This window comes from Pseudomonas sp. MF6751 (genome assembly GCF_016613265.1).
In the GTDB taxonomy this organism is placed as follows: domain Bacteria; phylum Pseudomonadota; class Gammaproteobacteria; order Pseudomonadales; family Pseudomonadaceae; genus Aquipseudomonas; species Aquipseudomonas fluorescens_BV.
In genome coordinates this window covers 1-55,979 of record NZ_JAENSV010000003.1, presented here as the reverse complement: position 1 = coordinate 55,979, position 55,979 = coordinate 1, and the positions used below count along the sequence as shown (strand labels likewise).

The following is a 55,979-nucleotide window of genomic DNA, read 5'->3' as shown; positions in this document are numbered from 1 at the left end:
TGACCGCATCGAGACCGGTACCTACCTGGTTGCCGCTGCCGTGACCGGTGGCCGTGTGAAGGTCAAGGACACCGATCCGACCATCCTGGAAGCCGTCCTGGAAAAACTCAAGGAAGCCGGCGCAGAGATCACCACCGGCGAAGACTGGATCGAGCTGAACATGCACGGCAAGCGGCCAAAAGCCGTCAACGTGCGTACCGCTCCGTACCCGGCGTTCCCGACCGACATGCAAGCGCAGTTCATCTCCTTGAACGCGATTGCCGAAGGCACCGGTGCCGTGATCGAGACCATCTTCGAAAACCGCTTCATGCACGTGTATGAACTGCACCGCATGGGCGCCAAGATCCAGGTCGAAGGCAACACCGCCATCGTCACCGGCATCGACAAGCTCAAGGGCGCGCCAGTAATGGCAACCGACCTGCGTGCCTCGGCCAGCCTGGTAATCTCGGCACTGTGCGCCGAAGGTGACACCCTGATCGACCGCATCTACCACATAGACCGTGGTTACGAGTGCATCGAAGAGAAACTGCAGATGCTCGGCGCGAAGATTCGCCGCGTACCGGGCTAGTCCCTGTTTGTGGCGAGGGAGCTTGCTCCCGCTGGACTGCGTAGCAGTCCCGCTCTTCGAGGGCCGCTTTGCGTCCCAGCGGGAGCAAGCTCCCTCGCCACAGTTTGTTGTTGACTGGTTTGTTTCAAATCGAGGCTGTCATGGCCTCGATCTGTGTCTGGCGCCGTTTGCGACCGGACAGCAATAGCCTGATGAAGGACTGACATTTCCCATGTTGACCATCGCACTGTCCAAGGGCCGCATCCTTGACGACACGTTGCCGCTTCTGGCTGAAGCGGGCATCGTGCCGACCGAGAATCCGGACAAGAGCCGCAAGCTGATCATCCCCACGACCCAGGACGACGTACGCCTGCTGATCGTGCGGGCTACCGACGTGCCGACCTACGTTGAACATGGCGCCGCCGACCTGGGTGTTGCCGGCAAGGACGTGCTGATGGAATACGGCGGCCAGGGCCTGTACGAGCCCCTGGACCTGCGCATCGCCCTGTGCAAACTGATGACCGCCGGCCGCGTCGGTGATGTCGAACCCAAGGGCCGCCTGCGGGTCGCCACCAAGTTCGTCAACGTTGCCAAGCGCTATTACGCCGAACAAGGCCGCCAGGTCGATATCATCAAGCTCTACGGCTCCATGGAGCTGGCACCGCTGATCGGCCTGGCCGACAAGATCATCGACGTGGTCGACACCGGCAACACCCTGCGCGCCAACGGTTTGGAGCCCCAGGATTTTATCGCTGACATCAGCTCCCGCCTGATCGTCAACAAAGCATCGATGAAGATGCAGCACGCCCGTATCCAGGCGTTGATCGACACCCTGCGCAAGGCAGTGGAGTCTCGACACCGCGGTTGACTCACCCGCGTAGCTGAAGAGCTACGCCCGTCTATCCGCCTCATAGCCAGAATTCTCAGGTGCCCAAGCGGAAACGACTGCTAGTTTAGGGCGCCTGAGTTTTTGCCAATTCTATTGAGGCCCTCGCTATGACCACGTCCACTGCAATTGCCCGACTCAACGCTGCCGACCCGGATTTCGCCCATCATCTGGATCATCTGCTGAGCTGGGAAAGCGTGTCTGACGACTCGGTCAACCAGCGGGTGCTCGACATCATCAAGGCCGTGCGTGAGCGCGGTGATGCAGCGCTGGTGGACTTCACCCGCCAGTTCGACGGCCTGGACGTGCAGTCCATGGCTGACCTGATCCTGCCGCGTGAACGCCTGGAGCTGGCGCTGACGCGCATCACCGCACCGCAGCGCGAAGCCCTCGAAGTCGCTGCGGCGCGGGTACGCAGCTATCACGAAAAGCAGAAGCAGGACTCCTGGAGCTACACCGAGGCCGACGGCACTGTGCTGGGCCAGAAGGTCACGCCACTGGACCGCGCCGGTCTGTACGTGCCGGGCGGTAAGGCGTCGTATCCATCGTCGGTGTTGATGAATGCGATCCCGGCCAAAGTCGCAGGTGTGACCGAAGTGGTCATGGTGGTGCCGACCCCGCGTGGCGAAATCAACGAGCTGGTGCTGGCTGCCGCCTGCATCGCCGGTGTGGACCGTGTGTTCACCATCGGTGGCGCCCAGGCCGTCGCAGCGCTGGCTTATGGCACCGAAAGCGTGCCGAAGGTCGACAAAGTGGTCGGCCCCGGCAATATCTACGTCGCGACTGCCAAGCGCCATGTGTTTGGCCAGGTCGGTATCGACATGATCGCCGGTCCTTCCGAAATCCTCGTGGTGTGTGACGGCCAGACCGACCCGGACTGGATCGCCATGGACCTGTTCTCCCAGGCGGAGCACGATGAAGACGCCCAGGCGATCCTGGTCAGCCCCGATGCCGAGTTCCTCGACAAGGTCGCCGCCAGCATCAATAAGCTGCTGCCGACCATGGAGCGTGCCGAGATTATCGAGAAGTCGATCAACGGCCGTGGTGCGCTGATTCTGGTGCGTGACATGGAGCAGGCCATTGAAGTGGCCAATCGCATCGCACCGGAGCACCTTGAGCTGTCCGTAGCGGACCCACAGGCCTGGTTGCCATCGATCCGTCACGCTGGGGCGATCTTCATGGGCCGTCACACCAGCGAAGCCCTGGGCGACTATTGCGCCGGCCCCAATCACGTGTTGCCAACCTCTGGTACTGCGCGTTTCTCGTCGCCGCTGGGGGTGTACGACTTCCAGAAGCGCTCGTCGATTATCTTCTGCTCGCCACAAGGCGCTTCCGAACTGGGCAAGACCGCCTCGGTGCTGGCCCGTGGTGAATCCCTCAGCGCGCACGCACGCAGCGCTGAATACCGCATCGTCAAGGGAGAGTAAGGCATGAGCAAATTCTGGAGCCCTTTCGTCAAGGACCTGGTGCCTTACGTACCCGGTGAGCAACCGAAGCTGACCAAGCTGGTCAAGCTCAACACCAACGAAAACCCCTACGGCCCATCGCCCAAGGCGCTGGCGGCAATGCAGGCCGAGTTGAATGACAACTTGCGCCTGTACCCGGACCCCAACAGCGACCTGCTCAAGCAGGCCGTGGCTAGGTATTACGGGATCGATGCCGGCAAGGTGTTCCTCGGCAACGGTTCCGACGAAGTCTTGGCGCACATCTTCCATGGTCTGTTCCAGCACGATCTGCCGCTGCTGTTCCCGGATATCAGCTACAGCTTCTACCCGGTGTACTGCGGCCTGTACGGCATCACGTTCGACGCGGTGCCACTGGACGAACAGTTCCAGATTCGGGCCGCTGACTATGCCAGGCCCAACGGCGGGATCATCTTCCCCAACCCTAACGCGCCCACCGGGTGCGTACTGGCGCTGGACGCGGTGGAGCAGATCCTCAAGGCCAGCCCGGATTCGGTGGTGGTGGTCGATGAAGCCTATATCGACTTCGGTGGCGAAACTGCCATCAGCCTGGTCGACCGTTACCCAAACCTGCTGGTGACACAGACTCTCTCCAAATCGCGCTCACTGGCCGGTTTGCGTGTGGGCCTGGCCGTGGGCCACCCAGACCTGATCGAAGCGCTGGAGCGGGTCAAGAATAGCTTCAACTCCTACCCGTTGGATCGGTTGGCGATTGTTGGCGCGGCGGCCGCGTTTGACGACCGTGAATATTTCGAGAAAACCTGCCAGTGGGTGATCGACAGCCGCAACCAGGTCGTCGCGCAATTGCAGGGCAAGGGGTTTGAGGTATTGCCGTCGGCGGCGAATTTCATCTTTGCGCGTCACCCGCAGCATGACGCTGCAGGGCTGGCCGCCAAGTTGCGTGAGCAAGGGGTGATCGTGCGGCACTTCAAGCAGGAGCGGATTGCTCAGTACCTGCGCATCAGCATCGGGACGCCGGAGCAGAACCAGGCGCTGATCGACGGGCTCGGCGAGCTCTAATTCTTTACAGGCTGTAAGGGCCTCATCGCGGGCAAGCCCGGCTCCCACAGGAAACTGCATTGCCCTGTGGGAGCCGGGCTTGCCCGCGATGAGGCCATCAGCTACACCAGAAAACTGGAAGGCTTAGATCAACGGCTCATCCGGCTTCTTGTTCTTCCAGCCATCATTGCCCGGCAGCAGCAAATTCAAACCAATCGCCACCACCGCACACAGGGCGATGCCCTTGAGGCCGAAATCATCCGGGCCGGTGCCGGTACCGACCAGCACACCGCCAATCCCGAACACCAGCGTTACCGACACAATCACCAGGTTGCGCGCCTCGCCCAGGTCGATCTTGTGGCGAATCAGCGTGTTCATCCCCACCGCGGCAATCGAGCCGAACAGCAGGCACAGAATCCCGCCCATCACCGGCACCGGGATGCTCTGCAGCAGCGCGCCAAACTTGCCGATGAATGCCAGGCTGATGGCAAACACTGCCGCCCAGGTCATGATTTTCGGGTTGTAGTTCTTGGTCAACATCACGGCGCCGGTCACTTCGGCGTAGGTGGTGTTTGGCGGGCCGCCAAACATGCCGGCAGCCGTGGTGGCGATACCGTCACCCAGCAGCGTGCGATGCAGGCCAGGCTTTTTCAGGTAATCGCGGCCGGTCACGCTGCCTACCGCAATCACACCACCGATGTGCTCGATCGCCGGGGCCAGTGCTACCGGGACGATAAACAGGATGGCCTGCCAGTTGAACTCCGGCGCGGTGAAGTGGGGCAGGGCGAACCACGGCGCAGCGGCGATTTTCGCCGTGTCGACCACGCCAAAATAGAACGACATGGCAAAACCCACCAGCACCCCGGAAATGATCGGCACCAGGCGGAAAATGCCCTTGCCGAACACCGCCACGATTAAGGTGGTGAGCAGCGCTGGCATCGAAATCAGCATCGCCGTCTGGTAGTGGATCAGCTCTGCACCGTCGCCGGACTTGCCCATGGCCATGTTGGCGGCAATCGGCGCCATGGCCAGGCCGATCGAGATAATCACCGGGCCGATCACCACGGGCGGCAGCAGCCGGTCGATAAAACCGGTGCCCTTGACCTTCACGGCCAGGCCCAGGAACGTATAGACGAAACCTGCTGCCATCACCCCGCCCATGGTCGCTGCGAGGCCGAACTGGCCCTTGGCGAGAATGATCGGGGTGATGAACGCGAAGCTCGATGCCAAAAATACCGGCACCTGCCGCCCTGTCACCACCTGGAATAGCAACGTGCCAAGGCCTGCGGTAAACAGCGCGACGTTTGGATCAAGACCTGTGATCAGCGGCATCAACACCAACGCGCCAAATGCTACGAAGAGCATTTGTGCGCCAGACAGGATCTGGCGCCAAAGCGGGTCGTTGAATTCATCCTGCATGTTCACGCGTCCTTCTGCTTGGTGCCGAAGATCTTGTCACCGGCATCGCCCAGGCCCGGGATGATGTAGCCGTGTTCATTCAGGCGCTCATCGATGGATGCGGTGTAGATCTGTACATCCGGATGGGCCTTCTCGACGGCGGCGATGCCTTCGGGCGCGGCCACCAGCACCATGGCGCGGATGTCCCGGCAACCGGCTTTTTTCAGCAGGTCGATGGTGGCGACCATGGAACTGCCTGTGGCGAGCATCGGGTCGATGATCATGGCCAGGCGCTCGTTGATTTCCGGGACGAGTTTTTCCAGGTAGGTGTGGGCCTGCAGCGTTTCTTCATTGCGGGCCACGCCCACGGCGCTGACCTTGGCGCCCGGAATCAGGCTGAGCACACCTTCAAGCATGCCGATACCGGCGCGCAGGATCGGTACCACGGTAATTTTCTTACCGGCGATTTTCTCCACTTGTACGGGACCGGCCCAACCGGGGATCTCGTAGGTTTCCAGGGGCAAATCCTTGGTGGCTTCGTAAGTGAGCAGCGCTCCGACTTCCTGAGCAAGCTCACGGAAGTTCTTCGTGCTAATGTCGGCACGGCGCATAAGGCCGAGTTTGTGTCGGATCAGCGGGTGGCGGATCTCGCGAGTGGGCATAGGAAAGGCTCCGGCGGCGGGCAAAAAAACCGGCCTAGATTAATCTATCCGAGGGTGTTGTCCTATAGACATCAAGTACGTTAGTCCATAAAGGCTTGATTGGAGCGCACGAGAAGCGTACCTTCGCCCGCTTTTCTTGCCACAGCACCCCCTTGGAGAGCGCCATGTCTGCTGATCTCGAGCATATCCGTCAAATCATGCACGAGGCTGACTGCCTGTACACCGAAGCGCAGGTCGAAGCAGCAATCGCCAAGGTCGGCGAGCACATCACTCGCGAAATGGCCGACACCAACCCGGTGGTCTTCTGCGTGATGAACGGTGGTCTGATCTTCGCCGGTAAATTGCTTACCCACCTGCAATTCCCGCTGGAAGCCTCATACCTGCACGCCACCCGTTATCGCAACGAAACCAGCGGCGGCGACTTGTTCTGGAAGGCCAAGCCGGAAGTGTCGTTCATTGACCGCGATGTGCTGATCATCGATGACATTCTCGATGAGGGTCACACTTTGGGTGCGATCATCGACTTCTGCAAACATGCCGGTGCGCGCAAAGTGCACACCGCTGTACTGATCGATAAAGACCACGATCGCAAAGCCCGTCCTGAACTGAAAGCCGATTTTGTGGGGCTGCCGTGCGTCGACCGCTATATTTTTGGTTATGGCATGGACTACAAAGGCTACTGGCGTAACGCCAATGGCATCTTTGCCGTTAAAGGAATGTGATTGATGGCCCGCTTTCTTGATCAGACTCTGTTTGCCGAATTGGCCGAGAAAGCGGCCGCCAACCCCCGTGGGCGTCAGAACGTCAACTTCCATGAGATGCAAGAGCCATGTCATCGCATGGCGGTCGGCTTGCAGCCCAGCACCTATGTGCAGCCTCATCGTCATATGAGCGCCGATAAGGCTGAGACCTTGCTGGTGCTCAAGGGGCGCCTGGGAATCCTGATTTTCAGCGAGACCGGCGAACTGCTCAGCAAGCGTGTGTTGCAAGCCGGCGGAGAGTGCCAGGGCGTAGACCTTTCGCCGGGCGTTTTTCATGGCCTGGTGGTGCTGGAGCCAGACAGCATCATGTTTGAATGCAAAGCAGGCCCTTACCGTCCTGTCGGCGATGGCGAACTGGCAAGCTGGGCGCCTCGTGAAGGCGAGGTGGGGATGGCGGAGTATCACCGCTGGATGCTTGCTCAGTTCGATTGAACACTGAAATCCAAATGTGGCAGGTGGCGTCTGTTTGTAATTGGATGGACTCGCCCAAGCCGTGGCGCATAGACGCCTCGGCTTGGGCGAGTCCATCCAATTACAGGTATTAGGGCAAGCCCCTCCCACATACTGCGTCGCGCAGGTAGACTTCAAACCCCGTGTAAATGTCTGCAGGCTGGAGTCGGTAATGCGTAAAGATAAGAAACAGGTGATTGGCGACGAAATCGGTGACGACCAGATCAAGTTGTTCCTGGACTTCGAGCCGGTTGATGCAACTTCGCCGTCTCTGCACAAACTGATCAAGGCTTACCGTGGTCTGCGTATCGACGACTTCGAGCGTTTCCTGGGCTTTTTCAAAGAAGCAGGCCTGGACCTGGACGGCAAGGACGAGCATGGGCAGACCTTTGTCGACCTGATCAAGGACCAGCGCAACGCCGCCGAGTACATCGAACTGATCGACAACGCCCGCGGCTGATTATCCGAGCCAAAAAAAACGCCCCGGCTTCAGAGTCCGGGGCGTTTTGCTTTTAACGGTAGGAGCGAGCTTGCTCGCGAAGAACCTGAGAGCGGCGCGTTAATCCACTTGCGCCGCGTTATCGTTGACGTTTTTCGCGAGCGAGCTCGCTCCTACAGGTTCCACCAGCTCCAGGCTGATGTTGTTCTGTGTGTTGATCTTGCGATACAGCTCGGCGTCCGTCTCCAGCACTTTCTCGCGCGCCGGGAAGATCTCGTGCAGCTTGGTGGCCCATTCACCGGCGGCTTTCTGCGGGAAGCAGCGCTCGATCAGCTCCAGCATGATCGAGACGGTGACCGAAGCACCAGGAGACGCGCCCAGCAGCGCTGCAAGCGAACCATCCTTGGCAGCAACCAGTTCGGTGCCGAACTGCAGCACGCCGCCTTTCTTCGGATCTTTCTTGATGATTTGCACGCGCTGGCCGGCCACTTCCAGGCGCCAGTCTTCGGCTTTCGCCTCGGGGTAGAAGCGACGCAGGGATTCCAGGCGCTGTTCCATGGACTGGCGCACTTCGCTGACCAGGTACTTGGTCAGGTCCATGTTGTCGCGGGCCACGGCCAGCATCGGGCCGATGTTGCCGGCGCGAATCGACATCGGCAGGTCAAGGAACGAGCCGTGTTTGAGGAACTTGGTGGTGAAACCGGCGTATGGCCCGAACAGCAGGGATTTCTTGCCATCCACTACGCGGGTGTCCAGGTGCGGCACGGACATCGGCGGCGAGCCCACGGCAGCCTGGCTGTAGACCTTGGCCTGGTGCTGCTTGACCACTTCCGGGTTGTCGCAACGCAGCCACTGGCCGCTCACCGGGAAGCCGCCGAAGCCTTTGCTCTCTTCGATGCCCGAGGCCTGCAGCAATGGCAGCGCCGCACCGCCAGCGCCGAGGAATACGAACTTGGCATCGACGTCGCGGCTGTTACCGCTGTTCACGTCCTTGATGCTCACGGTCCAGCCCGCGCCGTTGCGCTTGAGGCCGGTCACGCGTTTGCAGTACTTGACCTGGGCGTCCGGCGAGCTGGTCAGGTGGCTGAGCAACTGATTGGTCAGGGCGCCAAAGTTGACGTCTGTGCCGTTCATCACACGGGTGGCGGCGATTTTTTCATCGAGCGGGCGGCCCGGCATCATCAGCGGCATCCACTCGGCCATTTCGCTGCGGTCTTCGGTGTAGTGCATGTCCGAAAACGCGTGGTGCTGGCTGAGGGTCTCAAAGCGCTTCTTGAGGAAGGACACGCCTTTGTCGCCCTGCACGAAGCTCAGGTGCGGCACCGGGCTGATGAACGACCTGGACGAGCCAAAGGTGCCCTTTTTGGTCAGATAGGCCCAGAACTGCTTCGACACCTCGAACTGGGTGTTGATGTGCACGGCTTTCTTGATGTCGATGGAGCCATCGGCGGCCTGCGGCGTGTAGTTCAGCTCACACAGCCCGGCGTGGCCGGTACCGGCGTTGTTCCACGGGTTGGAACTCTCCGCGGCACCCGAATCCATCAGCTCAACGACTTCCAGCGTGAGGCCGGGGTCGAGCTCTTTGAGCAGTACGGCCAGGGTGGCACTCATGATGCCGGCCCCTACCAGTACTACGTCGACTGCTTCGTTATGCGCCATTTAACGCGTCTCCAAAATCTGCAGCACCAAATTGACGGCATGACTGCCAGGAGTGACGGGGCGGTTCACGTGTTGCCCCAGGTTACCCATGGCCAGGATCGCCATGTCCGATTCGCAATTCTTTGCAACTTCAGCACACGCTTCCTGCCGGGCTAATCTGCCTATGAACGCATTCATGGGCGCCTGTGGCAATTCGACTTATGGTCAAAGCGTGCGATTCGTGCAACCAATCCGTAGCGGACAGGCTCAAGCTCCGGTTTTTGAGGAAGGCTCGATCCTGTGTAATTGGGCTGACCCAGACGCTGATGGTGCTTGTACAAACGCCAAACTATTCATTTGCTCGCCACACTCTTGTGAAGTTGTGAAAACCCGTTTTTTCACGCTCTTTTGAAGACGTGAACCTCAAAAAAGGGCTGCCCCAGCCTGGCACCTGGCCCGTAAACCTCTGCCGACACGCGGCAAAACGGGCAAACAACTCAAGTGGCCGAGCGCAATGGCAGCTCTGGCAGATTCGATAAAAGACGGGGTGGTTTGCAAAGGAAACAGCAAGCACGCCAGCTTCACTCGATCTGTGTGGGCGGCTCTCTGTGGGCGATTTTGGGGCTAATGCCTGGGCATTAACGATGCTGCGAGGCCCGATCAGGAGACGTCCTTATAATCGGGGGGAGATTGTAGCGAAGAACGTCAGCGAAATGGGCGTGTTTTATGACTTTTATTAGGGGCCTGGTCAGGAGGCCAACGCTTGCCGGTGTCGTGGGCGAAAAACCTTTGGGCTGACCCGGGCGCTGGCCGGCAGTGGGCGGTGCATCCAGCCCAGGTGAGTCTCGGTCACTTCCACCCAGCCTTCACCGACGGGCGGCAGGCTGCACTGCTTGAAGGCCAGGCAATGTCCGTGGGCATCAAGCAAGGCAAAGTGACGATGGCGGGTGTGTGACATGAACAGGGTCTTGAGAAGGCGCATGGCTGTGTACCTAGTGTGTTACATGCTTGAAGGTTGCCAGTGTGGCATGACACTGGGGTGACGAATTTATGCGAATTTGTAATTTGCGCAGGGGCTTCAGCCGCCGTTCAGGATCGCTGGTGAGTGGTGCGCGTGCACCGTTATACTGGCGTCCTGTCTGCACCTAGTCCTGGAGAAATGCGTATGTTGCAACGCCTGTTGTTCGGTTTGATCACTGTGACCAGTTTGACCCTTGTCGGCTGCGCCAACAGCCCGCAACAACTCAGCCCGCAACCTAAAGTCACCGCGCAGTTGGCGGCGGTAGGCCATGGCCAGCCGGTGTCGGTACGCGTGGTTGACGGTCGTCCGTCGCCAACCCTGGGTTCGCGTGGCGGCCTGTATCCTGAGACCGCTCTGATTTCGGTGAACGGCCAGGATGTGCTGCCCAAGTTGCAGGCCCAGGCTGAAGCCGCTGTGCGTTTGCTGGGCTTTACGCCGACCAACTCGCCAGGCGTGCCGCAACTGACCGTGACCCTGGCCGAGCTGAAATACCAGTCGCCCAAAGACGGCCTGTATGTGACCGAGGCTTCCATCGGCGCTACCTTCAAGTCTGACGTCAGTGCCGGTACCCGCCGCTACAGTGGCCGCTACGCTGCCTCGCTCAACCAGCGGTTCGGCATGTCGCCCAACCAGGAAACCAACACCAAGCTGGTCAGCGACGTGCTCAGCGATGCCCTGACCCGCCTGTTCAAGGACCCAAGCATCGGTCAACTGCTCAGCGCGCAATAAGCCGCTCACAAAAAACCGGGCTCATCGCTGAGCCCGGTTTTTTTGTGCCTGTGGTTTTTGTCATGCGGCTGTATCGACATAAAAGTCCAACATGCTCACACCGGTAAGCAGATCCAGCTCCGGCAGATCGGCATGCTGGTGCCCGCCGAGGGCGCAATACACCAGCCAATGGCGGTCCTGGACGTTGAACGCGAGGCTGCCGATCAGCGCCTCCTGTTCATCACTCTGGGCGATCAGATACAGCCGATCCTGGTTTTGCGCATGCAACATGACAAGCTCCTCAAGCGTCGAAGGGCAACAGAGTGGCTTGTTAAGGTGACGTTCAGGTGACGGCGTAAATTACTGGATACATTAGCCGTCAATGGGGAAGGAGCATTAAAGGCGCAGGAGGCGACTGTCGTTCAGGTGTGTATCTGGACTGATACCCGAAGACTGATTTACCGAGGTTTGCGATGGCGCTGCCCGCACTGCTCATCAATATTGTTGCCCTGTTGGTTGCCTGCTCGGGCGCCTGGGTGTTGTTCATCACCCGTCTGCATGCACAGCGTGCGATAGCCGACCTGGCCCTGCGCAGCGAAGAGCGCGCTATCGACCAACCGATGCTGTTTCTGGATACACGCACCGAACGGGCGCATCGTCTGGCGTACCGCGTCGGGTTCGCCTGCCTTGGCCTGGCCCTGGCCATCTCCTGGCTCAGCACCCGCTTATAATTCCACTGCCAAACCAAATGTGGGAGCGGGCTTGCCCGCTCCCACACAAGCCTGCTCACATATTTTGGATGGATGCTTACAGAGGGATCCCAGCCTTGACTCGGTATTGGTTGCGTACCGGCGTCGCATACTGCACCACCAGATAAGGCCGATGCTCCGCCGGGCACTCGTTCAAGCGCCGCTCCCATTCCGCCTTGGCCTTGGCCAGCTCATCGGCCGGGAACACGTCCGCCGCCTTGGGCACCTGCAATTGCGGGTCGGCATCACTCCACTGCGCGTAGGCCAGGTAGTGCACCGGAAACAAGCGATAGCCGCCCAGTATCTGCCGGTCCATTTCTGCCGCCAGCAGCTTGGTGTCTTCGAAACGCTCGGTGATCGGCGGCGCAAAGTTCACGTGCACCCGGCCTTTATAGCCGGTAATGCCCAGGGCGATGCTCACATCATCCTCGCCCGGTGCCTTGGTGTAGGTGCCGGTGGTGGCGCGGATATACAGCTCGCGGGCCTTGGCGGCATCGCAGGGGTCGTACTCGTAGCTGATGGACACCGGCGTCAGGTTCAACGACTGGATGACCTCGGCAAATGGCTCGTCCTTGCGGCTGACGTGGAACATCTTGAGGATCGCCGATTCGGTACGGTCATCGCCATCCTTGGCCCGGCCTTCAGCCTGGGCAATCCAGATCGACTGGCAGTCGTTGCGTATCGAATGGTTGATGTAGGCCGACAGCAGGTTGTAGGCCGCCATCTTCTCCTTTCGCCCGGTAATCGAACGGTGCACGATGAAGCTCTTGTTCAGGCGCATCAGGTCGCTGACAAACGGCTTTTGCAGCAGGTTGTCGCCGATGGCGATGCGCGGCGTCGGCAGGCCGGCGTGGTACACGGCGTAGTTGACGAAGGCCGGGTCCATCACGATGTCGCGGTGGTTGGCCAGAAACAGATAGGCGGTGCCGGATTTCAGTTGCTCGACGCCGGTATAGGTCACGCCGTCGGTCGCCCGGTCAATGGTGTGGTCAACGTAGTACTCAACTTTGTCTTGCAGCGTGGCCACGGTGGTGACGCCAGCGAACTCGCGGCGCAGTTTGCGCGCAATCATTGGCTTGAGCAGCCAGCCCAGGGCGCCGGCAAAGCGCGGGAAGCGGAAGTGGGTCAGGATGTCCAGAAAGGCCTTGTCACTGAACAGGCGCGCCAGCACTGCCGGGACTTCGCTGTCGTTGTAAGGTCGGATGGTATCGAATTCGCCCATCATGCTCTCTTGTTAGAAACGGCTAGGGTAAGTAAAAGGAAATGTCAGGGTGCGGTCCGAATAAGGGGCCGGCCAAGAATAGCCCTGTAAATAGACCGGCGATTATACGCACAAGTCACCTGGGAGACTGCGATGCTCGAAACTGCGCTGTACGATTGTCCTTATTGTGGCGAAGAGGTCGAGACAACGGTGGATTTGTCCGGTGGTGACCAGACCTATACAGAAGACTGCCAAGTGTGTTGCCGGCCGATCAAGTTCGACCTGCAAGTTCATGGTGAAGAGTGGATGCTTGAAACCCGCAGCGAAAATGAATAACAGGTACGCCCATGCAGCGAATCTACGAACCGGAAAACCTGATGGAGGGCGAGTTGCTGCAGCAGATGCTTGCCAGTGAAGGCATCGATGCGCACCTGGTGGGACGCCATTTGCTCGGCGGCACGGGCGAATTGCCGATATTCGGCTTACTGGGGCTGGAGGTCGACAACGACCAGGCCGCCTGCGCCCGTGAGCTGATCACCGCCTATATCGGCGCCCAACCCTTGCCCGGCGACGAACCCGACAGCTTCCCCGACGTATTGGTCTGTTAGGCTGTCGGTCGGTTTACCCCAAGAGTCGTGTTGCCCCATGTGTGGACGTTATGCCCTGTTTCGCTGGAACCCTGCCTTTGCTGCCTTGCCCGGCTTCCCCGCCGACCAGCAGGCCCAGTGGAACATCTCCCCGAATGATTCGGTGCTGATCCAGCGCCTGAGCGAGGGCCAACTCACCCTGGCGCGTGCCCGTTGGGGCCTCACACCGCCCTGGCTGACAGACCTGTCGCGCACCCCGGCCCACGCCCGCGCAGAAACCCTGGCCGAACAACCGATGTTTCGTGAAGCCTTCCGCTTGCGCCGTTGCCTGCTGCCCGCCAATGGCTTTTATGAGTGGCGCGGCACCCAGCGCAAGCGCCCGTACTGGCTTACGCCGGGGGAGGGCTCCACGTTGTTCTTTGCCGCAGTGTGGGAAGCGTATCCGGTGCAGGAGCAAGTGTGGCTGAGCACGGCGGTGGTTACCCAGGCGGCGCAAAGTCAGCGACGGCCATTGATCCTGGACGCGGCAGGGCAGGCCGCCTGGCTCGACCCCGAGACACCGCTGCATGTGCTGCAGGGCCTGCTGGCGGCTGAGCCTGCCGTGCTGCGCGAGCGGGTGCTGGCCAATATGGTCAACGATCCGAAGCTCAATGGGCCGGAGTGCCTGACCCCGGCATGAGCTTTGCCCGTCGGGCCGCGTTCGGATGTATCTTAAATTCAGCGGTTAAACGTCCAGGGTATCTGGCGCAGATACAAATGACCGCCTACGATACGCGCCATGTTTTCAGGGAGCGTGTTCATGAAGAAGTCATTGGTGGTAAGTGGTTTGGTTGCAGCAATGCTGCTGGCGGGTTGCCAGTCGGTCAATACCACCAGCGGCGGCGCCGTTGGGGTAGAGCGCAAGCAGTACATGTTCAGCATGCTGTCGAGTCAGGAAGTCGACCAGATGTATGCCCAGTCTTATCAGCAGACCCTGGGTGAAGCCAGCAGCAAAGGGGTGCTGGACAAGACCAGCGCCAACGCCAAGCGCGTGCAGGCCATTGCCAAGCGCCTGATCGCCCAGGCTCCGACTTTCCGCGCGGATGCGGCCCAGTGGAACTGGGACGTGAACCTGATCAAAAGCGATGAGATGAACGCCAACTGCGGGCCTGGCGGCAAGATCCTGGTGTACAGCGGCTTGATCGACAACCTCAAGCTCACCGATGACGAGCTGGCTGCCGTGATGGGTCATGAAATCGCCCACGCCCTGCGTGAACACGGCCGCGAAGCCATGTCCAAGGCCTACGGTATCCAGATGGCCAAGCAGGGCGCCGGGGCAATATTCGGTCTCGGCCAGGACAGCCTGGCACTGGCCGATACCGTCGCCAACTACGGCATGACCTTGCCCAACAGCCGCAGCAACGAAAACGAAGCCGACCTGATCGGCCTGGAGCTGGCCGCCCGCGCTGGCTACAACCCGAACGCGGCCATCACGTTGTGGAACAAGATGGCCAAGGCTTCGGAAGGCGCACCGCCGGAATTCATGAGCACGCACCCGGCTTCGGACAGCCGCATCGCGTCCTTGCAGGCGGCGATTCCGAAGGTGATGCCGCTCTACCAGCAGGCCAAGAAGTCCTGATCACTGCGTGTAGGAGCGAGCAAGCTCGCTCCTACACGCAGTGATCGGTTTACAGCCAGCCGCTGCTCTGCATGGCCTTGTACACCGCAATAATCGCCAGCACGAAGAACGCCGTAGCCGCCAAGCGACGAATCAAGGTCAGCGGCAGTTTCTCCGCGGCAAAATTCCCCGCCAGCACCACCGGCACGTTGGCAATCAACATGCCCAGGGTGGTACCGATAATCACCAGCCACAGTTCCGGGTATTGCGCCGCCAGCATCACCGTGGCGATCTGGGTCTTGTCACCGATTTCGGCGAGGAAGAACGCAATCAAGGTGGTCAGGAAGGGCCCGAACTTACGGGTGGTACTGGCTTCGTCATCATCGAGTTTGTCTGGCACCAGGGTCCACAGCGCCGTGGCGCAGAAGCTCGCGGCGAGGATCCAGTGCAGCACCGCATCCGAGAAGAAACTCCCGAACCAGGCGCCCACGGCACCAGCCGCCGCATGGTTGGCCAGGGTCGCGGCGACGATGCCGGCGATGATCGGCCAGGGCTTGCGAAAGCGAGCAGCAAGGATGAGTGCGAGCAGTTGCGTCTTGTCGCCGATTTCGGCCAAGGCAACGATTGCGGTAGGAACGAGTAGTGAATCCAGCATCAGGTAGTTTCCAGGGGCGGGTCGACACGGCTATGACACGTACAGCCTTCCCGCCCCGGGTAAGGTGTGCGTGTCATAGGTCTTGTCAAACCCCGGTCCGTCTGTGCGGACTCCTGGGTCGCATACGCCATGGTCTGCTGACCAAGTATGTTGACGTATGCCGGACGAGCATGGGCTCGTGGGAGACTACTCCCCTAGGACGCTGCGGATTCTGCCTAGGCAAAATCCATTCGGCAAGCGTTCTTTTTCAAACGTCCGTCAGGGGCGCTTGGCGCGGTAAATGCGAAAACCATTGCCTTCGGCCTTGATTGCGCAGATGCCCAAATGCTCTTCGATCAGTGGCTGGTACTTCAGAAAGCTATTGGCAACCAAGCGAAGTTCGCCACCTTTTGCCAGGTGTTTCGCTGCTTTTCGCAGCAGGTTCTCCGTGGCGAAATAATCGGTATGCACGCCGACATGGAACGGCGGGTTGCTCAAAATCGCGTTCAAACCCATGGGCGCCGCGTCGATTCCGTCGCCGGTCAACACGTCCGCTTTCAGACCGTTCGCCGCCAGCGTCAGTCGGCTGCTGGCGGCGGCGAAGGCATCCACATCCAGCATCGTCACGGTGTTATGCGGGTAGCGGCGTTTGACCGCAGCCCCCAGTACGCCAGCGCCGCAACCGAAATCGAGTAGGTTGCCGCTGGGCAGCTTGTCCAAGTGCTCCAGCAACAACTCGGTGCCGCGGTCCAGGCGACCATGGCTGAACACACCTGGCAAGCTCACTACCTTCAGCGGGCCTTCTGCCAGGGGTACGTCGAAGACCTGCGCCAGGCTCTCAAGCTCCACGGCTTGCGGCGCGTTGGCGACAGTGACCTGCCATAGTTGGCAATGCCGTGCGCTATCGAGCTTGCGCGGTTTGCCGAACGGAACCATCTGCTTGGCGGCGCTTTCGATACCCCCCTTTTTCTCGCCGACCAGGAACAGCTCGGCGCCAGGCAGGCGCGCGGCCACGGCGTTGAGCAGGTAGTCGGTGAGGTCTTTGGACTTGGGCAGGAAAATCACCGCCGCATCAAAGGCGCGCTCGGGCACTGTCACGCCAAACTGGCTGCGTTCGGCGAAGCGCGCATCGAGCGCCGCCTGGTCACCGGCATGCCAGCACCAGCCGTGGGCATTGGGCAGGCGCCCAAGCAAATCGTCGGCAGGCAAACCTACCAGCAGCAGGTTGCCTTGAAAAAGTTCGGCCTGGCGAAGCAGTACTTCACTGCGCGGATCCATAGTCTGCTCCTTGAAAAGGGGCGCAGTTTATCAACTGACGACGCGCAGCGGGGCGCCGTTGAAAAAGCCCTGGGCGTTTTCCGTAAGCTGGCCGACGATACGCTGCCGTGCTTCGCGACTGCCCCAGGCGTTGTGGGGCGTGACGATCAAGCGTGGAATGTCTCCAGCCAGCAGCGGGTTGCCATTGACTGGCGGCTCGACACTCAGCACGTCAGTCGCTGCGCCGCCAAGGTGACCACTGCGCAGCGCGTCGGCCAGGGCCTGTTCATTGATCAAACCACCGCGCGCAGTATTGACCACAAATGCGCCGGGCTTGAGCAAGGCCAGTTCACGGGCGCCGATAAAGTCGCGGGTGTGTTCATTGAGTGGGCAATGCAGGGTCAGCGCATCGACCTGGGTCAGCAGTTCGTCCAGCGGCACACGGTCGGCGCGGGCAGGGCGCCCAGGTATCGCGCCGAGCATCACGCGCATGCCGAACGCTTCGGCCAGGCGTGCCACGGCACTGCCCAATTCACCATGGCCGAGCAGGCCGAGGGTTTTGCCTTCCAGTTCGACGATCGGATGGTCCAGCAGGCAAAACTGTTTGGCATGCTGCCATTTGCCAGCGGCCACATCCTGTTGGTAATCCTTCAAGCGCGTGGCGAGGTTGAGCAACAGCATGATCGTATGTTGCGCCACCGATGGCGTGCCGTAACCCTGGCAGTTGCTCACGGTAATCCCCTGGGCGCGGGCCGCTTCAAGGTCGATATTGTTGGTGCCGGTGGCCGACACTAGGATCAGCTTGAGCTCGGGGCAGGCCGCCAGGGTTTGTGCGGTGAGCGGGATTTTGTTGCTGATGGCGACTTGGGCGCCCTGCAAGCGCTCCCGCACATTTTCTGGCGTGGTCTGTTCAAACAACTGCAACTGGCTGAAGCAGTCATGCAAACCGCTGAGGTCGAGGTCGCCCAAGTCCAGCGAAGGGTGGTCGAGGAAGACGGCGCGGCGATTGTTCATGATCAACTGTACCTTTTGCGACGAGGTTCGAAGGCGTAATCTGCCGAGCCTATCAGATGAAATAATCAGTTACTTAATGGAGTGAGCATGTACGTCGCCGAGTTTTTGACCGTAGCCTTGATTCACTTGTTGGCAGTGGCCAGCCCCGGCCCGGATTTCGCCGTTGTGGTGCGTGAAAGCGTGACCCACGGCCGCCGCGCCGGCACATGGACGGCACTGGGCGTCGGTTCGGCGATTTTCCTGCATGTGGGTTACTCGTTGCTGGGTATCGGCTTGATCGTGTCCCAGTCCATTGTGCTGTTCAATGCGTTGAAGTGGGCCGCTGCCGCGTACCTGCTTTACATTGGCTTCAAGGCCCTGCGCGCCCAGCCGGCCAAGCCTGCGGCCGAGGGCGAGTTGCACCGTGAAGCGGGCGAGCGCACCCCACGCGGCGCGTTTACCGCAGGTTTTGTGACCAATGGCTTGAACCCCAAGGCCACGCTGTTCTTTCTGTCGCTGTTCACCGTAGTGATCAACCCGCATACGCCGCTGGCAGTGCAGGCCGGTTATGGGGTGTACCTGGCGGTGGCGACTGCGTTGTGGTTTTGCCTGGTGGCCATGTTGTTCAGCCAGCAGCGCGTGCGCGCCGGGTTTGCAAAGATGGGTCATTGGTTTGATCGGACCATGGGCGCGGTGTTGATTGCCATCGGGGTGAAGCTGGCCTTTACCGGCATGAAATAATCATTTTTCTCAAGTGAGCACAATCCAGATGTGGGAGCGGGCTTGCTCGCGAATGCGGTGCTTCAGTCAAAGATATACCGGCTGACACTCCGCATTCGCGAGCAAGCCCGCTCCCACATTGGGTTTCATTAGGTCCTCGGTAATGGCGTAACGCTAGCATTTGCTGGCCCCTGCAAATCATTCCTTTGGCTGATTTGGCTGAAACATAAGCGCTCTACAGTGCAGGTCTTCAAGCCAAGACTGTGCAGTCATTAAAGGGATTCTTATGTTGCAGACCCGTGTTATCCCGCCCGCCGAAGGTGCGTACCAATACCCGCTGTTGATCAAGCGCCTGTTGATGTCCGGGACTCGCTACGAGAAAACCCGGGAAATTATCTATCGCGACAAGCTGCGCTACAGCTACCCGACGCTGATCGAGCGCGTCGCTCGCCTGGCCAATGTGCTGACCGAAGCCGGGGTCAAGGCCGGTGACACGGTGGCGGTGATGGACTGGGACAGCCACCGTTACCTGGAGTGTATGTTCGCCATCCCGATGATCGGCGCGGTGATTCACACCATCAACGTGCGCCTGTCGCCAGAACAGATTCTGTACACCATGAACCACGCCGAAGACCGCTTTGTGCTGGTCAACAGTGAGTTCGTGGGGCTCTACCAGGCGATTGCCGGGCAGCTCACCACCGTCGACAAGACCTTGTTGATTACCGATGGTGACACCCACACCGCCGAGCTACCCAACCTGGTGGGTGAGTATGAAACCCTGCTGGCCGCCGCCAGCCCCACCTATGACTTCGAGGACTTCGACGAAAACTCGGTCGCCACCACCTTCTACACCACCGGCACCACCGGCAACCCCAAGGGTGTGTATTTCACCCATCGGCAACTGGTGCTGCACACCATCGGCGTGGCGACCATCATGGGCAGCGTCGACAGCGTGCGGCTGCTGGGCACCAACGATGTATACATGCCGATCACCCCGATGTTCCACGTACACGCCTGGGGCTTGCCGTATGTGGCGACCATGCTCGGGCTCAAACAGGTGTACCCCGGCCGCTACGAGCCGGAATACCTGGTGGAACTGTGGCGCAAGGAGAAAGTAACGTTCTCCCACTGTGTGCCAACCATCCTGCAAATGGTGCTCAACGCCAAGGCTGCGCAGAACGTGGATTTCGGCGGTTGGAAAATCGTCATCGGCGGCAGCGCCCTGAACCGTTCGCTGTATGAGGCTGCCAAGGCTCGTGGCATTCAACTGACCGCCGCGTACGGCATGTCCGAGACCGGGCCGCTGGTATCCTGCGCTCACCTCAATGATGAGTTGATGGCTGGCAGCGAAGATGAGCGCACCACCTACCGCATCAAGGCCGGTGTGCCGGGCCCGTTGGTCGAGGCGGCAATCATGGACACCGACGGTCGTTTCCTGCCCGCCGATGGCGAAACCCAGGGCGAACTGGTGCTGCGCGCGCCGTGGCTGACCGAGGGTTACTACAACGAGCCGCACAAGGGCGCCGAGCTATGGTCCGGTGGCTGGTTGCACACCGGTGATGTGGCTACGCTGGATGCCTTCGGCGTGATTGATATCCGTGACCGCATCAAGGATGTGATCAAGACCGGCGGCGAATGGATCTCCTCCCTGGCCCTCGAAGACCTGGTCAGCCGTCACCCCGCCGTGCGGGAAGTGGCGGTGGTAGGCATTGCCGATCCGCAGTGGGGCGAGCGCCCCTTCGCCTTGTTGGTGGTGCGTGAAGGGCATGTGATCGATGCGCGAGAGCTCAAGGAACACCTCAAGCCTTTTGTCGAGCTGGGCCATCTGAGCAAGTGGGCGATTCCGAGCCAGATCGCCGTTGTTACTGAAATTCCCAAGACCAGTGTCGGCAAGCTCGACAAGAAACGTATCCGTGTCGACATCATCGAATGGCAGGCCAACAACAGCACGTTCCTGTCCACGCTTTAAACCCTCTCTCCGCGCCCGTTCGGGCGCGGTAATGCTCTATATCAAGCCTTTACTTGTGATTTGCCGAATTTCAGCCATCCTTCCCGCGTCGACCTTCGTCGGCGTGGCGAAAGGGTTGTGGCAGACAGGTTGGTGATGCAAATCACACTTTAGAGGGATCAAGCACTACCCCCCCTCTGGCTATAGTCCCTTTCAGAGTTTTTCGCGGATGTTGCGCTTCGAGCCATGGAGGCTCGGTGGCGATGCGGCATTGGAATCGTTGTATCCCGGCCGTTACATCTGAAGAAAGGGCTCACTGCCATAACAATAAAATATGCACATGGAGTAGCGTCGATGACCTCAGTAAACCAGTTCTGGCGCCGGGCAAGACTGCCCCTGGCCGTCAGCCTCGCTTCTACGCTCGCCGGGCCGGCATTCGGCGTCAGTTTCAACATTGGTGAAATCGAAGGGAGCTTTGACTCGTCGCTTTCCGTGGGGGCGAGCTGGTCCACGGCCAAGCCCAATCGTGACCTGATCGGTGCCAACAACGGCGGCAAGGGCCTGTCTCAGACCTCCGATGACGGCCACCTGAACTTCAAGCGCGGCGAAACGTTCTCGAAGATCTTCAAGGGCATCCACGACCTGGAACTGAAGTACGGCGACACCGGTGTGTTTGTGCGGGGCAAGTACTGGTACGACTTCGAACTCAAGGACGAAAGCCGTCCGTTCAAGGACATCAGCGACAACAACCGCAAGGAAGGCGCCAAGTCTTCGGGCGGGCAGATTCTCGATGCATTCGTCTACCACAACTACTCGATTGCCGATGCGCCGGGTTCCGTGCGTTTTGGTAAGCAGGTTGTGAGCTGGGGCGAAAGTACCTTCATCGGCGGCGGCATCAACTCCATCAACCCGATCGACGTGTCGGCGTTTCGTCGTCCGGGGGCCGAGATCAAGGAAGGCTTGATCCCGGTGAACATGTTCTACGTGTCCCAGTCGCTCACCGACAACCTGTCGGCCGAGGCGTTTTACCAACTGGAGTGGGACCAGACCGTGACCGATAACTGCGGCACGTTCTTCTCGCAGCCGGACGTGATCTCCGATGGTTGCAGCAACAACCTGCGGGTACTGAACAAGCGTTCCACCATTCCTGCTGCCGCCCTGCCGACTCTGGGTGCCTTGGGTGTGGACGTGAACAGCGAAGGGGTACTGGTGCGCCGTGGGCCGGACCGTGATGCACGCGACAGCGGCCAGTTCGGCGTGGCTATGCGCTACAACTTCGAACCGCTGGATACCGAATTCGGCGCCTACTTCATGAACTACCACAGCCGCGCGCCGATCTTCAGTGCGCAGGGCGCGCCATCGGCGGCCTACACGCGTCCGCTGGGGCCACTGGGGGCCTTGCGGCCGTTGATCGTGGCGGGTAGCTCGAACTACTTCGTCGAGTACCCGGAAGATATTCGCCTCTATGGCCTGAGCTTCTCCACCACCTTGCCTACCGGCACCGCCTGGAGCGGTGAGTTGAGCTACCGTCCGAATGCGCCGGTGCAGTTGAGCACCACTGACATTCTGTTCGCGGGCGTCACGCCGATCCCCGGCTTTGGCAATGCGTCCGTGCTCAAGGGCACGCCGGGCCAGGACCTGCACGGCTACAACCGCAAGGAAGTCACCCAGTTCCAGACCACTTTCACGCACTTCTTCGACCAGGTCATGGGCGCCAGCCGCCTCACCACCGTCGGTGAAATCGGCGTGACCCACGTGGGAGGCCTGGAAAGCAAATCCCAGGCTCGTTACGGCCGCGACCCGGTATTCGGCCCAGGCACGCTGCCAGGTGGGTTCTGCAACGCCCTCAACAACTCCACCGCCAACGGCGCCGGCTTGCCCAACGCTGCTGGCCTGAACACCAATTGCAATAACGATGGCTACACCACCGCAACGTCATGGGGCTACCGCGCCCGTGCCATCTGGGAATACCCGGACGTGTTCGCAGGCGTGAACCTCAAGCCCAACGTGGCCTGGTCCCATGACGTCAAGGGTTACTCGCCAGGCCCTGGCGGCAACTTTGAAGAAGGTCGCAAGGCGGTCAGCCTGGGCCTGGATGCCGAATACCAGAACACCTACACCGCGAGCCTGGCGTACACCAACTTCTTTGGTGGCAAGTTCAGCACCGTGGATGACCGCGACTTTGTCGCCTTGAGCTTCGGCGCCAACTTCTAAGCACACTCTTTTCAAGTGGCATGTATTCAGGAAGACCAGAGCATGAAAATAACAAAAAGTCTGTTGCACGTGGGTGTGCTTGGGCTGTCGATCCTGGCGAGTAACGTCATGGCGGCAGTCTCGGCAGATGAAGCCGCCAAGCTCGGCACGACCCTGACCCCGATGGGCGCCGAGATGGCCGGTAACGCGGCCGGCACCATTCCGAAATGGTCGCCATTGCCGACCAATGCCGGCGCGGTGGACGCCCGTGGTTTCCTCGCCAACCCGTATGCCAGCGAGCAACCGCAGTTCACCATCACCGCGCAGAACGTCGAGCAGTACAAAGACAAGCTGGCCCCCGGGCAATACGCGATGTTCAAGCGTTACCCGGACAGCTTCAAGATGCCGGTGTACCCGACCCATCGCGGCGCCACCGTGCCGCCCGAGGTGTTTGCCTCGATCAAGAAAAACGCCACCACCACCAACCTGGTGTCCGGCGGCAACGGCCTGGAAAACTTCGAAACCGCGATTCCGTTCCCGATTCCCAAGAGCGGCGTCGAGGTTATCTGGAACCACATCACCCGTTATCGCGGCGGCAGCGTGACCCGCCTGGTCACCCAGGCCACCCCGCAAACCAACGGTTCCTACAGCCTGGTGTACTTCCGCGACCAGTTCGTGTTCCGCGACAAGATGAAGGACTTCGATCCGAAAAACCCAGGCAACGTGCTGTTCTACTTCAAGCAGCAAGTGACTGCGCCAGCGCGCCTGGCCGGTGGTGTACTGCTGGTGCACGAAACCCTCGACCAGGTCAAAGAGCCGCGTTCGGCCTGGGTCTACAATGCCGGGCAGCGCCGTGTGCGTCGCGCGCCGCAAGTGTCCTACGACGGGCCGGGTACTGCCGCCGATGGCCTGCGCACCTCCGACAACCTCGACATGTACAACGGTGCGCCGGACCGCTACGACTGGAAGCTGGAAGGCAAGAAAGAGATGTACATCGCCTCCAACAGCTACAAGGTCGACGATCCCAAGCTCAAGTACGCCGACATCATCAAGGCTGGCCACATCAACCAGGACCTGGCTCGCTACGAGCTGCGCCGGGTCTGGCACGTGGTTGCCACCTTGAAGGAAGGCCAGCGCCACATCTACGCCAAGCGTGACTTCTACATCGACGAAGACACCTGGCAAGCAGCGGTGATCGACCACTACGACGGTCGCGGCCAACTGTGGCGTGTTGCCGAAGCCCATGCCGAGAACTACTACGACAAGCAAGTGCCGTGGTACGCCCTGGAAACCCTCTATGACCTGCAGTCCGGCCGCTACCTGGCCCTGGGCATGAAGAACGAAGAGAAGCAGGCCTATGACTTCGGCTTCACCGCCAGCACCAGCGACTTCACCCCAGCGGCCCTGCGTCAGGACGGTGTTCGCTAACCTCTGCTGATGCACCCCGTGGGAGGGGGCTTGCTCCCGATAGCGGCGCGACAGTCGATAAATGCATGACTGACCCGCCGCTATCGGGAGCAAGCCCCCTCCCACTTTTGTTTGTAAGGTCCGCAGGGATATTTCTTGTCGCAGTTCTTTTTCAGCCATTTGTTGCAAAGATCTACAATCCCGCCGCTTTTACCGCTAGTCTGCGGACATCTGCAATGCCGACAACAGCCTTCTACAAGAGCCCGGCGATGACTGATCTGTCCCGAACCCATGGGCCTGCCAGTGTGGTGATGCCGACCCTGGAAGGCCGCTTCTACCGGCCCCCGCTGCCTGACGGCTACGTGCTGCGCCCGCGCCTGTGCGAACGGCTGAATGCGGGCCTTGATGGGCGACTGTTGCTGGTCAGCGCGCCCGCGGGGTTTGGCAAGAGTTCGTTGGCGGTGGAGTTCTGCCAGGGCTTGCCTGCCCAGTGGCAAAGCCTGTGGTTGGGCCTGAGCCCTCGGGACAGCGACCCCGGCCGTTTCCTGGAACGGCTGCTCGACGGCTTGCAACAGTATTTCCCGCAACTCGGCGCCCAATCCCTGGGGTTGCTGAAAATGCGCCAGCGTCACCAACCCTTTGCCTTCGAAGAATGGCTCGATGGTCTGCTCGACGAGCTGGCAGTGCACCTGTCTGCACGCTCGCCGTTATTGCTGGTGCTGGATGACTATCACCTGGCCCAGGGTCCGGTGCTGGATCGCTGCCTGCAGTTTTTTCTCAATCATTTGCCTGATGGCCTGGTGGTGCTGGTTACCAGCCGGCAGCGTCCGGACTGGCACCTGGCACGCCTGCGCCTGTCGCGGCACCTGTTGGAACTGCATGAGCAAGACCTGCGCCTGACCCATGACGAGTCCCTGGCGGTGCTGGATGGACACGGCAATGCATTGCGCGGCGAGGCGTTGGAAAACCTGATCCGCCGTAGCGAGGGCTGGGTCGCCGGCCTGCGTTTCTGGCTGTTGGCGGCCTCCGAAGCCGGCAGTGAGAGCGCCTTGCCGCAAAGCCTGCACGGTGGCGAGGGGCTGATTCGCGATTACCTGCTCGAAGAGGTCATCGACTGCCTTCCCGCAGAAGTGCAAGCGTTCCTGTACGACACCGCACCTCAGGAGCGCTTTTGCAGCGAACTATGCGACGCCGTCCGCGAGGCCCATGACAGCGCAGAAATCCTGCGTTATCTGCAGGCTCATCAAGTGTTCCTGGTGCCTTTGGATGAGCAAGGCCATTGGTACCGCTACCACCACTTGTTCTCCGACCTGCTGCGCACCCGCCGCGAGAAAAGCGCCACCTTGCCGCCGGCCAGTTTGCACTTGCGCGCCTGTCGCTGGTTTAACGCCCAGGGCTTGATCGACGAGGCGGTGGAGCAGGCGCTGCGGGCCGGGCATCTGGATGTGGCGGCGAACCTGGTGCAGAACCTGTCCGAAGAGCAACTGCTGGCAGAGCAGAATGTGGGCATGCTATTGCGTTGGAAGATGGATTTGCCCGACAGCCTGCTGATCAGCACGCCGCGTTTGATCGTGCTGTACAGCTGGGCGCTGGGGCTCGCATGCCAATTGGATGCAGCGCAGGAGCTGTCCAGCTACCTCAGCCGTTTCCTGCCGGCGCCATCGGCCACCGCGCAAAAATCCATGCTGGCTCAGTGGTTGGCGTTGAGCGGGATCATCGCCCGTGGGCGCGGGGACCGTGAGCTGACCCAGCGCTATTGCAACGAAGCGTTGGAAAGCCTGCCGCAAAAGCGTTACGGCCAGCGCCTGATGTGCCTCTCGACCCTGTCCAACCTGGCTATCGTCGATGCCGACCTGTGGCGCGCCCGAGGCCTGAACCGCGAATCGTTGGAACTGGCGCAGCGCGTCGGTAACCCTTTGTTTGAGGCCTTGGCCCATTACGACCGGGCGCGGGTGCTGCAGGCGCGGGGGGAGATCCTGCGTTCCCTGGATGAAGTCCGCCAGGGCCTTGAGCGCCTGCATGGGCTGGCGCCCCAGCGCCTGTATGCCGTGCGCGCACGGCTGTCGCTGTACGAAGGTTACCTGCTGCTGGTGCGTTACCAGCCCGAGGCCGGCCTGGCGCGTTTGCGCGCCGGCCTGGCCGAGGCCCGTGCCTGCCGCGATATCAGCGTGCTGATCGGGCACTGCGTCATCGCCAGCTTCGAAGGGCGGCGTGGGGAGTTTGCCCATGCTTTTGCCGAGCTGGCGGAGGCCGAGCGCTTGATGCACATCTGGGATGTGCCGCCGATCTATTACCTGGCGATGATCACCCTGATCAAATGCGAGTTGTGGCTGGCCCAGGGGCGCACTGACCTGGCCGACGCCTGGCTGGCCCGCCTGGGGCAGACCTACAACGGCGAACACGCCGCGGCCGCCCCCGAGTTTCATCCGCACCTGCCGCAACATATCGAGCTGCAACAAGCCGCACTCGATGCCACCCGCCATCAGCCCGACAGCGCGCTGCAACGCCTGGAAGCGTTGGCCCAACAGGCCCATGACAGTGGGCGCCAGATGATTGCCCTGATGGCGCTGGTCCAGCAGGTGCAGTTACTTCTGGACAATGGCCAGGAAGCCAAGGCCCGGCCGGTATTCGCCCGTGCCCTGGAAGCCGGTTCGGGTGGTGCGTTGCAGCCGTTTCAACGGTTGTTGGAGGGTTACCCGCAGTGGATACGCGATCAGTTGGGCAAGGACTCCCCTGGGCTGCTCAACCAGAGCTTGCTGGCGTTGCTGCCCCAAGCCAGCGCAGTTGAAGCCACACCTCAACAGGAAACCCTCAGCACCCGAGAGCTGGCGGTGCTGCAACTGATTGCCCAAGGCTGTTCAAACCAGGAAATCAGCAACCAGCTGTTCATCTCCCTGCACACGGTGAAGACCCACGCCAGCCATATCAACAGCAAGCTCGGCGTGGAGCGTCGTACCCAGGCGGTGGCGCGGGCCAAGGCTATGGGCTTGCTGGCCTGAGCCCTGGGTTTATGGCGTGGCCGGGCAGCCTTTGAGTGAGGTGTCGACGGTCTGATTGATCAGCGCGGCGAAACGCTTGAGGTTGTTCTGATGCGCCACCACCAACTCGTCGATGCTCGGCCCGGCAGGTGATTGCAAGGTGGTGCGGCAGGTCAAGGCCGGGCGATCGCCATTGACTTGCCTCAGGCGCCAGCGCACATCGAGCAATGCGTACTGCCCCGGTACCGAGTCAAACCGCTGCACGTCTACGCGTAAAGCTACGGCTTGCCGGGCATTGCTGTTGGCCAATTGATCCACCAAGGCGCTCCTCAGTTCATCGGCGAGGGTGGCGGCCCACCATTGGGTTTCAAGAATCGCCAGGCCGCTGTCGCCCTGGCGAATCACGATCTGCGCACGGTCGACCTGAGGCGGCACGCTGATGCTCTCAATGCGTACACCGCCGGCCTCTGCACGCGTACTCGGGCTCAAGTGCGCCGGGGTCAGGGTATGAAAAGCGATGGGTTCACTGCGGCAGGCACCGAGCAGCAGCAGGGCGCTCAGTAACGTGATCTTCAACGGCAATGTCATGGCGGCTCCAATGGTCATTTGCGGGGTGGCCCTTGCAGGTCCGTCGGTGCGGCGTTATCGGGGCGGCCGCGAATCAGCGACTCCGGATGCCGGCCCAGGTAATCCGAAAGCTCGCGCAGGGAGCGCGACATGCGTCCCAACTCGTCGAGGGTCTGGGTCAGTTGTTCACGCTGCGGCGAGTCTTCTGCCAGGGTTGAACTGGCCGATTGCAGGGTCTTGCTCACGTCGGCCAAGGTCGTCTGCACACCCGGCAGCGTCTTGGCGTTGAATTGCGCCAGGCCTTTGCGCAGTTCGACCAGGCTGGCGTCGAGGTTGCCGGCAATACGCTCGACAGGCAGTTGGCTGATCTTGTTGACGATGCCTTCGAACTTCTCTTGCAGCTGTTCCAGGTTGCCCGGGATGGTGGGGATGCCCACCGGACGCTGGTTCGGGTCGAACGCGACTTTCTCGGCCTTGGGGTAGAAGTCCAGGGCGATGTAGAGCTGGCCGGTCAGCAAGTTACCGCTGCGAGCCTGGGCGCGCAGGCCGTTTTCGATGAAGGTGCCGATCAGGCGCACGCCGGCTGCCTCATCGTCAGGGTTGTTGTTCATGGCCTTGAGCAACTTGGTGTGGGCCTCGCCGAGCAGTTGCGGGTAGATCACGATGCCGACATTGACCGGAAAGGTGCGCTTTTTCGCATCGAAATCCAGGTTGATCGACACAACCCTGCCGAACTCGACGCCGAGAAACTCCACCGGTGCGTCGACTTTCAGCCCGCGCAGGGCCTGATCGAAGCGCAGGACCATGTATTGCCCCCTGCCGTTGGGCGGGGCGAGGGCGCTTTGCTGGTCTTCGAACAATTCAAAGCTGCGACTTTCTTCGGCCGGTTTGTCATTGGGGTTGTAGGGCGGCGCCTGGAAGGCGATCCCGCCCATCAGCATGGAGGACAAGGATTCGGTTTTCAGCGCGAAGCCATTGGCACCGACGCTCAAGTCGACGCCGCTGGCATTCCAGAAACGCGTGTTCTCAGTGATGTACACATCATTGGGCGCGTGCACGAAGATTTCGACATTCACGCCCTTGCCCTCGTTGTCCAGCTCATAGGCCACTACCTGGCCCACCGGAATCTTGCGGTAATAGACGGGGGAGCCGATGTCCAGCGAGCCCAGGGCCTGGGTGTGCAGCGTGAAGCGCTTGCCCGGTTCGCCGTAAGTGATGGGCGGCGGGTTTTCCAAGCCGGTGAAGTGTTTGGCGCGAGTCTCGGACTGGCCGATGTCTGCGCCGATGTAGTCGCCGGACAACAACGTATCGATGCCCGACACACCGCCTGCGCCGATGCGCGGGCGCACCACCCAGAATTTTGAATCTTCGCGGGTGAAACTTTCGGCCTGTTTGACCAGCTCGACGGTGGCATTGACGCTTTTCTGGTCATCGCTCAGGGCCACGGCGGTTACCTGGCCGATCACCACGTTGCGGTATTTGACCTCGGTTTTGTTGGCAACCAGCCCGCTGCCGGTCTTGAAGTTGAGGACGATGGTCGGCCCTTGTTGCATGACGCTGTGAATCACCAGCGAGATCCCCACCAGCACAGCGACAATCGGCACGATCCAGACCAGCGAAACGCTGAAACGACGCGTCTTGATCACGGGTTGCCCCGCAGGGGTGTCAGCCTTGGATGAGCTCATCCGAGGTCTCCTCGTTATGTGGATTTTCCCAGATTAGCCGGGGATCAAAACTCATGGCCGCCAGCATCGTAAACACGACCACCAGGCCAAAAAACAGAATGCCCAGGCGCGGTTCGATCGTGCCCAGGGCTTGAAACTTCACCAGCGCGGCCACCAGGGCGACCACGATGACGTCAAGCATCGACCAGTAGCCGATCAGTTCGATAAACCGAAACAGCTTTGAACGCTCCTTGCGCGCCCACTGGCTATTGCGCTGCACGGTGACCAGCAGCAGCCCCAGCGACAGGAACTTGATGCCCGGCACGGCAATGCTGGCGATGAAAATGATCAGCGCAATGTCCCAGGCGCCATGCTGCCAGAACTCCAGCACGCCGCTCATGATGGTGCTGTCTGCGCCCGAGCCGAGCATGGTGGTGTTCATCACCGGCAGTAAGTTGGCCGGGACATAAAAGGCGAGGGCGGTGAGCATGTAGGCCCAGGTACGGGTCAGGGACTGCACCTTGCGCCGATGCAGCGCGGCGCCACAGCGATCGCACTCGGTGGGCTCAAGGCGCATGTCGCAGGGCTGGCCGCAGGTGTGGCACAGGCACAGGTTCAGCTCGCGGGCGGTGGGCGTTGAATTCATAGGGTGTCCCACAGGTCGCGTACATCGCGCCCGGCAATGCGGATCAGCAACAGGCTCAGGGCGGCCAAGGCAAACAGGCCGGTGCCTGGGATCACGTCCAGCATGCCGGCCAGCTTGAACACCGCGACCATCGCGCCCAGCAGGCACACCTCCAGCATGCTCCAGGGCCGGAGTGCTTCGAGCCAGCGCATGCACAGCTTGAACGCCGGCGAGCGCCTGCCGGCCAAGGCGAAACTCAGCACCCAGATCAGCAATAGCAGTTGAAATACCGGCGCGATAATGATGGAAATTGCCGCGACCAATGCAATGAATGTGATCGGCCCCAGGCTCAGCGCAACCACCGAATCCCAAAGGGTCGCGCTGTTTTTCAAGCCTTGCAGGCTGATGCTCATCACCGGGTAAAAGTTGGCAAAGGTCCACAGCACTGCGGCAGTCACCGTCAGGGCCAGACGTTGCTGCACCGACAGGCCGTTGTAGCGCTGCAGCACGCCCGAGCAACGTACGCACAGGGCTTTTTGATGTTTGGCGAGCGTGACTTTCTCGTACACGCAGTCGCAGTGTTCGCAGATGATCTGTTGATTCGCCATGGGTGTTGCTCCAAATGCGACTGACTGCAGCAGGGGATTTCAATGGCGCTTGCGTAGCTTAGCAGCGGATGGGTCGCGTAATCGACTCCTTCCAGAGCAGGGCCAAGCTACACCATACTGCACTTGGAACGCGCCAGAGAGCTTGCAGGACACCCATGACTATTGAAAAACAACTGTTGATTCGCGAAACCTTTCCCGTCGGCCCGTTGCAGTGCAACTGCACCATCATTGGCGACCCGATCACTAAAAAAGCCATCGTAGTCGACCCCGGTGGCAATCACGAGTTGATCCTGGCGCGCCTTGATGCGCTGGGCCTGAAGGTGGTGAGCATTATCCACACCCATGCTCACCTCGATCATTTCCTCGCCTCCGGCCAATTGAAAGAAAAGACCGGCGCCACGCTGCATCTGCACAAAGATGATCAATTTTTATGGGACAACCTGGAAATGCAATGCCAGATGTTTCGCGTGCCCTACGTCCCGGTGCCGTCGCCGGATCGCTGGCTGGAGCATGACGAAGAACTGGCCTGCGGCTGTGGCGTAGCCTTGCACACCCCAGGGCATACGCCGGGCTCGATGAGTTTCTGGTTCGCCGACGCCAAGCTGTTGATCGCCGGCGATACCTTGTTTCGTCGCGGCGTAGGGCGCACGGACTTATGGGGCGGCGACCAGGCGACGATCGTGCGGTCGATCAAGCAGCGCTTGTATACGCTGGACGAGGGCGCGACGGTGGTCACTGGGCATGGGCCGGATACGTTGCTGGGCGATGAGATGCGGGAGAATCCTTTCGTGCGTGCGTGATGGGTTGTCGGCTCTGATACAAAGCGGTACAGACACACAGACACAGGCCCGAGCCAAACACAGCTATGCTTTACGCACCCTCCACGGAATTTTTGCCGTTTGTCGCGTTCCAAACTCGGCACAGGTCCATTGCCAATGTCCTCTGCATCACAGAATGCAAAAGTAGGAGCTTCCTTCATGTTCACTCCGCGTCGTCTGCTTGTTGTCGCTACCGCCGTAGCCCTGTTGTCTGGCTGCGCTTCACCTAACCCTTATGACGGCAGCCAGGGACAGGCCAGCAATGGTTCCGAAAGCGGCATGAGCAAAACCGCCAAGTACGGCGGCCTCGGTGCACTGGCTGGTGCATTGGCCGGTGCGGCCATCGACCATAACAACCGTGGCAAGGGCGCGCTGATTGGCGCAGTCGTTGCGGGTGCCGGTGCGGCGGGCTATGGCTACTACGCCGACCAGCAAGAGAAAAAACTGCGTGAAAGCATGGCGAACACCGGGGTTGAGGTGCAGCGCCAGGGTGACCAGATCAAGCTGATCATGCCGGGCAACATTACCTTCGCCACCAACTCGGACGCGATCTCCAGCAGCTTCTACCAGCCGCTGAACAACCTGGCCAACTCCCTCAAGCAGTTCAACCAGAACACCATCCAGATCGTTGGCTACACCGACAGCACCGGTAGCCGCCAACTGAATATGGACCTGTCCCAGCGCCGTGCGCAGAGCGTGGCCAACTACCTGACCTCCCAAGGCGTCAATGGTGCCAACCTGAGCGCACGCGGTGCCGGTCCGGATAACCCGATTGCCAGCAACGCCGACGTGAATGGCCGTGCGCAGAACCGTCGCGTCGAAGTCAACCTCGGCCCGATCCCTGGCCAGCAATACGGCCAGCCTGGCCAGCAGCAGGCGCCACAGCAGAACAACCAGTTCCAGGGCAATCCGTACCAGCAATACCAGTAAACCCTGGGCACTAAAAAGGGCGCCGTGCAGTCAATGCACGGCGCCCTTTTTTGTGGCCGATCGATCTACATCAGTCGATGTATTCGAATACCTTGACGATCTTCTGTACGCCCGACACGCCTTGCACCAGGTTGGCGGCGCGGGTGGCTTCTGCCTGGGTCAGCAGGCCCATCATGTAGACGATGCCGTTATCGGTGACGATCTTGATTCGCGAGCCTGGCACTGCACTGTCGGTCAGCATCTGGGCCTTGATCTTGGTGGTCAGCAAGGCATCGTTGCTGATGGCCAGCAGAGTGATCGGGTCCATGACTTGTAGTTCGTTGTGGACCTTCTTGACGCGTTGCACGCCGGCAGCGGCTTGCTTGGCCTGGGCCTTGAGATCGGCGCGGGGTGTTTGGCCTGCCAGCAGGACCACGCCGTTGAAGCTGGTCACCACGATGCGCGAGGCACCGTTGCCCAGGTCGGTAGCAGCCTTCGCGACGTTGACCTTGACCTTGGTTTCGATCAGCGAATCATCAATGGTGCTGCCGAAGGTGCGTGTGCCCCGGTCGTCCTGAATAGGGGTGTCCCGTGTAGCGGTGATAGCCGAGCTGCAGCCGCTGATGGCGACGCACAGCGTAATGGCCAAAAGACTGAGGCGATTAACGGTCATTCTTCACTCCCGAACAGTTGGCTGTCGATCAGATCGCACAGGCAGTGGATCGCCAGCAGATGAACTTCTTGGATACGTGCAGTGACATTGGCCGGGACGCGAATCTCCACGTCCTCTGGCAGCAGCAGCGAAGCCATGCCGCCGCCGTCGCGACCGGTCAAGGCTACGACAATCATTTCGCGATCATGTGCGGCCTGGATCGCTTGAATAATATTCGCCGAGTTACCGCTGGTGGAAATCGCCAGCAATACATCGCCCGGCTGGCCTAGGGCGCGGATCTGCTTGGAGAAGATTTCGTTGTAGCTGTAGTCGTTGGCGATCGAAGTGATCGTCGACGAGTCGGTGGTCAACGCAATGGCCGGCAGGCTCGGGCGCTCGCGTTCAAAACGGTTGAGCAGCTCGGATGAAAAATGCTGGGCATCGCCGGCCGAACCACCGTTGCCGCACGAAAGCATTTTGCCTTCGTTGAGCAAGGCATTGACCATGACCTGACTGGCTTGCTCGATGTGCGGTGCAAGTACGTCCATCGCCTGTTGCTTGGTGTCGATGCTGGCCTGGAAAAGCTGGCGAATTCGGGATTGCATGTCCATCTGTGTGACCTTAAGTAGCGCGGCTGTTTGGCACAGGTAATGTGCAGCCCGCAATGCAAAGAGCAAAAGTGAGTGGTGAGGGTGCCCGGCGAATCAGCTGTCGAAGGCATTTTTAAGCCAGGTCAGATCAGCTGTGCCTGACGGGGTGCTTTCCATTGCAACCACATCGAAACGGCAGGGGCGGTCAGCCCAGCGATACTCTTTTTGCAGGAAAAACTGCGCAGCGAGTATCAGCTTTTGACGCTTGCGCTCGTCGATACTGGCGAGCGCGCCACCCCATTGTGCGTGTTTTCTGTAGCGGACTTCGACGAATACTACTGTATCGCCGTCAAGCATGACCAGATCAAGCTCGCCGCGTTTACATAACCAGTTCTGCGCCAGAAGGCGCAGACCCTGTTGTTGCAGGTAATCGAGCGCATGCAGTTCGGCATCCTTGCCGCTTTGTGCGCTGGACCGCTGGGGCATCAGCGTGGGGTATCGGGCAGGCGCTGTATTTCGCCGCCGACGAACTTCGCCCAAGGCATCTGGCGGTCCACGCGCTGGTTGGCGCTGATGCCCAGGTTGCCCGAGAGGCCGTCGACACGGGTGTCAGGCAGTGCCTTGAGCTGGCCCAGGCGTGGTGCCAGGCGGTAGGCATCGACGCCCATTGCGTAGAGCCGGCCCAGGCTGCCATTGGCTTGCGGCCATTGCGCCGCAACCTGGTTGCGCAGTGGGTCGGTGGTGTTAAGCAACCAAGGGGTTTCGCAGAACATCACGTTGGTCATGTCCAGGTACTGGTTACGGTCACCGCTGGCACTGAACACGTGGGAGGTTGCGTACACCGGCACATCGCCGGCGTATTGGAAGTTCAGGGTCGGCTTGATCTGCTGGGCCAGTTGTGGCGTGACAGCCAGGAAGATGAACTCGATGTCCTGGCGACGCGAAGGCTGGGCGGCTACGTCGGTGCCTACTGTGCTTTGCAGGCTCTTGGCGCGGCCTTCGCTCTTGCGCAGTTGGAACAGATCGGCGATCTGCTGGGCCAGGGCAACAGGCTGATCGACATATTCAACGCCCATGACAGTGCCGCCATTGGCTTCCCAATCCTGGCGGAACGCTTTGTAGACGCGCTCGCCCCATTCGCCACGGGGCACCATGGCGGCGGCGCGGTGCAGGCCGTCGGCACGTGCACGGCGCGACACTTCGCGGGCTTCGTCTTCAGCGGCCAGGCCGAACTGGAACAACTGCGCCGGGCCTTGATCGGTCTCGCTGTAGTTCAGGGCGAGGGTGGTGATCGGCAGCTGCGGGCGTGCGCTGAGTTGCTTGACCAGCGGTTTTTCCAGCGGGCCGACGACCAGTTGCACGCCGGCGGCCTGGGCCTTGGCGTAGAAGTCGTCGAGGGAGCCCAGGCGCGAGCTGTCATAGAACTCGATGACCGGTGGCTTCTGCCCGGCTTGTTCAGCCTGGTAGTGAGCCGCCATGAAGCCTTCGCGCAGCGCTTTGCCCACAGCCGCCAGCGGGCCTTCCTGCGGTAGCAGCAGGGCGATCTTGTTCAGGGGCTGGCTGGCCAGTTCCTTGAGTTTGGTCAGCGGCGCTGGCAGTTGCACAGCCGCTGGGTGGCCCGGGTTCTGCGCGCGCCAGGTGTCGATGGCGGCTTGTTGTTGCTCCAGCGTACCGGCGCCCTTGACCGCCTGGGCCAGGGTGATCCAACCATCGAGTGTCGGGTTGCCAGTGGCTTGCAGCTGTTCGGCTGGCAACGCGGCAATCAATACCCAGATGGCCTCGTGGTTGCTGTTGGCAGCCTCACCCGTCAGCAGGGGCGCCATGGACACCCGCTCGCGAGCGGCGGCGAGGGTCTGGCCATCGGCTTCATAGGCACGTGCATGTACGGTGCCGGTGCGGATCTGCTGGTCGGTCGGCAACTCCTTCAGGCTTTGCAGGCTGGGGTGGTTCAGCGCTGCCAAGGCCGCCTTGGGCTGGTTGCGCCCCATGGCCAGTTCTGCGGCCAGGGTGCTGGCAAATACCTGCGCGGCTGGCTTCAGGGCGTCCAGGGGCACTTGCGCAAGGATCTGCGAGGAGCGGCCGGGGTTGTTCTGCTGGTAAGCCAGGTCTGCCGCGCTCAGGCGCAGCAACGCGGCTTTTTCTGGCGTCTTGGCGTTCGTCGCCTGTTCGAGCAGTTGCTCGATACTGGCGTCGGGCGTGCGTGGCAGTTCGCCAAGACTGGAGGAGGGCGAACTGGCGCAAGCAGCCAGCAAGGCAGCGAGGCAGAGGGCGGAGAGCAGCCGCAGGCAAGCGATCATGTAAGTGTTCCTGATACCGATCAAATTAGCGTGGAAGTGTACCCAAGCACTGGCCCAGGCGCGATGTTCATGGCGTTAAACCGTGGATTTAGGTCGTGCAAATGTTGTGTTTAGCTAATGGTGGCTGAAACGGCATCGGCCGTGATGGCATATTTTCAAGGCGTCTACGCGCTACAATGTGGCTTTTGCCAACCATCGAGGTGTGCGCTTTGACTGCTCCAGGTCCTTTGAATTCCACTGCTGGCTCGCTTTTTGTGGTGGCGACGCCCATTGGCAACCTGGACGACATCAGTGCCCGGGCGCTGAAAGTGTTGCGCGAGGTGAAATTGATCGCGGCAGAAGACACGCGGCACTCCCAACGGTTGATGCAGCATTTTGGTATCAGAACGCCATTAGCGGCCTGCCACGAACACAACGAACGTGAAGAGGGTAGCCGCTTTATTACACGTCTTTTGGCGGGTGATGACGTCGCGCTGATTTCCGACGCGGGCACGCCCCTGATTTCCGATCCTGGTTACCACTTGGTCCGCCAGGCCCGTGCCGCAGGTATCAATGTAGTGCCTGTTCCGGGAGCCTGCGCGCTGATTGCTGCATTATCGGCCGCCGGGTTGCCCTCGGACCGCTTTATCTTCGAAGGCTTCCTGCCCGCCAAGGCTGTAGGGCGTCGGGCGCGTCTGCAGGCACTTAAAGAAGAACCGCGCACCTTGATCTTCTATGAGGCTCCGCATCGTATCCTTGAATGCCTGCAAGACATGGAGCTGGTGTTCGGCGGTGAGCGCCTGGCCTTGCTGGCCCGAGAGTTGACCAAGACCTTCGAAACCCTCAAGGGGTTGCCGCTGGAGGAGCTGCGAGCGTTTGTCGAGGGCGACAGCAATCAGCAACGTGGCGAATGCGTGGTGCTGGTCGCAGGCTGGACCGCGCCGGAGAATGAAGATGCGGTGGGCAGCGAGGCCATGCGCGTCCTCGATTTGTTGCTCAAGGAAATGCCACTCAAGCGCGCCGCCGCCCTGGCAGCGGAAATTACCGGCGTGCGCAAAAATGTGTTGTATCAGGTCGCACTCGATAAGCAGAAGGTCGAATAGTTCCAGGGGCAAATCTGTATTTCGTCTGAACGTGATGGCAATGCTGCACTTTTAATACTTGTCCTCAAGCCGCCGTGCCGTTAACCTGCGCGGCGGAGAGTCGATTGGACAGTCGCTGCCCTCTATGAAAATTAGGGGGGGGAGGAAAGTCCGGGCTCCATAGGGCGAAGTGCCAGGTAATGCCTGGGAGGCGTGAGCCTACGGAAAGTGCCACAGAAAATAACCGCCTAAGCACTTCGGTGCCGGTAAGGGTGAAAAGGTGCGGTAAGAGCGCACCGCACGACTGGCAACAGTTCGTGGCTAGGTAAACCCCACTTGGAGCAAGACCAAATAGGGTCCCAAGGCGTGGCCCGCGCTGGGACCGGGTAGGTTGCTAAAGATGTCCAGTGATGGCCATCGTAGACGAATGACTGTTCAAGACAGAACCCGGCTTACAGATCGACTCTCCACCTTTTTTCCTTGCGTTCGAATCTCGTGCGCAAACCCGGTAGTAACGCAAGAATCCCTCCCTGCCAAATCATTGGCAGATGCATCTTCGTAATACCAAAAAAATCTTACTCTTAATAAATTACTTTAACTTTAGCCTCTAGCTCTCTGAGCTATTTGCCATTGTTGAGTCAAAAACATCGCCAAACTCTCGTTTCTCCTCCTTTTGCACTCCTAAATCTCCGTTCTGTAAGGCTTTTCCTTGAATACGCGCCTTGACGGTGTGGTGGGCGCATTCCTATAGTGTGCGCAAGTGGCGGAAAGTGGCACAAAGTGGGTTTTTTGAACGTAAAACGCTAAAATTTGGAGAAACGCATCTGTGTTTCGCGGAGCTAACGCTATCAGTCTCGATGCAAAAGGCCGTCTCGCCATGCCGAGCCGGTATCGTGACGAGCTCATTTCGCGAAGTTCAGGGCAGTTAATCATCACGATTGACGCCGTTGACCCCTGTTTATGTGTTTACCCCCTCGACGAGTGGGAGTTGATTGAAACCAAGTTGCGCGCGCTGCCTTCATTGCGTGAAGAAAACCGCCGCCTCCAGCGTTTGCTGATCGGTAATGCCGTCGACCTTGAGCTCGATGGCAGCGGTCGTTTCCTGGTGCCGCCGCGACTGCGCGAGTACGCCAGGCTCGACAAGCGCGCAATGCTGGTAGGCCAACTGAACAAGTTCCAATTGTGGGACGAAGATGCCTGGGATGCTGTGTCTGCAGCGGACCTGGCTGCTATTCAACAACCGGGCGCCATGCCTGATGAACTGCGTGATTTGATCCTGTGACTATTGATAGCGGCTTTAACCACATCACCGTACTGCTTGACGAAGCCGTTGAGGCTCTCGCCGTACGTGCCGATGGCTGCTATGTCGATGGCACATTCGGCAGGGGCGGGCATAGCCGGTTGATACTCAGCCAGCTCGGGTCCGACGGCAAACTCCTCGGGTTCGACAAAGACCCTCAAGCGATTGCCACCGGGCAAGCGCTAGCGGCCGAAGACGGCCGCTTTGTCGTTGTGCAGCGCAGCTTTGCCGAGCTGGGTGCCGAAGTTGCCGAGCGCGGTATGGCGGGCAAGGTGGCCGGGGTTCTGCTCGACCTGGGCGTGTCTTCGCCACAGCTCGACGACCCGGAGCGCGGCTTCAGCTTCATGAACGACGGCCCCCTCGATATGCGTATGGATCCCACTCGTGGGGTCAGTGCCGCACAATTCATCGCCACCGCGCCGGTAGAAGAAATCGCCCGTGTGTTCAAGGAATACGGTGAAGAGCGCTTCGCCGGTCGAATGGCGCGTGCCGTGGTCGAGCGCCGCGAAATCCAGCCGTTTGAACGCACCGCTGACCTGGCCGAAGTGCTGAAGGTCGCCAACCCTGCCTGGGAAAAAGGCAAGAACCCGGCCACCCGCGCATTCCAAGGGTTGCGCATTCACGTTAATAACGAATTGGGCGATCTGGAAGCCGGCCTCGAAGCCGCTCTGGATGCTTTGGAAGTGGGCGGTCGCCTGGTGGTGATCAGCTTCCACTCCCTGGAAGACCGCATCGTCAAACTCTTCATGCGTCGTCTGGTAAAGGGCGAGTCCGATAACCTGCCGCGTAACCTGCCGGTGCGTTTCGAAGCCTTCGTGCCGAAAATCAAAATCCATGGCAAAGCGCAGTTCGCTTCCGAAGCCGAACTCAAGGCCAACCCACGTTCCCGTAGCGCCGTCATGCGTGTTGCGGAGAAATTGCGGTGAGCAAGCTTTTCGCCAAGCCCCTCCCGGGCGGCAGCTTCTTTATGTTGCTGCTGTTTGTCGGCGTGCTGGTGTCCGCGATTGCGGTGTCCTACAGCTCCCACTGGAACCGTCAGTTGCTCAATACCCTTTACGGGGAATTGAGCGTGCGCGACAAAGCCCAGGCAGAATGGGGCCGGTTGATTCTTGAGCAAAGCACCTGGACGGCCCACAGCCGTATCGAAGTGCTGGCTACCGAACAGTTGAAGATGCACATCCCAGGCGCGGCTGAAGTTCGCATGGTGGCGCCATGATGAAACTCGAAGGGGCACTCTACCCATGGCGCTTCCGCCTGATGCTGGGCTTGCTGGCATTGATGGTGGGCGCGATCGTCTGGCGCATCTTCGACCTTCAGGTCGTCGACCGCGACTTCCTGATCGGCCAGGGTGATGCCCGCAGCCTGCGGCACATCCCGATTCCTGCGCACCGTGGCCTGATCACCGACCGTAACGGCGAGCCTCTGGCCGTCAGTACCCCGGTGACCACCCTGTGGGCCAACGCCAAAGAGCTGCAAGTTGCCAAGGACAAGTGGCCTGAACTGGCCGCTGCCCTCGGGCAGGACCGCAAGGCCCTGACCGAACGCCTGGAAGCCCAGGCCAATAAAGAATTCATCTACCTGGTTCGCGGGCTTACCCCTGAGCAAGGCCAGCAAGTGCTCGATCTCAAAATCCCCGGCGTCTACGGCATCGAGGAATTTCGGCGTTTCTACCCGGCCGGTGAAACCACCGCGCACATGGTGGGTTTCACCGACATCGATGACCACGGCCGCGAAGGGGTCGAACTGGCCTATGACGAATGGCTGGCTGGGGTTCCGGGCAAGCGTCAGGTCATCAAGGATCGGCGCGGCAGGCTGATCAAGGACGTCCAGGTCACCAAGAACGCCAAGGCTGGCAAGCCCTTGGCGTTGTCGATTGACCTGCGCCTGCAATACCTGGCCAACCGCGAACTGCGTAACGCGATCATCGAGAACGGCGCCAAGGCCGGCAGCCTGGTGATTATGGATGTGAAGACTGGCGAGATCCTCGCCATGGTCAACCAGCCGACCTACAACCCGAACAACCGTCGCAACCTGCAGCCGGCGATGATGCGTAACCGCGCGATGATCGACGTGTTCGAGCCCGGTTCCACCATGAAAGCCATCTCCATGAGTGCTGCCCTGGAAACCGGCCGCTGGAAACCCAGCGACAAGGTCGAGGTTTACCCAGGCACCTTGCAGTTGGGCAAGTACACCATTCGTGACGTGTCCCGCACCGAGGGGCCAGTGCTGGACCTGACCGGCATCCTGATCAACTCCAGTAACGTCGGCATGAGCAAGGTTGCTTTCGATATCGGCGGCGAGACCATCTATCACCTGGCGCAAAAGATCGGCCTGGGGCAACCCACCGGCCTCGACTTCCCGGGCGAGCGGGTCGGTAACCTGCCGAACTACCGCGAGTGGAGAAAAGCCGAGACTGCCACGCTTTCCTATGGCTACGGCCTGTCGGTGACCGCCATCCAGTTGGCCCACGCGTTCTCGGTATTGGCCAATAATGGCCGTATGGTTCCGCTGAGCCTGATCCACGTCGACGAAGCGCCAAAAGCCACCCAAGTGATCCCGGAAAACGTCGCCAAGACCATGCAAGGCATGCTGCAACAAGTGATCGAGGCACCGCGTGGCGTATTCCGCGCCCAGGTGCCGGCGTACCACGTTGCTGGCAAGTCCGGTACGGCGCGTAAGACCTCGGTGGGCACCAAGGGCTATGCCGAAAACTCCTACCGTTCGCTGTTCGCCGGCTTCGGCCCGATGAGCGACCCTCGCTACGCCATCGTCGTGGTCATCGACGAGCCTAGTAAAGCCGGCTACTTCGGTGGCCTGGTTTCGGCGCCGGTGTTCAGCAAAGTGATGTCCGGCACCCTGCGCTTGATGAATATCACGCCGGACAACCTGCCGCCGACGCAACAAGCCAACGCTGGTCCACCGGCTGCCGCTGTCAAAGCCAATGGAGGGCGCGGCTGATGTCTCTTAGCCTGAACAAGATTTTTGCCCATGCCGGCCACGATCTGCTGATTCGTGAGCTGACCCTGGATAGCCGTAATGTACGCGCCGGTGACCTGTTCCTGGCGGTACCTGGCGGCAAGCTCGATGGCCGTGCGCATATTGCCGATGCCCTGCAGCGCGGTGCGGCTGCGGTCGCGTATGAAGTGGAAGGCGCCACCGTGCTGCCGATCACCGATGTGCCGTTGATTCCGGTCAAGGGCCTGGCAGCGCAGTTGTCCGACATCGCCGGGCGTTTCTACGGTGACCCGAGCCGCCAACTCAACCTGGTGGGCGTGACTGGCACCAACGGCAAGACCAGTGTGACCCAGTTGGTTGCCCAGGCTTTGGACCTGCTGGGTCAGCACTGCGGCATCGTCGGCACCCTGGGTACCGGTTTCTATGGCGCGCTGCAAAGCGGCTTGCACACCACGCCAAACCCGATTGCCGTACAAGCGACCCTGGCCGACCTGAAAAAGGCCGGCGCCAAGGCGGTAGCCATGGAAGTGTCTTCTCATGGCCTGGACCAAGGGCGTGTCACCGCACTGGCTTTTGACGTGGCCGTGATGACCAACCTGTCCCGCGATCACCTCGACTACCACGGCACCATGGAGGCGTACGCCGCCGCCAAGGCTAAGCTGTTTGCCTGGAATGACCTGAAGTGCCGGGTGGTCAACCTCGACGACGCATTCGGCCGCCAACTGGCGGGCGAAGGGAGCGACGCGCGCCTGATCAGCTATAGCCTGCAAGATGCCAGTGCCTACCTGTACTGCCGCGAAGCCCAATTCAATGATGAAGGCGTGCGCGCCACGTTGGTGACGCCGCAGGGCGAGCACCACTTGCGCAGCACCTTGCTCGGGCGGTTCAACCTGAGCAACGTGCTCGCCGCTATCGGTGCACTGCTGGGCCTGGATTACGCCCTGGATGAAATCCTGCGGGTATTGCCGAAGCTGGAAGGCCCGGCCGGTCGCATGCAGCGCCTGGGTGGCGGCACGCAACCGTTGGTGGTGGTCGATTACGCCCACACCCCGGATGCCCTGGAAAAAGTCCTCGAAGCCCTGCGCCCACATGCCAAAGGCAAACTGCTTTGCCTGTTCGGTTGCGGCGGTGATCGCGATCGTGGCAAGCGCCCGTTGATGGCCGAAATTGTCGAGCGCTTGGCCGATGGCGTACTCGTCACCGACGACAACCCGCGCAGCGAACACCCGAGCCAGATTTTCGACGACATCCGTGTCGGTTTCAAAGACGCCTCCAAGGTCACGTTTGTGGCTGGTCGCGGCGCCGCCATTGCCCAACTGATCGCCAGTGCCGGCGCGGACGACGTAGTGGTGCTCGCGGGTAAAGGCCACGAGGACTATCAGGAAATCAACGGTGAACGCCATGCCTTCTCCGATCTGGTCGAGGCGGATCAGGCCCTGACCGCCTGGGAGGTCGCCCATGCTTAAGGCGATGACGTTCAGCGAACTGGCCCAGGCCCTGTCGGCCCGTGTGCTGTCGAGCGACTGCACATTCACCGGCGTCAGCATCGACAGTCGTAACATCCAGCCGGGGCAGCTGTTTGTCGCCCTGGCCGGCCCGCGTTTCGATGGTCACGACTACCTCAACGACGTTGCCGCCAAAGGTGCCGTCGGTGCCTTGGTGCAGCGTGAAGTGGCCGATTCTGCCTTGCCGCAATTGCTGGTAGCCGACACCCGCCTGGCCCTGGGCCAACTGGGTGCGCTTAACCGTGCCGCTTTTGATAAGCCGGTGGCGGCCATTACTGGTTCCAGCGGCAAGACTACGGTCAAGGAACTGCTTGCCGGCGTCTTGCGTACGCGCGGGCCGGTACTCGCGACCCGTGGCAACCTGAACAATGATTTCGGCGCACCGCTGACCCTGCTCGAACTGGCCCCGGAACACACGGCGGCAGTGATTGAACTGGGGGCTTCGCGCATCGGCGAAATCGCCTACACCGTGGCGCTGACCCAGCCTCACGTGGCGATCATCAACAACGCCGGTACCGCTCATGTCGGTGAGTTCGGCGGCCCGGAAAAAATCGTCGAAGCCAAGGGCGAAATTCTTGAGGGGCTCGACGCCTCGGGCGCTGCGGTACTGAACCTGGATGACAAGGCCTTCGAGACCTGGCGTGTACGCGCCGCCGGTCGCAAGGTCCTGACGTTTGCAGTGCTGAATGCCGCAGCCGATTTCCACGCCTCCAACATCAATGTCGATGCCCGTGGCTGCCCGTCCTTCACTTTGCACACCCCGCAAGGTGATGAGCACGTGCAGTTGAACCTGCTGGGCAACCACAACGTCGCCAACGCCTTGGCCGCCGCCGCTGCCGCCCATGCCCTGGGTGTGTCGCTGTTCGGTATTGCCACCGGCCTGGGCGCGGTGCAGCCGGTGAAGGGCCGCACCGTGGCGCAACTGGCTGGCAACGGCATGCGCGTGATTGATGACACTTACAACGCCAACCCGTCTTCCATCAATGCCGCTGTGGACCTGCTCAAAGGTTTTGATGGGCGCAAGGTACTGGTGCTGGGCGATATCGGTGAATTGGGCGATTGGGCTGAACAAGGCCACCGTGAAGTCGGCGCCTATGCCGCCGGCAAAGTGGACGCGCTCTACGCCGTTGGCACAAACATGGCCCATGCGGTCAACGCTTTCGGCCCTGGCGCGCGGCATTTCGCGAGCCAGGCCGAGCTGATCCAGGCGTTGACGGCGGCTGAACATGACAAACACACAACCATTTTGATCAAGGGATCGCGCAGCGCGGTGATGGAAAACGTCGTCGCAGCCTTGTGTGGCTCAAGTACGGAGAAACATTAATGCTGCTGCTGCTGGCTGAGTATCTGCAACAGTTCCACAAAGGCTTCGCGGTCTTCCAGTACCTGACCCTGCGCGGGATCCTGGGTGTGCTGACCGCGCTGTCTTTGTCACTGTTCCTGGGGCCGTGGATGATCCGCACCCTGCAGAACCTGCAAATTGGTCAATCGGTTCGTAACGACGGCCCGCAGTCGCACCTGTCCAAGTCCGGCACGCCGACCATGGGCGGTGCGCTGATCCTGTCGTCCATCGGCGTCAGTACCTTGCTGTGGGCCGATCTGCATAACCGCTACGTGTGGGTGGTGTTGTTGGTGACCCTGCTGTTCGGTGCCATCGGCTGGGTGGATGACTACCGCAAAGTGATCGAGAAAAACTCCAAGGGGCTGCCAAGCCGCTGGAAGTATTTCTGGCAGTCGGTGTTCGGCCTGGCTGCTGCGATCTTCCTGTACACCACCGCGCCAAGTGCCGTGGAAACCACCTTGATCATCCCGATGCTCAAGGATGTGAGCATTCCTCTGGGTGTCGGCTTCGTGGTGCTGACCTATTTCGTGATCGTCGGCTCCAGCAACGCGGTGAACCTGACCGACGGCCTCGACGGCCTGGCGATCATGCCGACGGTGATGGTGGGCGGTGCGCTCGGCATCTTTTGCTACCTCTCGGGTAACGTGAAATTCGCTGAATACCTGCTGATTCCCTATGTACCGGGCGCCGGTGAGTTGATCGTGTTCTGCGGCGCCTTGATCGGTGCCGGCCTGGGGTTCCTGTGGTTCAACACCTACCCGGCACAAGTCTTCATGGGCGACGTCGGCGCATTGGCGCTGGGCGCCGCCCTGGGCACCATCGCGGTGATCGTTCGCCAGGAAATCGTGCTGTTCATCATGGGCGGTGTGTTCGTGATGGAAACCCTGTCGGTGGTCATCCAGGTGGCGTCCTTCAAGTTGACCGGGCGCCGCGTGTTCCGCATGGCGCCAATTCACCACCACTTTGAACTCAAGGGCTGGCCTGAGCCACGCGTGATTGTCCGCTTCTGGATCATCACCGTGATTCTGGTACTAGTCGGCCTTGCCACCCTGAAACTGAGGTAGAAACGAGTGTCCCTGATCGCTTCAGACCACTTCCGCATCGTTGTCGGCCTCGGCAAGAGCGGCATGTCCCTGGTTCGCTTCCTGGCGAACCGGGGCACGTCGTTTGCCGTGGCCGATACGCGGGAAAATCCACCGGAGCTGGTCACGCTGCGCCGTGACTACCCGCACGTGGAAGTGCGTTGTGGCGAGCTGGATGTCGAGTTTCTGTGCCGTGCCGACGAGCTCTACGTGAGCCCGGGCCTGGCCCTGGCGACACCGGCCCTGCAAGCGGCTGCGGCCCGTGGCGTGAAGCTGTCTGGCGATATCGACCTGTTCGCACGCAACGCGAAGGCGCCGATCGTGGCCATCAGCGGTTCCAACGCCAAAAGCACCGTCACCACCCTGGTCGGCGAGATGGCCGCGGCGGCGGGCAAGCGTGTGGCCGTCGGCGGCAATCTTGGCGTGCCGGCGCTGGACCTGCTCAGCGACGACGTCGAGCTGTATGTGATGGAGTTGTCGAGCTTCCAGCTGGAAACCACCCACGACCTCGGCGCTGAAGTGGCGACGGTATTGAACGTCAGTGAAGACCATATGGACCGCTACAGCGGCCTGCCGGCTTATCACCTGGCCAAGCACCGGATCTTCCGGGGCGCCAGGCAATTTGTCGTTAACCGCCAGGATGCCCTGAGCCGTCCGCTGATGGGCGAGGGCATGCCCTGCTGGACCTTCGGCTTGGGCAAACCGGACTTCAAAGGCTTCGGCATTCGTGAAGAGAACGGCGAGAAGTACCTGGCGTTCGAATTCCAGAACCTGATGCCGGTACGCGAACTGAAAATCCGTGGCGCACACAACCAGTCCAATGCCCTGGCGGCCTTGGCGCTCGGTCACGCAGTTGGCCTGCCATTCGACGCCATGCTCGCGAGCCTGCGCACGTTTGCCGGGCTTGAGCATCGCTGCCAGTGGGTGCGCGACCTCAATGACGTCAGCTATTACAACGACTCCAAAGCCACCAACGTCGGTGCAGCCCTGGCGGCCATCGAAGGCCTGGGTGCCGATATCGACGGCAAGCTGGTGCTGATCGCCGGTGGTGATGGCAAGGGCGCCGACTTCAAGGACCTTAAAGCGCCAGTGGCCGCCCATTGCCGCGCCGTGGTGCTGATGGGCCGCGATTCGGACCTGATCGCCGCCGCCCTCGGTGACGCTGTACCGCAAGTACGCGCAGCTTCCCTGGACGATGCCATTGCCCAGAGCAAAGCCCTGGCCCAGCCTGGCGATGCGGTGTTGCTGTCGCCCGCGTGCGCCAGCTTCGACATGTTCAAGAACTATGAAGAGCGCGGCCAACTGTTCGCCCGCGCCGTGGAGGCTTTGGCATGAGCCTCAACCTGAGAAACATCATCAAGCCATACCCGTCGCCGATCATTACCGGGCGCGGCATTGACCTTGATTTCCCTATGCTCGCCGGTTGCCTGGCGCTGCTCGGCCTGGGCCTGGTGATGATCACTTCGGCGTCCTCCGAAGTGGCTGCCGTGCAGTCGGGCAACACGCTGTACATGATGATCCGCCACCTGGTGTACCTGGTGATCGGCCTGGGCGCCTGCATCGTCACCATGATGATTCCGATTGCCACCTGGCAGCGCCTGGGTTGGCTGATGCTGATCGGTGCGTTCGGCTTGCTGGTCATGGTGATCGTCCCGGGCATTGGCCGCGAGGTGAACGGTTCGATGCGCTGGATCGGCTTCGGCGCGTTCAACGTGCAGCCTTCGGAAATCGCCAAGGTGTTCGTGGTGATCTACCTCGCCGGTTACCTGGTGCGCCGTCAGAAAGAAGTACGCGAAAGCTGGATGGGCTTCTTCAAGCCGTTCATCGTGCTGCTGCCCATGGCTGGTCTGCTGCTGATGGAGCCCGACTTCGGGGCCACGGTCGTGATGATGGGCGCCGCCGCCGCGATGCTCTTCCTGGGTGGTGTCGGGCTGTTCCGCTTCACCTTGATGGTGGTGCTGGCGGTGGCGGCCGTGACCATCCTGGTGCAGGCGCAACCCTACCGAATGGCGCGTCTGATTACTTTTACCGACCCCTGGTCCGACCAGTTCGGCTCCGGCTACCAGTTGACCCAGGCGCTGATTGCCTTCGGTCGCGGCGAGTGGCTGGGTGTGGGCCTGGGCAACAGTGTGCAGAAGCAGTTCTACCTCCCGGAAGCCCACACCGACTTTGTGTTCTCGGTATTGGCCGAAGAGTTGGGTGTGGTGGGCTCGCTGTGCACCGTGGCACTGTTTGTATTCGTCTGTGTGCGCGCCATGTACATCGGCTTGTGGGCCGAGAAGGCCAAGCAGTTCTTCGCCGCCTACGTTGCCTATGGGTTGGCCTTCCTGTGGATCGGCCAGTTCCTGATCAACATCGGTGTGAACGTCGGCCTGCTGCCGACCAAGGGCCTGACCTTGCCGTTCCTCAGTTACGGCGGCAGCTCGTTGGTGATTTGCTGCGCCTGTCTCGGGTTGTTGCTGCGTATCGAGTGGGAGAGTCGCACCCATCTGGGCAGCGAAGAGATGGAGTTCAGCGAGAGCGACTTCGCCGAGGAGCCGACTCATGGGCGCTAACGTGCTGATCATGGCGGGCGGTACCGGGGGGCATGTGTTCCCGGCCCTGGCCTGCGCCCGTGAATTCCAGAACCGTGGCTACACCGTGCACTGGCTGGGTACGCCCCGTGGCATCGAAAACGAATTGGTGCCCAATGCCGGTTTGCCGCTGCATTTGATCAACGTCACCGGGTTGCGCGGCAAGAGCAAGTTGTCATTGCTCAAGGCGCCGTTCGTGTTGCTCAAGGCGGTCATGCAGGCGCGCAAGATCATTCGCGAGTTGAAGCCGGTGTGTGTGCTCGGCTTTGGCGGTTATGTGACAGGCCCTGGTGGCGTTGCGGCGAAACTTGCGGGCGTGCCGGTGATCGTCCATGAACAGAACGCCGTCGCCGGTACTGCCAACCGCCTGCTGGTGCCATTGGCTGCGCGGGTGTGTGAAGCCTTTCCGAAAACCTTCGCCGCCTCCGACAAGCTTCGCACCACCGGTAACCCGGTGCGTACCGAGCTGTTCATGGCCATTGCGCGTGACGCGCTGGCGGGGCGCAAGGCTCACCTGCTGATCCTGGGCGGAAGCCTGGGCGCCGAGCCGCTGAATAAATTGCTGCCTGAAGCCGTTGCGCAACTTCCTGAGGATGTGCGCCCGGAGATCTTCCACCAGGCCGGCAAGAACCACGATGAAGTCACCGCCGCGCGTTATCGCGAGGCCGGTGTAGAGGCCAATGTACAGCCCTTCATCAAAGACATGGCCCAAGCCTATGGCTGGGCCGACCTGGTGGTCTGCCGCGCTGGTGCGCTGACCGTCAGTGAACTGGCGGCCGCCGGTCTGCCGTCCTTGCTGGTGCCTTTGCCCCACGCCATCGACGATCACCAGACCCGCAACGCCGAATATTTGGCCGGGGAGGGCGCTGCCTTCCTGCTGCCGCAAAGAACGACTGGCGCCGCCGATTTGGCCGCACGCCTGACCGAGGTTTTGATGCAACCGGAACGACTCAACAGCATGGCGAGCACCGCAAGCCGCCTGGCCAAACCTGACGCAACCCGCACCGTGGTCGATATCTGCCTGGAGGTGGCCCATGGTTGAGAATCAGAAAGCCATGCCGCAACCCGAGATGCGCCGCATCCGCCGTATTCACTTCGTCGGTATCGGTGGCGTGGGCATGTGCGGGATTGCCGAAGTGTTGCTGAACCTGGGCTACCAGGTGTCCGGCTCGGACTTGAAAGAGTCGCCGGTCACCGAGCGCCTGAAGTCCTTTGGCGCACAGATCTTCATCGGCCACCGTGCCGAGAACGCCGCCGAAGCTGACGTGCTGGTGGTGTCCAGCGCCGTGAACACGTCCAACCCGGAAGTGGCCACCGCCCTTGAGCGCCGTATCCCTGTGGTACCGCGTGCCGAGATGCTTGCCGAGCTGATGCGCTATCGCCACGGCATCGCCGTGGCCGGTACCCATGGCAAGACCACCACCACCAGCCTGATCGCCTCGGTGTTCGCCGCCGGTGGCCTGGACCCGACCTTCGTCATCGGTGGCCGCCTGAATGCAGCTGGCACCAATGCCCAGCTGGGCACCAGTCGCTACCTGATCGCCGAAGCCGATGAAAGTGACGCGAGCTTCCTGCACTTGCAACCGCTGGTCGCCGTCGTCACCAACATCGACGAAGACCATATGGCGACCTACGACGGCGACTTCAACAAGTTGAAGAAAACCTTCGTCGACTTCCTGCACAACCTGCCGTTCTACGGGTTGGCGGTGGTGTGCCTGGACGATCCGGTGGTGCGTGAAATCCTGCCCCAGGTCAAACGCCCTACCGTGACCTACGGCTTCAGCGAAGACGCCGACGTGCGCGCAATCAATGTGCGCCAGGAAGGCATGCAAACCTTCTTCACCGTGCTGCGCCCCGATCGCGAGCCGCTGGACGTGTCGGTGAACATGCCGGGCAACCACAACGTGCTGAACTCTTTGGCGACCATCTGCATTGCCACCGATGAAGGCGTCAGCGATGAAGCCATCGTCGAGGGCCTGTCGCGCTTTGCCGGTGTGGGCCGTCGCTTCCAGGTCTACGGCCAACTGCCGGTCGAAGGCGGTGACGTGATGCTGGTGGACGACTACGGCCACCACCCGACCGAAGTTGCGGCCGTTATCAAGGCCGTACGCGGTGGTTGGCCGGAGCGCCGGCTGGTGATGGTGTACCAGCCGCACCGCTACAGCCGCACCCGCGACCTGTACGACGACTTCGTCAATGTACTGGCCGATGCCAACGTGCTGCTGCTGATGGAAGTCTACCCGGCCGGTGAAGAACCGATCCCGGGCGCTGACAGCCGCAAGCTGTGCAACAGCATCCGCCAGCGCGGCCAGTTGGACCCGATCTACATCGAGCGTGGCGTGGACCTGGCGCCTATCGTCAAGCCGCTGCTGCGTGCCGGTGACATCCTGCTGTGCCAGGGCGCCGGTGATATCGGTGGCCTTGCGCCCAAATTGCTGGCGAGCCCGCTGTTTGCAGCCGCCGCCAAGGGGAAGTCGAAATGACCACTGATTACGGCTCCCTGTTTTCCACCCTTGCGCCTGCCGACTTCGGTCGCGTGGCCGTGTTGTTCGGCGGCAAGAGCGCCGAGCGCGAAGTGTCGCTCAAGTCCGGCAATGCGGTGCTTGAGGCGCTGCAAAGTGCTGGCGTGAACGCGTTCGGTATCGATGTGGGCGATGACTTCCTTGCCCGCCTGCAGGCCGAGAAGATCGACCGTGCCTTTCTCATTCTTCACGGCCGCGGCGGTGAAGACGGCAGCATGCAGGGCCTGCTCGAATGCGCCGGCATCCCTTACACCGGCAGCGGCATCCTCGCGTCGGCCTTGGCGATGGACAAGTTGCGCACCAAGCAGGTGTGGCACAGCCTGGGCATTCCGACCCCACGTCACGCCGTACTGTGCAGTGAAGACGATTGTATTTCTGCGGCCAAGGAACTGGGCCTGCCTTTGATCGTCAAACCAGCCCATGAAGGCTCCAGTATCGGCATGGCCAAAGTGAACTCGGCCGCCGAATTGATCGACGCATGGAAAGCGGCAAGTACCTACGATTCGCAAGTGTTGGTGGAACAGTGGATTTCCGGTCCCGAGTACACCATCGCCACCCTGCGTGGCCAGGTATTGCCGCCCATCGCTTTGGGCACGCCCCACACCTTTTATGACTACGACGCCAAGTACCTGGCTTCCGATACTCAGTACCGGATCCCGTGTGGGCTCGAAGCAACCAAGGAACAGGAATTGATGGACCTCACGGCGAAAGCCTGTGAGGCGCTGGGTATCGCCGGTTGGGCGCGGGCAGACGTGATGCAGGATGACCAAGGGAATTTCTGGTTCCTTGAAGTCAACACCGCACCGGGCATGACTGATCACAGCCTGGTTCCCATGGCTGCCCGTGCCGCCGGTCTGGATTTCCAGCAGTTAGTACTGGCGATCCTGGCCGACAGCATTGAGCCAAGAGGCTAAAGACATGAACGGCGCATCGCTTCGTCATCAGCCCCCACAAGCACCGAGCCGCAAGCCGGTGCCACGGGGTGCAAGCCGAATGGTGGCTAAAGAGCCGATGTCGGCGCGCCTGCCAAAAGCCAACTTTGGTTTTATCAAGGCGCTGTTCTGGCCGGTGCTGCTGGTGGTGCTGGGCTTTGGCACGTACGAAGGCGCGCAGCGTCTGTTGCCGTATGCCGACCGGCCGATCACCAAGATCAGCGTGCAGGGCGACTTGAGCTACATCAGCCAGCAAGCGGTACAGCAGCGCATCGGCCCATACCTGGCGGCGAGCTTCTTTACCATCGACCTGGCTGGCATGCGCTCGGAGCTGGAACAGATGCCGTGGATCGCCCACGCCGAAGTTCGCCGGGTATGGCCGGACCAGGTCACGATCCGCCTGGAAGAACAACTGCCCGTGGCCCGTTGGGGCGATGGAGCGCTGTTGAACAACCAGGGCCAGGCGTTCACCCCGCGTGAGCTGGCCAACTATGAACACCTGCCGCAGCTGTTCGGGCCGCAGCGGGCGCAGCAGCAAGTGATGCAGCAGTACCAGGCCTTGAGCCAGATGCTGCGGCCATTGGGCTTCTCCATTGCACGCCTGGAATTGCGTGAGCGGGGCAGCTGGTTTTTGACGACCGGGGCAGGCAGTTCCGGCCCGGGCATCGAGTTGTTGCTGGGACGCGACCGCTTGGTGGAAAAGATGCGCCGCTTTATTGCCATCTATGAAAAAACCTTGAAAGAACAGATTACGAACATTGCGAGCGTCGACCTGCGTTACGCCAACGGCCTGGCCGTCGGCTGGCGTACACCGGCTGCGCCCACGGCAGCACAACCCGCTGTCGCGAAGAATTAAGAAGAGGCAGGACCCATGGCAAACGTGCAAAGCGGCAAAATGATCGTCGGTCTCGATATCGGCACCTCCAAGGTGGTGGCGCTGGTGGGCGAGGTCGGGGAAGACGGCGCGATCGAAATCGTCGGTATTGGCACGCATCCGTCCCGGGGCCTGAAGAAGGGCGTGGTGGTGAACATCGAGTCCACTGTGCAGTCGATCCAGCGCGCTATCGAAGAAGCGCAGCTGATGGCCGGTTGCCGGATTCACTCGGCGTTCGTCGGCGTGGCTGGCAACCACATCCGCAGCCTGAACTCCCACGGCATCGTGGCGATCCGCGACCGTGAAGTCAGCTCGGCCGACCTTGAGCGCGTCCTCGACGCTGCCCAGGCCGTGGCGATCCCGGCGGACCAGCGCGTGCTGCACACCCTGCCGCAGGACTACGTGATCGACAACCAGGAAGGCGTGCGCGAGCCCCTGGGCATGTCGGGCGTTCGCCTGGAAGCCAAGGTCCACGTGGTGACCTGCGCCGTCAACGCCGCACAGAACATTGAAAAATGCGTGCGTCGCTGCGGCCTGGAAATCGACGACATCATTCTCGAGCAGTTGGCCTCGGCCTACTCGGTCCTGACTGACGACGAAAAAGAACTGGGCGTGTGCCTGGTGGACATCGGCGGCGGCACCACCGACATCGCGATCTTCACCGAGGGTGCGATCCGTCACACCGCCGTGATCCCGATTGCCGGCGACCAGGTCACCAACGACATCGCCATGGCGCTGCGCACACCGACCCAGTACGCCGAAGAAATCAAGATCCGCTACGCCTGCGCCCTGGCCAAGCTGGCCGGTGCCGGCGAGACCATCAAGGTGCCAAGTGTGGGCGACCGTCCACCTCGCGAGCTGTCGCGCCAGGCCCTGGCCGAAGTAGTCGAGCCACGCTACGACGAGCTGTTCACCCTGATCCAGGCTGAACTGCGCCGCAGCGGCTACGAAGATTTGATCCCGGCTGGCATCGTGTTGACCGGTGGCACCTCGAAGATGGAAGGCGCGGTCGAACTGGCCGAAGAGATCTTCCACATGCCGGTGCGCCTGGGCGTGCCTCATGGCGTCAAAGGCCTGGGCGACGTGGTACGTAACCCGATTTATTCCACCGGTGTGGGCTTGCTGTTGTACGGGCTGCAAAAGCAGACCGACGGCATTTCCCTGTCGGGCCCGAGCATCCGTGACAGCTACCGCAGCGACGACGAGGCGAAAGCGCCGTTGTTCGAGCGGCTGCAGGCTTGGGTAAAAGGCAATTTCTAAAGATTTACCGCGACACCGCAGCACCCGCAATAAGCAGTAGGCGAAAAAACTAGAGAAAATGAAAGGAGAGGGAACATGTTCGAACTCGTAGACAACATCCCCGCTAGCCCGGTTATCAAAGTAATCGGTGTCGGCGGTGGCGGCGGCAACGCTGTCAACCACATGGTCAAGAGCAACATTGAAGGCGTTGAGTTCATCTGCGCCAACACTGATGCCCAGGCGCTCAAAAGCATCGGCGCGCGGACCATCCTGCAATTGGGCACCGCGGTGACCAAAGGCCTCGGCGCTGGCGCCAATCCGGAAGTCGGCCGTCAAGCCGCCCTGGAAGACCGCGAGCGTATTGCCGAAGTGCTGCAAGGCACCAACATGGTGTTCATCACCACTGGCATGGGCGGCGGTACCGGTACCGGTGCTGCACCGATCATTGCCGAAGTGGCCAAGGAAATGGGGATTCTGACCGTTGCTGTCGTGACGCGTCCGTTCCCGTTCGAAGGCCGCAAGCGCATGCAGATCGCCGACGAAGGTATCCGTCTGCTGTCTGAAAGCGTCGACTCGTTGATCACCATCCCCAACGAGAAACTGCTGACCATCCTGGGCAAGGATGCCAGCCTGCTGTCCGCGTTCGCCAAGGCTGACGATGTACTGGCCGGTGCCGTTCGCGGTATCTCCGACATCATCAAGCGCCCAGGCATGATCAACGTCGACTTTGCCGACGTACGTACTGTGATGAGCGAAATGGGCATGGCGATGATGGGCACTGGCTGCGCCAGCGGTCCGAACCGTGCACGCGAAGCCACCGAAGCGGCCATCCGCAACCCGTTGCTCGAAGACGTGAACCTGCAAGGTGCACGCGGCATCCTGGTGAACATCACCGCCGGTCCTGACCTATCCCTGGGTGAGTACTCCGACGTGGGTAGCATCATCGAAGCCTTCGCGTCCGAGCACGCCATGGTCAAAGTCGGTACCGTTATTGATCCGGACATGCGCGATGAGCTGCATGTAACCGTGGTTGCTACCGGCCTGGGTGCAAAAATCGAGAAGCCTGTGAAGGTCATCGACAACACCCTGCACACCAGCCAGGCCAGCCAGGCAGCTGCCGCTCCAGCCCCTGCTCGCCAGGAACTGCCGTCGGTCAACTACCGTGACCTGGACCGTCCGACCGTGATGCGCAACCAGGCTCAGGCCGGTGCTGCGGCGTCCCGTAGCCCGAATCCGCAAGATGACCTGGACTACCTGGACATCCCGGCATTCCTGCGTCGTCAGGCCGATTAATGGAATGTATCAGGGCTATGAAGGTGATTGGTGTTCAGCAAAGGTCTGGTCTGCTATTATCGCCAGCCTTTGTTGATACCAGTTCGCAATTTGCGCTGAAGCGGTCCAAGCCATGATTAAACAACGCACCCTGAAGAATATTATTCGTGCCACAGGTGTAGGTCTGCACTCCGGGGAGAAGGTATACCTGACCCTCAAGCCTGCACCTGTCGACACCGGCATCGTGTTTGTGCGTGCCGACCTGGACCCTGTGGTGCAGATTCCTGCTCGCGCGGAAAACGTTGGCGAAACCACTATGTCGACCACATTGGTCAACGGTGACGTCAAAGTGGACACGGTGGAGCACTTGCTCTCGGCCATGGCTGGCCTGGGCATCGATAACGCCTACGTCGAGCTCTCCGCGTCCGAAGTCCCGATCATGGATGGCAGCGCTGGCCCCTTCGTATTCTTGATTCAATCTGCCGGCCTGGAAGAACAGGACGCAGCCAAGAAGTTCATTCGCATTCTGCGGGAAGTGACAGTAGAAGACGGCGACAAGCGCGCCACCTTCGTCCCGTTCGAAGGCTTTAAAGTGAGCTTTGAGATCGATTTCGATCACCCGGTATTCCGTGACCGCACCCAAAGTGCAAGCGTGGATTTTTCCAGCACTTCGTTCGTAAAAGAAGTCAGCCGCGCCCGTACCTTTGGTTTCATGAGTGACATCGAGTACCTGCGCAAGCACAACCTCGCACTCGGCGGCAGCGTGGAAAACGCCATTGTGGTCGACGCGGATGGTGTACTGAACGAAGACGGCCTTCGCTACGAAGACGAATTCGTGAAGCACAAGATCCTCGATGCAATCGGTGACCTCTACCTGCTGGGCAATAGCCTGATAGGCGAGTTCAAAGGCTTCAAGTCGGGCCACGCCCTTAACAACCAGCTGCTGCGCAAGTTGATTGAGCAGACAGACGCTTGGGAAGTCGTGACCTTCGAAGATGCCAGCACCGCACCGATCTCTTACATGCGTCCCGTTGCGGCGGTGTAAGTAACAACTCTCTTTCTTTAGTTTTGAAAGGCTGCCTTCGGGTGGCCTTTTTTTATGCCTGACGAATATCCAAATGTGGGAGCTGGCTTGCCTGCGATAGCGGCCTGCCAGTTAGCTTATAGGTAGCTGACCCACCGCCATCGCAGCATAGGTATCTACATAACTCTGTTAGCTCAACGGTAATCACGATGCGAAGCGAGCCGCTCTTGATCTTGATCTGCTTTTGATCTTAGGCGCCCCGTTAAACCACGCTGGCCGGAATTCGACAGGGATTTGGGGGGTAAACCGGCAGGGATGCCGGTTTAGCCGCC

At 60.7% G+C, this 55,979-nt stretch carries 54 protein-coding genes, 1 other RNA gene and 1 riboswitch (1 of these 56 running past the window's edge); of the genes, 38 read left to right on the top strand and 17 right to left on the bottom strand.

The window, feature by feature from the left end:
- The 4 genes from murA to hisC all read left to right on the top strand — a co-directional run.
- Positions 1–568: the 3' end of a UDP-N-acetylglucosamine 1-carboxyvinyltransferase gene (murA, locus tag JJD66_RS03695; RefSeq protein WP_034126315.1), read on the top strand. It extends 698 nt beyond the left edge of the window; the window shows 568 of its 1,266 coding nt (coding positions 699–1,266); its start codon lies off the left edge, out of view; the stop codon is at positions 566–568.
- A gap of 211 nt (positions 569–779) precedes the next feature.
- Entirely contained in the window at positions 780–1,415 is a 636-nt protein-coding gene (hisG, locus tag JJD66_RS03690) for an ATP phosphoribosyltransferase (protein WP_003188599.1), read from the top strand.
- Positions 1,416–1,543: 128 nt separating this feature from the next.
- A complete protein-coding gene (gene hisD, locus JJD66_RS03685; protein WP_054919317.1) occupies positions 1,544–2,860 on the top strand; it encodes a histidinol dehydrogenase in 1,317 nt (438 codons plus the stop codon).
- Positions 2,861–2,863: 3 nt separating this feature from the next.
- Positions 2,864–3,916 (top strand): histidinol-phosphate transaminase, encoded by a 1,053-nt coding sequence (hisC, locus tag JJD66_RS03680; RefSeq protein WP_200647599.1) that lies wholly within the window; start codon positions 2,864–2,866, stop codon positions 3,914–3,916.
- A 123-nt stretch (positions 3,917–4,039) separates the two neighbouring features.
- Here the strand turns inward: hisC and JJD66_RS03675 are convergent, their stop codons facing one another.
- Positions 4,040–5,314, bottom strand: a complete 1,275-nt coding sequence (locus tag JJD66_RS03675) for a uracil-xanthine permease family protein (RefSeq protein WP_057701581.1) — start codon at positions 5,312–5,314, stop codon at positions 4,040–4,042.
- A gap of 2 nt (positions 5,315–5,316) precedes the next feature.
- Positions 5,317–5,955: a uracil phosphoribosyltransferase gene (gene upp, locus JJD66_RS03670; protein ID WP_003188608.1), complete on the bottom strand. Its 639-nt coding sequence runs from the start codon at positions 5,953–5,955 to the stop codon at positions 5,317–5,319.
- 164 nt (positions 5,956–6,119) lie between these two features.
- Between upp and JJD66_RS03665 the strand changes: the two genes are divergently transcribed.
- The 3 genes from JJD66_RS03665 (at position 6,120) to JJD66_RS03655 (ending at position 7,626) form a co-directional block, all read left to right on the top strand.
- Positions 6,120–6,677: a hypoxanthine-guanine phosphoribosyltransferase gene (locus JJD66_RS03665; RefSeq protein WP_005784869.1), complete on the top strand. Its 558-nt coding sequence runs from the start codon at positions 6,120–6,122 to the stop codon at positions 6,675–6,677.
- Positions 6,678–6,680: 3 nt separating this feature from the next.
- Positions 6,681–7,148 carry a WbuC family cupin fold metalloprotein gene (locus JJD66_RS03660; protein WP_198708260.1) on the top strand — a complete coding sequence of 156 codons (468 nt, stop codon included), beginning with the start codon at positions 6,681–6,683 and terminating at the stop codon, positions 7,146–7,148.
- A gap of 190 nt (positions 7,149–7,338) precedes the next feature.
- On the top strand, positions 7,339–7,626 hold the full coding sequence (locus tag JJD66_RS03655; RefSeq protein WP_003188614.1) for a PA4642 family protein: 288 nt from the start codon (positions 7,339–7,341) through the stop codon (positions 7,624–7,626).
- Between the two features lie 99 nt (positions 7,627–7,725).
- Here JJD66_RS03655 and mqo read toward each other — a convergent pair whose 3' ends face one another.
- Complete coding sequence (gene mqo, locus JJD66_RS03650) at positions 7,726–9,264, bottom strand: malate dehydrogenase (quinone) (RefSeq protein WP_034126319.1); 1,539 nt, start codon at positions 9,262–9,264, stop codon at positions 7,726–7,728.
- A gap of 727 nt (positions 9,265–9,991) precedes the next feature.
- Complete coding sequence (locus tag JJD66_RS03645; RefSeq protein ID WP_105225791.1) at positions 9,992–10,225, bottom strand: hypothetical protein; 234 nt, start codon at positions 10,223–10,225, stop codon at positions 9,992–9,994.
- A 183-nt stretch (positions 10,226–10,408) separates the two neighbouring features.
- Here JJD66_RS03645 and JJD66_RS03640 point away from each other — a divergent pair, with 183 nt between their 5' ends.
- Complete coding sequence (locus JJD66_RS03640; RefSeq protein WP_034126321.1) at positions 10,409–10,993, top strand: YajG family lipoprotein; 585 nt, start codon at positions 10,409–10,411, stop codon at positions 10,991–10,993.
- A gap of 60 nt (positions 10,994–11,053) precedes the next feature.
- Here the strand turns inward: JJD66_RS03640 and JJD66_RS03635 are convergent, their stop codons facing one another.
- Complete coding sequence (locus JJD66_RS03635) at positions 11,054–11,263, bottom strand: hypothetical protein (protein ID WP_105225792.1); 210 nt, start codon at positions 11,261–11,263, stop codon at positions 11,054–11,056.
- A 182-nt stretch (positions 11,264–11,445) separates the two neighbouring features.
- Here JJD66_RS03635 and JJD66_RS03630 point away from each other — a divergent pair, with 182 nt between their 5' ends.
- Positions 11,446–11,703 (top strand): hypothetical protein, encoded by a 258-nt coding sequence (locus tag JJD66_RS03630; RefSeq protein WP_034126322.1) that lies wholly within the window; start codon positions 11,446–11,448, stop codon positions 11,701–11,703.
- A gap of 76 nt (positions 11,704–11,779) precedes the next feature.
- Here JJD66_RS03630 and JJD66_RS03625 read toward each other — a convergent pair whose 3' ends face one another.
- Entirely contained in the window at positions 11,780–12,943 is a 1,164-nt protein-coding gene (locus JJD66_RS03625; RefSeq protein WP_169918829.1) for a 1-acyl-sn-glycerol-3-phosphate acyltransferase, read from the bottom strand.
- Positions 12,944–13,075: 132 nt separating this feature from the next.
- Between JJD66_RS03625 and JJD66_RS03620 the strand changes: the two genes are divergently transcribed.
- The 4 genes from JJD66_RS03620 to JJD66_RS03605 all read left to right on the top strand — a co-directional run bounded on the left by JJD66_RS03620 (position 13,076) and on the right by JJD66_RS03605 (position 15,127).
- The gene (locus JJD66_RS03620) at positions 13,076–13,258 is read left to right on the top strand and encodes a CPXCG motif-containing cysteine-rich protein (RefSeq protein WP_200647598.1); all 183 of its coding nucleotides are present in this window, start codon (positions 13,076–13,078) and stop codon (positions 13,256–13,258) included.
- Positions 13,259–13,269: 11 nt separating this feature from the next.
- On the top strand, positions 13,270–13,530 hold the full coding sequence (locus JJD66_RS03615; protein WP_105225794.1) for a putative signal transducing protein: 261 nt from the start codon (positions 13,270–13,272) through the stop codon (positions 13,528–13,530).
- A 37-nt stretch (positions 13,531–13,567) separates the two neighbouring features.
- Positions 13,568–14,188 carry an SOS response-associated peptidase gene (locus tag JJD66_RS03610; RefSeq protein ID WP_198715675.1) on the top strand — a complete coding sequence of 207 codons (621 nt, stop codon included), beginning with the start codon at positions 13,568–13,570 and terminating at the stop codon, positions 14,186–14,188.
- A gap of 120 nt (positions 14,189–14,308) precedes the next feature.
- Positions 14,309–15,127: a M48 family metallopeptidase gene (locus JJD66_RS03605; protein WP_014716953.1), complete on the top strand. Its 819-nt coding sequence runs from the start codon at positions 14,309–14,311 to the stop codon at positions 15,125–15,127.
- 49 nt (positions 15,128–15,176) lie between these two features.
- On the opposite strand, the gene JJD66_RS03600 is transcribed toward JJD66_RS03605, so the two are convergent.
- The 3 genes from JJD66_RS03600 to JJD66_RS03590 all read right to left on the bottom strand — a co-directional run bounded on the left by JJD66_RS03600 (position 15,177) and on the right by JJD66_RS03590 (position 18,014).
- Positions 15,177–15,761: a TMEM165/GDT1 family protein gene (locus JJD66_RS03600; protein ID WP_014716954.1), complete on the bottom strand. Its 585-nt coding sequence runs from the start codon at positions 15,759–15,761 to the stop codon at positions 15,177–15,179.
- 87 nt (positions 15,762–15,848) lie between these two features.
- Positions 15,849–15,969, bottom strand: a riboswitch (yybP-ykoY riboswitch).
- A gap of 50 nt (positions 15,970–16,019) precedes the next feature.
- Positions 16,020–17,018: a class I SAM-dependent methyltransferase gene (locus JJD66_RS03595; RefSeq protein ID WP_200647597.1), complete on the bottom strand. Its 999-nt coding sequence runs from the start codon at positions 17,016–17,018 to the stop codon at positions 16,020–16,022.
- Positions 17,019–17,048: 30 nt separating this feature from the next.
- Positions 17,049–18,014 carry a 2-hydroxyacid dehydrogenase gene (locus JJD66_RS03590; protein WP_197901435.1) on the bottom strand — a complete coding sequence of 322 codons (966 nt, stop codon included), beginning with the start codon at positions 18,012–18,014 and terminating at the stop codon, positions 17,049–17,051.
- A gap of 84 nt (positions 18,015–18,098) precedes the next feature.
- Here JJD66_RS03590 and JJD66_RS03585 point away from each other — a divergent pair, with 84 nt between their 5' ends.
- The 5 genes from JJD66_RS03585 to JJD66_RS03565 all read left to right on the top strand — a co-directional run bounded on the left by JJD66_RS03585 (position 18,099) and on the right by JJD66_RS03565 (position 27,257).
- Complete coding sequence (locus JJD66_RS03585; RefSeq protein ID WP_200647596.1) at positions 18,099–18,731, top strand: LysE family translocator; 633 nt, start codon at positions 18,099–18,101, stop codon at positions 18,729–18,731.
- A 265-nt stretch (positions 18,732–18,996) separates the two neighbouring features.
- The gene (locus JJD66_RS03580) at positions 18,997–20,679 is read left to right on the top strand and encodes a fatty acid--CoA ligase (RefSeq protein WP_200647595.1); all 1,683 of its coding nucleotides are present in this window, start codon (positions 18,997–18,999) and stop codon (positions 20,677–20,679) included.
- Positions 20,680–21,012: 333 nt separating this feature from the next.
- Positions 21,013–22,872: a DUF1302 domain-containing protein gene (locus tag JJD66_RS03575; protein ID WP_003188640.1), complete on the top strand. Its 1,860-nt coding sequence runs from the start codon at positions 21,013–21,015 to the stop codon at positions 22,870–22,872.
- Between the two features lie 42 nt (positions 22,873–22,914).
- Positions 22,915–24,279: a DUF1329 domain-containing protein gene (locus JJD66_RS03570; RefSeq protein WP_200647594.1), complete on the top strand. Its 1,365-nt coding sequence runs from the start codon at positions 22,915–22,917 to the stop codon at positions 24,277–24,279.
- Between the two features lie 248 nt (positions 24,280–24,527).
- Entirely contained in the window at positions 24,528–27,257 is a 2,730-nt protein-coding gene (locus tag JJD66_RS03565) for a LuxR C-terminal-related transcriptional regulator (RefSeq protein WP_200647593.1), read from the top strand.
- A gap of 9 nt (positions 27,258–27,266) precedes the next feature.
- Here JJD66_RS03565 and JJD66_RS03560 read toward each other — a convergent pair whose 3' ends face one another.
- Genes JJD66_RS03560 through JJD66_RS03545 form a run of 4 tightly spaced genes read right to left on the bottom strand, consistent with a single transcriptional unit; the run spans position 27,267 to position 30,700 of the window.
- On the bottom strand, positions 27,267–27,824 hold the full coding sequence (locus JJD66_RS03560) for a PqiC family protein (protein ID WP_186607363.1): 558 nt from the start codon (positions 27,822–27,824) through the stop codon (positions 27,267–27,269).
- A 14-nt stretch (positions 27,825–27,838) separates the two neighbouring features.
- Positions 27,839–29,488, bottom strand: coding sequence for a PqiB family protein (locus JJD66_RS03555; protein ID WP_073524099.1), 1,650 nt, complete (start codon positions 29,486–29,488; stop codon positions 27,839–27,841).
- Positions 29,469–30,113: a paraquat-inducible protein A gene (locus JJD66_RS03550; protein WP_200647592.1), complete on the bottom strand. Its 645-nt coding sequence runs from the start codon at positions 30,111–30,113 to the stop codon at positions 29,469–29,471. The genes JJD66_RS03555 and JJD66_RS03550 overlap by 20 nt, the downstream gene beginning before the upstream one ends.
- Positions 30,110–30,700, bottom strand: a complete 591-nt coding sequence (locus JJD66_RS03545; RefSeq protein ID WP_186607364.1) for a paraquat-inducible protein A — start codon at positions 30,698–30,700, stop codon at positions 30,110–30,112. The genes JJD66_RS03550 and JJD66_RS03545 overlap by 4 nt, the downstream gene beginning before the upstream one ends.
- Positions 30,701–30,855: 155 nt before the next feature.
- Between JJD66_RS03545 and JJD66_RS03540 the strand changes: the two genes are divergently transcribed.
- Positions 30,856–31,500, top strand: coding sequence for an MBL fold metallo-hydrolase (locus JJD66_RS03540; RefSeq protein WP_054919299.1), 645 nt, complete (start codon positions 30,856–30,858; stop codon positions 31,498–31,500).
- A gap of 177 nt (positions 31,501–31,677) precedes the next feature.
- On the top strand, positions 31,678–32,448 hold the full coding sequence (locus JJD66_RS03535; RefSeq protein ID WP_019816951.1) for an OmpA family lipoprotein: 771 nt from the start codon (positions 31,678–31,680) through the stop codon (positions 32,446–32,448).
- 70 nt (positions 32,449–32,518) lie between these two features.
- Here JJD66_RS03535 and JJD66_RS03530 read toward each other — a convergent pair whose 3' ends face one another.
- From JJD66_RS03530 to JJD66_RS03515, 4 genes are all read right to left on the bottom strand, one after another.
- Entirely contained in the window at positions 32,519–33,100 is a 582-nt protein-coding gene (locus JJD66_RS03530) for a BON domain-containing protein (protein ID WP_200647591.1), read from the bottom strand.
- Positions 33,097–33,690, bottom strand: a complete 594-nt coding sequence (locus JJD66_RS03525) for a phosphoheptose isomerase (RefSeq protein WP_007904374.1) — start codon at positions 33,688–33,690, stop codon at positions 33,097–33,099. The genes JJD66_RS03530 and JJD66_RS03525 overlap by 4 nt, the downstream gene beginning before the upstream one ends.
- Positions 33,691–33,783: 93 nt before the next feature.
- Positions 33,784–34,155 (bottom strand): YraN family protein, encoded by a 372-nt coding sequence (locus JJD66_RS03520; RefSeq protein ID WP_200647590.1) that lies wholly within the window; start codon positions 34,153–34,155, stop codon positions 33,784–33,786.
- Positions 34,155–35,966, bottom strand: a complete 1,812-nt coding sequence (locus JJD66_RS03515; protein WP_054919296.1) for a penicillin-binding protein activator — start codon at positions 35,964–35,966, stop codon at positions 34,155–34,157. The genes JJD66_RS03520 and JJD66_RS03515 overlap by 1 nt, the downstream gene beginning before the upstream one ends.
- A 176-nt stretch (positions 35,967–36,142) precedes the next feature.
- Between JJD66_RS03515 and rsmI the strand changes: the two genes are divergently transcribed.
- The 18 genes from rsmI to lpxC all read left to right on the top strand — a co-directional run bounded on the left by rsmI (position 36,143) and on the right by lpxC (position 55,668).
- Entirely contained in the window at positions 36,143–37,048 is a 906-nt protein-coding gene (gene rsmI / locus JJD66_RS03510; RefSeq protein ID WP_200647589.1) for a 16S rRNA (cytidine(1402)-2'-O)-methyltransferase, read from the top strand.
- 96 nt (positions 37,049–37,144) lie between these two features.
- Positions 37,145–37,498: RNase P RNA component class A (gene rnpB, locus JJD66_RS03505), an RNA gene on the top strand.
- A gap of 355 nt (positions 37,499–37,853) precedes the next feature.
- Positions 37,854–38,309 (top strand): division/cell wall cluster transcriptional repressor MraZ, encoded by a 456-nt coding sequence (gene mraZ, locus JJD66_RS03500; RefSeq protein ID WP_004371993.1) that lies wholly within the window; start codon positions 37,854–37,856, stop codon positions 38,307–38,309.
- Positions 38,306–39,253, top strand: coding sequence for a 16S rRNA (cytosine(1402)-N(4))-methyltransferase RsmH (gene rsmH / locus JJD66_RS03495; RefSeq protein ID WP_003188661.1), 948 nt, complete (start codon positions 38,306–38,308; stop codon positions 39,251–39,253). Before mraZ ends, rsmH begins: the two co-directional genes overlap by 4 nt.
- Positions 39,250–39,543 carry a cell division protein FtsL gene (gene ftsL, locus JJD66_RS03490; protein ID WP_200647588.1) on the top strand — a complete coding sequence of 98 codons (294 nt, stop codon included), beginning with the start codon at positions 39,250–39,252 and terminating at the stop codon, positions 39,541–39,543. The genes rsmH and ftsL overlap by 4 nt, the downstream gene beginning before the upstream one ends.
- Positions 39,543–41,285, top strand: a complete 1,743-nt coding sequence (locus JJD66_RS03485; protein WP_019816949.1) for a peptidoglycan D,D-transpeptidase FtsI family protein — start codon at positions 39,543–39,545, stop codon at positions 41,283–41,285. Before ftsL ends, JJD66_RS03485 begins: the two co-directional genes overlap by 1 nt.
- A complete protein-coding gene (locus tag JJD66_RS03480; RefSeq protein ID WP_200647587.1) occupies positions 41,285–42,748 on the top strand; it encodes a UDP-N-acetylmuramoyl-L-alanyl-D-glutamate--2,6-diaminopimelate ligase in 1,464 nt (487 codons plus the stop codon). The genes JJD66_RS03485 and JJD66_RS03480 overlap by 1 nt, the downstream gene beginning before the upstream one ends.
- Positions 42,741–44,111, top strand: a complete 1,371-nt coding sequence (locus JJD66_RS03475) for a UDP-N-acetylmuramoyl-tripeptide--D-alanyl-D-alanine ligase (RefSeq protein ID WP_200647586.1) — start codon at positions 42,741–42,743, stop codon at positions 44,109–44,111. The genes JJD66_RS03480 and JJD66_RS03475 overlap by 8 nt, the downstream gene beginning before the upstream one ends.
- The gene (gene mraY / locus JJD66_RS03470; RefSeq protein ID WP_003188670.1) at positions 44,111–45,193 is read left to right on the top strand and encodes a phospho-N-acetylmuramoyl-pentapeptide-transferase; all 1,083 of its coding nucleotides are present in this window, start codon (positions 44,111–44,113) and stop codon (positions 45,191–45,193) included. Before JJD66_RS03475 ends, mraY begins: the two co-directional genes overlap by 1 nt.
- Before the next feature lie 6 nt (positions 45,194–45,199).
- Positions 45,200–46,546 carry a UDP-N-acetylmuramoyl-L-alanine--D-glutamate ligase gene (gene murD, locus JJD66_RS03465; protein ID WP_034126339.1) on the top strand — a complete coding sequence of 449 codons (1,347 nt, stop codon included), beginning with the start codon at positions 45,200–45,202 and terminating at the stop codon, positions 46,544–46,546.
- A complete protein-coding gene (gene ftsW, locus JJD66_RS03460) occupies positions 46,543–47,766 on the top strand; it encodes a putative lipid II flippase FtsW (protein ID WP_003188673.1) in 1,224 nt (407 codons plus the stop codon). The genes murD and ftsW overlap by 4 nt, the downstream gene beginning before the upstream one ends.
- Positions 47,756–48,826 carry an undecaprenyldiphospho-muramoylpentapeptide beta-N-acetylglucosaminyltransferase gene (murG, locus tag JJD66_RS03455; protein ID WP_003188675.1) on the top strand — a complete coding sequence of 357 codons (1,071 nt, stop codon included), beginning with the start codon at positions 47,756–47,758 and terminating at the stop codon, positions 48,824–48,826. The genes ftsW and murG overlap by 11 nt, the downstream gene beginning before the upstream one ends.
- Positions 48,819–50,267 (top strand): UDP-N-acetylmuramate--L-alanine ligase, encoded by a 1,449-nt coding sequence (gene murC, locus JJD66_RS03450; RefSeq protein WP_003188677.1) that lies wholly within the window; start codon positions 48,819–48,821, stop codon positions 50,265–50,267. The genes murG and murC overlap by 8 nt, the downstream gene beginning before the upstream one ends.
- Entirely contained in the window at positions 50,264–51,220 is a 957-nt protein-coding gene (locus JJD66_RS03445) for a D-alanine--D-alanine ligase (RefSeq protein ID WP_014716974.1), read from the top strand. Before murC ends, JJD66_RS03445 begins: the two co-directional genes overlap by 4 nt.
- Before the next feature lie 4 nt (positions 51,221–51,224).
- Positions 51,225–52,094 (top strand): cell division protein FtsQ/DivIB, encoded by an 870-nt coding sequence (locus tag JJD66_RS03440; protein ID WP_105225802.1) that lies wholly within the window; start codon positions 51,225–51,227, stop codon positions 52,092–52,094.
- 15 nt (positions 52,095–52,109) lie between these two features.
- The gene (ftsA, locus tag JJD66_RS03435) at positions 52,110–53,372 is read left to right on the top strand and encodes a cell division protein FtsA (RefSeq protein WP_003188682.1); all 1,263 of its coding nucleotides are present in this window, start codon (positions 52,110–52,112) and stop codon (positions 53,370–53,372) included.
- 75 nt (positions 53,373–53,447) lie between these two features.
- On the top strand, positions 53,448–54,644 hold the full coding sequence (gene ftsZ, locus JJD66_RS03430; RefSeq protein ID WP_003188685.1) for a cell division protein FtsZ: 1,197 nt from the start codon (positions 53,448–53,450) through the stop codon (positions 54,642–54,644).
- Positions 54,645–54,756: 112 nt separating this feature from the next.
- Entirely contained in the window at positions 54,757–55,668 is a 912-nt protein-coding gene (gene lpxC, locus JJD66_RS03425; protein ID WP_003171886.1) for a UDP-3-O-acyl-N-acetylglucosamine deacetylase, read from the top strand.
- Positions 55,669–55,979: the final 311 nt, after the last annotated feature.

Coding starts and splice junctions, on each gene's coding strand:
- JJD66_RS03585 (WP_200647596.1), top strand. CDS start 18,099: ATGTACGTCGCCGAGTTTTTGACCGTAGCCTTGATTCACTTGTTGGCA.
- upp (WP_003188608.1), bottom strand. CDS start 5,955: ATGCCCACTCGCGAGATCCGCCACCCGCTGATCCGACACAAACTCGGC.
- lpxC (WP_003171886.1), top strand. CDS start 54,757: ATGATTAAACAACGCACCCTGAAGAATATTATTCGTGCCACAGGTGTA.
- murC (WP_003188677.1), top strand. CDS start 48,819: ATGGTTGAGAATCAGAAAGCCATGCCGCAACCCGAGATGCGCCGCATC.
- JJD66_RS03645 (WP_105225791.1), bottom strand. CDS start 10,225: ATGCGCCTTCTCAAGACCCTGTTCATGTCACACACCCGCCATCGTCAC.
- JJD66_RS03565 (WP_200647593.1), top strand. CDS start 24,528: ATGACTGATCTGTCCCGAACCCATGGGCCTGCCAGTGTGGTGATGCCG.
- ftsA (WP_003188682.1), top strand. CDS start 52,110: ATGGCAAACGTGCAAAGCGGCAAAATGATCGTCGGTCTCGATATCGGC.
- JJD66_RS03540 (WP_054919299.1), top strand. CDS start 30,856: ATGACTATTGAAAAACAACTGTTGATTCGCGAAACCTTTCCCGTCGGC.
- JJD66_RS03575 (WP_003188640.1), top strand. CDS start 21,013: ATGACCTCAGTAAACCAGTTCTGGCGCCGGGCAAGACTGCCCCTGGCC.
- JJD66_RS03595 (WP_200647597.1), bottom strand. CDS start 17,018: ATGGATCCGCGCAGTGAAGTACTGCTTCGCCAGGCCGAACTTTTTCAA.
- JJD66_RS03625 (WP_169918829.1), bottom strand. CDS start 12,943: ATGGGCGAATTCGATACCATCCGACCTTACAACGACAGCGAAGTCCCG.
- JJD66_RS03580 (WP_200647595.1), top strand. CDS start 18,997: ATGTTGCAGACCCGTGTTATCCCGCCCGCCGAAGGTGCGTACCAATAC.
- JJD66_RS03675 (WP_057701581.1), bottom strand. CDS start 5,314: ATGCAGGATGAATTCAACGACCCGCTTTGGCGCCAGATCCTGTCTGGC.
- murG (WP_003188675.1), top strand. CDS start 47,756: ATGGGCGCTAACGTGCTGATCATGGCGGGCGGTACCGGGGGGCATGTG.
- JJD66_RS03655 (WP_003188614.1), top strand. CDS start 7,339: ATGCGTAAAGATAAGAAACAGGTGATTGGCGACGAAATCGGTGACGAC.
- JJD66_RS03615 (WP_105225794.1), top strand. CDS start 13,270: ATGCAGCGAATCTACGAACCGGAAAACCTGATGGAGGGCGAGTTGCTG.
- JJD66_RS03600 (WP_014716954.1), bottom strand. CDS start 15,761: ATGCTGGATTCACTACTCGTTCCTACCGCAATCGTTGCCTTGGCCGAA.
- ftsW (WP_003188673.1), top strand. CDS start 46,543: ATGAGCCTCAACCTGAGAAACATCATCAAGCCATACCCGTCGCCGATC.
- JJD66_RS03520 (WP_200647590.1), bottom strand. CDS start 34,155: ATGCCCCAGCGGTCCAGCGCACAAAGCGGCAAGGATGCCGAACTGCAT.
- mqo (WP_034126319.1), bottom strand. CDS start 9,264: ATGGCGCATAACGAAGCAGTCGACGTAGTACTGGTAGGGGCCGGCATC.
- hisD (WP_054919317.1), top strand. CDS start 1,544: ATGACCACGTCCACTGCAATTGCCCGACTCAACGCTGCCGACCCGGAT.
- JJD66_RS03555 (WP_073524099.1), bottom strand. CDS start 29,488: ATGAGCTCATCCAAGGCTGACACCCCTGCGGGGCAACCCGTGATCAAG.
- JJD66_RS03570 (WP_200647594.1), top strand. CDS start 22,915: ATGAAAATAACAAAAAGTCTGTTGCACGTGGGTGTGCTTGGGCTGTCG.
- JJD66_RS03640 (WP_034126321.1), top strand. CDS start 10,409: ATGTTGCAACGCCTGTTGTTCGGTTTGATCACTGTGACCAGTTTGACC.
- ftsZ (WP_003188685.1), top strand. CDS start 53,448: ATGTTCGAACTCGTAGACAACATCCCCGCTAGCCCGGTTATCAAAGTA.
- JJD66_RS03445 (WP_014716974.1), top strand. CDS start 50,264: ATGACCACTGATTACGGCTCCCTGTTTTCCACCCTTGCGCCTGCCGAC.
- JJD66_RS03530 (WP_200647591.1), bottom strand. CDS start 33,100: ATGACCGTTAATCGCCTCAGTCTTTTGGCCATTACGCTGTGCGTCGCC.
- JJD66_RS03475 (WP_200647586.1), top strand. CDS start 42,741: ATGCTTAAGGCGATGACGTTCAGCGAACTGGCCCAGGCCCTGTCGGCC.
- hisG (WP_003188599.1), top strand. CDS start 780: ATGTTGACCATCGCACTGTCCAAGGGCCGCATCCTTGACGACACGTTG.
- JJD66_RS03515 (WP_054919296.1), bottom strand. CDS start 35,966: ATGATCGCTTGCCTGCGGCTGCTCTCCGCCCTCTGCCTCGCTGCCTTG.
- JJD66_RS03485 (WP_019816949.1), top strand. CDS start 39,543: ATGAAACTCGAAGGGGCACTCTACCCATGGCGCTTCCGCCTGATGCTG.
- hisC (WP_200647599.1), top strand. CDS start 2,864: ATGAGCAAATTCTGGAGCCCTTTCGTCAAGGACCTGGTGCCTTACGTA.
- JJD66_RS03630 (WP_034126322.1), top strand. CDS start 11,446: ATGGCGCTGCCCGCACTGCTCATCAATATTGTTGCCCTGTTGGTTGCC.
- JJD66_RS03660 (WP_198708260.1), top strand. CDS start 6,681: ATGGCCCGCTTTCTTGATCAGACTCTGTTTGCCGAATTGGCCGAGAAA.
- JJD66_RS03480 (WP_200647587.1), top strand. CDS start 41,285: ATGTCTCTTAGCCTGAACAAGATTTTTGCCCATGCCGGCCACGATCTG.
- JJD66_RS03665 (WP_005784869.1), top strand. CDS start 6,120: ATGTCTGCTGATCTCGAGCATATCCGTCAAATCATGCACGAGGCTGAC.
- JJD66_RS03610 (WP_198715675.1), top strand. CDS start 13,568: ATGTGTGGACGTTATGCCCTGTTTCGCTGGAACCCTGCCTTTGCTGCC.
- JJD66_RS03550 (WP_200647592.1), bottom strand. CDS start 30,113: ATGAATTCAACGCCCACCGCCCGCGAGCTGAACCTGTGCCTGTGCCAC.
- JJD66_RS03560 (WP_186607363.1), bottom strand. CDS start 27,824: ATGACATTGCCGTTGAAGATCACGTTACTGAGCGCCCTGCTGCTGCTC.
- JJD66_RS03545 (WP_186607364.1), bottom strand. CDS start 30,700: ATGGCGAATCAACAGATCATCTGCGAACACTGCGACTGCGTGTACGAG.
- JJD66_RS03535 (WP_019816951.1), top strand. CDS start 31,678: ATGTTCACTCCGCGTCGTCTGCTTGTTGTCGCTACCGCCGTAGCCCTG.
- mraY (WP_003188670.1), top strand. CDS start 44,111: ATGCTGCTGCTGCTGGCTGAGTATCTGCAACAGTTCCACAAAGGCTTC.
- JJD66_RS03635 (WP_105225792.1), bottom strand. CDS start 11,263: ATGTTGCATGCGCAAAACCAGGATCGGCTGTATCTGATCGCCCAGAGT.
- JJD66_RS03525 (WP_007904374.1), bottom strand. CDS start 33,690: ATGGACATGCAATCCCGAATTCGCCAGCTTTTCCAGGCCAGCATCGAC.
- JJD66_RS03440 (WP_105225802.1), top strand. CDS start 51,225: ATGAACGGCGCATCGCTTCGTCATCAGCCCCCACAAGCACCGAGCCGC.
- JJD66_RS03620 (WP_200647598.1), top strand. CDS start 13,076: ATGCTCGAAACTGCGCTGTACGATTGTCCTTATTGTGGCGAAGAGGTC.
- JJD66_RS03605 (WP_014716953.1), top strand. CDS start 14,309: ATGAAGAAGTCATTGGTGGTAAGTGGTTTGGTTGCAGCAATGCTGCTG.
- rsmI (WP_200647589.1), top strand. CDS start 36,143: ATGTGGCTTTTGCCAACCATCGAGGTGTGCGCTTTGACTGCTCCAGGT.